Origin of the sequence: Corynebacterium sp. HMSC075D04 (assembly GCF_001815635.1) — a bacterium.
In the GTDB taxonomy this organism is placed as follows: domain Bacteria; phylum Actinomycetota; class Actinomycetes; order Mycobacteriales; family Mycobacteriaceae; genus Corynebacterium; species Corynebacterium coyleae.
The window spans coordinates 9,354-53,092 of record NZ_KV821367.1; the positions used below are offsets into that span (position 1 = coordinate 9,354).

The following is a 43,739-nucleotide window of genomic DNA, read 5'->3' on the forward strand; positions in this document are numbered from 1 at the left end:
AGAAGGTCGCGAGTTCGATTCTCGCAGGTGGCTCAATTTTTTTGCCCTAGCCCGGGCAGGAAGCGCGGTACGACTTTGCCGACGGCGTTGCGCGGCAGCTTATCGACGAAGTGCACGTCCCGGGGGATCGAGTGATCGGCCAAGCGTGAGCGCACCCAGTCGCGGACGGCTTCCTCGGTGATTTCGGCGGTTTTGACGACCCAGACGGCGATGCGTTTGAAGGTGTCGTCGTCGTCGACGCCGTGGGCGTAGACCTCGCCGATGCCGGGCATGTCTTCGAGGACTTCCACCACGGATTGGGGGTGGACGTTTTCGCCGCCGACGATGATCATGTCGTCGCTACGCGATTGCACGTGGAGGTAGCCGTCGGCGTCGATGTAGCCGAGGTCGCCCATTTCGATGAGCCCGTCGATTTCGACGGTGGGGGTGTTCGGGTTGGTGTAGCCGCGCAGTGCGGTTTCGTTGTGGAGGAAGATGCGGCCGGTTTGGCCGGTGGGGGCTTCGCGGTCGTTGTCGTCGTAAATTTTGAGCACGGTGCCGGGCGCAATTTTGCCGACGGTGGTGGGGTCGGCCTGCATTTGTTCGGGGGATGCGGCGGCGGCGAGGGCGAGTTCGGTGGAGCCGTAGATGTTGGCCAGGATGGGGCCGAAGCGTTCGGTGGTGTGGCGCAGTAGCGACGGGGTGACGGCGTTGCCGGCGGTGGCGAGGTAGCGCAGCGACGAGGTGTCGTAGTTTTCGTCGAGGTCCAGCATGTGTTTGAAGAAGATCGGCGAGGAGATGAGGCCGTCGCAGCGGAATGCTTCGATTTGGCGGAAGCAGTTTTCCGGGTCGAATTCGCGTTGCGTCACGATGGTGGAGCGGGTCGCCAGCGCGACTTGCAGGGCAGACCAGCCCCAGGTGTGGAAGATGGAGGCGGTGAGTTGGATGGTGTCGCCGGCGCGCCAGGGGATTGCTTCGAGGTATCCGGCGACCACGAATGGCAGGCGTGGTTCGGGGCGCACGATGCCTTTGGGGATGCCGGTGGTGCCGGAGCTCATCAGGACGAGGTTGCCGTGTTTGGGCCAGAGGGGCAGTCGCTTATCGACGACCCCTTTCACCACCACGTCCTCATACGCGCGCACCACGGGTATGTGGGGGATGTCGTTGGGGATGCGGTCGGCGAACTCGTCGTCGATAAAGAGGATGTTGATGTCGTTTTCGGCGATGATGCCGCGCAGTTGCTCGGTGGAGGAGCCGATGTTGAGAAGGAAGATGTGGCCTCCGGTGTAGCCCTTGGCGCCGAGGGGTAGGACGATGCCGCGGCCGTTGCGGGCCATGACGCCGATGCGTAGTTCGTCGAGGCCGCGCTCTTCTTTCTGGGCCAGCAGCCACTTGGCTACGGTGCGGGAGTCTTCGCGCAGTTGGCGGTAGGTCAGCGCCCCGGTGTCGTCGATAAGAGCGAGGCGATCGGGCACTGCTGCGGCGCCTTGTTCGATTTCGCGGGCGGTGGTGAACCAGTAGCGCGCGAGATTCGGGATGAGTGCGAGCGCTGCGCGGGGGCCGCCTTCGGCGCTGATGATGCCGGCGCGTGTAACGGCGGGCACGAATCGCGCGAAAGACTTCAGTAAGAACAGCGGACGATGGGTGGGACGCATGAGGATAATGTAGCCTACCGATACGTAAGTGTCTCGCGTGAAAGGATTTTCGTGTCTGTTTTCCGACGTCTCGCAGCCGCCTTTGTGGCCGCTGCCGCCCTCGTCGCCCCACTGACCCCGGCCGCCCACGCGCAGGAGCGCAACATGGTCATCTTCGGCGACTCCGTTATTTCCGACCCCAACATGGGCCAGTGGGCCGCCGGCAAACTCGGCCTCGACCCGCGCGGGCGCTCCGACAACGGCAGCTGGTGCCCGACCTCCGCCACGAACTGGGGCAAGCGCTCCGCCGCGAAACTTGGCCTGCCTGCGCGTGACTACTCCTGCACCGGCGTGGTCACCATTTCGAAGGGGCCGGGCTTCTTTCAGCAGGTCGACCGCGCCATCGCGGACCGCGGCCTGTCGCCAGCAACCGCACGCGTGATCATCTCCGTCGGCTTCAACGACACGTACAACAACAATTCGCGCCCCGACGCCGACGTCCGCCGCGACTTCACCCGCTACATGGTCCCGCAGATCAACCGCATCCGCGCCGCCGCCCCGAACGCGCGCATCCAGATCGTCGGCTACCCGAAGGTCACCGCCGGCGACCGCGTGTGCCTGTTCCACATCGCCCCGAACGCCTCCGATTGGACCCGCTTCCAGGAGGTTCAGCGCTGGGAGAACCTTGCCCAGTGGATGCAGGTCGACGCCGCCCGCGCCGCCCGCGTCGAATTCCTGGACCTGAAACCGTCCACGATGAACAACAACATGTGTGCCCCGGATAACCAGCGCATGTGGGCTGGCCTGGTCGATTTCTACGGCGGCCCGGGCAACCTGCCGATCCACGTGAACCAGCGTGGCCACGAGCACGTGGCAAATATCATCGCCCGCTCCTAGTCTGGGAGGGCATGACACAGACTGTTCAAGGAGTAATCGCCCGTTCCAAGGGCGCGCCCGTCGAGGTTGTGGACATTGTGATCCCCGACCCCGGCCCAAACGATGTTGTGGTCAAGGTTCAGGCCACCGGTGTGTGCCACACGGACCTTGCCTACCGCGACGGTGATATTGCAGACGAGTTCCCGTTCCTGCTCGGCCACGAAACGGCTGGCGTCGTGGAGACGGTCGGCGAAGATGTCACCCACGTCGAGCCCGGCGATTTCGTCGTGCTGAACTGGCGTGCAGTCTGCGGCGAGTGCCGCGCCTGCCGCAAGGGGGACACGAAGAATTGTTTCAACACCCACAACGCGTCCCAGCGCATGACGCTTGTCGACGACACCCCGCTCACCCCAGCCTTAGGCATCGGCTCCTTCGCCGAGAAGACCCTCGTGCACGAGAAGCAGTGCACCAAGGTGGATCCGGAAGCCGACCCGGCCGCGGCGGGCCTGCTCGGCTGCGGCATCATGGCCGGCCTGGGCGCCGCCGTGAACACCGGTGAGGTGCAGCGCGGCGAGTCCGTCGTCGTGTTCGGCCTCGGCGGGGTAGGTCTTGCGGCCGTGGCGGGTGCTGCGTTGGCGGGGGCGTCGACGGTGGTGGCGGTGGACGTCGATAAGCGTAAGTGCGATGTTGCGACCGAGAAGTTCGGCGCAACCCACGCCATCTGCTCCAAGGATATGAGCGAAGACGACGTCATCGAGGCCGTGCGCGACCTCACCGGCGGCTTCGGCGCGGATGTGGCCATCGACGCCGTGGGCATCCAACCCACCTGGCGCCAGGCGTTCTACTCCCGCGACCTCGCCGGCCGCATGGTCATGGTCGGCGTGCCCAACCAGACCGACCACGTGGACATCCCCGCGATCGACCTGTACGCCCGAGGCGGCTCCATCAAGCCGGCCTGGTACGGCGACTGCCTGCCGGAGCGCGACTTCCCCACATACGTTGAGTTGTACAAGCAGGGACGGTTCCCGCTCGGCGAGTTCGTCTCCGAACGCATTGGTGTGGGCGACATCGAAGAATCGTTTGAAAAGATGAAGCGCGGCGACGTGCTGCGAAGCGTGGTGGAGTTCTAAATGCGCATCGACAACGTAGTCACATCCGGCCTGTTCAAACTCGACGGCGGCGAATGGGAGGTGGACAACAACGTCTGGATCGTCGGCGACGACTCCGAGGTCTACATCATCGACGCCGCCCACAACGCCCAGGCCATCGCTGACGCGGTGGGCAACCGTCGCGTGAAGGGCATCCTGGCCACCCACGGCCACTCCGACCACATCGACGCCGCGCCCGAGCTGTCGCGGCTTGTCGACGCCCCGGTGTACCTGCACCCCACCGACGGGTTCCTCTGGCAGCGCGAAAACCCGGGCGCGCACTACCGCCAGTTGCTGGACGGCGCCACCTTCGACATCGCCGGCACCGAACTACGCGTCATGTCCACCCCCGGCCACTCGCCGGGCTCCGTGGTCATCTACGCCGAGGAAGCCGGCGAACTCTTCTCCGGCGACACCCTCTTCCAGGGCGGGCCGGGCGCAACGGGGCGTTCCTTTTCGTCCTTTGACACCATCATCCACTCCCTGCAGAAGTCCGTTTTGGAACTGCCGCCGGAGACGGTTGTGCGCACCGGCCACGGCGACCACACCACGATTGGCGACGAAGCCCCGCACCTCGAGGAGTGGATCCGCCGCGGGTTCTAATCGCGTTCGGGCGCCTCGGCGTTCTGCAGCGCTACCGCCCGGGCGAGGCGCGCGTAGCGTAGTTCCTGTTCGCGGAAGCGGGTCCAGGTGGAGATCGTCGTAAAGAAAAATGCGATGACCAGCAGGTAAAGCATGAGGTCCGTGCCGCGGTCCACGCCGAGCCAGTTGGCCAGCACGGTCACGTCATCGGGGCGGACGATCGCCCACACGGCGGCGAGGACCATCAGCACGAAGCCCAACTTCACCCACGCCTTCGCGTTCGCCTTGCGGCGGTTGGCGAAAAAGAACCACGCCAGCGCCACAATGGCCAGCAGTAACAACGCCTGAATCATGGCAGCCTCCTTGCCACGAGCCCATCCGCGAGGATGTTCACCCCGTTGATCAACGATTGCCCCTTGGACATGGAGTATTCGGTGTAGAGAATATCCACCGGCTCTTCGTCGACGCGCCAGCCGAACTTCTCGATCATGGTGACGATCTCCGAAGCGTGCGACATCCCGTTCATGCGGATGTTCATCTCGTCGGCGACCTTCTTGTTAAACGCGCGCAGCCCGTTGTGCGCGTCCGACAGGCCGAGTTTGCGGGTGCGCGGCGACAGCATCACCACCGTTTTCAGCACGACGCGCTTAATCCACGGCACCTGCGAGTTGTCTTGGCCCGCAAACCGCGTACCGACGACAATATCCAGCGGCTCCGTCCGCAACCGCTCAACCATGCGCGCCACGTCCTTGACCTGGTGCTGGCCGTCGGCGTCGAAGGTGACAAAGTACTTCGCGCCGGGCTGCGCACGCGCGTACTCCACGCCGGTCTGGATCGCTGCACCTTGGCCGAGGTTCACCGGGTGGTTGACCAGGTGGGCGCCGGCGGCGCGGATTTGTTCGGCGGAGTTGTCGTGGGATCCGTCGTTGACGGCGACGATGTTGGGGAAGGTTTCGCGGGCGTGGCTGAGCACGTCGAAAATGACCGTGCCCTCGTTGTAACAAGGCACGATCAGCCAAGTGTCTGAAAATCCGGTCATGTCGCTTAAAGAGGTTACTCGCCGCGGTGGAAGAGCACGGAGTAGACGCGCTTAGTTAGCCCGATGGGCAGGGCGCGGTACAGGTTGCGCACGGCGAGGTTCGCCAGCGCGCGTGGCCGCGAGATCAGCCCGTATTCGACGAGGTTGGCCTGCATGGTGCGCTCGGCGCGTCGGGTGTCGGCGCTGGCGCGGCGTCGCAGCTGGTCGTCGGTGACGCGGAAGTAGGTCAGTGGCTCGTCGAGGTTGGCCAGGGTGTGGCCGGCGGCGATGAGGCGCGCCCACAGGTCGTAGTCCTCCATGAACGGCACGTGCTGGTAGCCGCCGACGGCGTTGACGGCGTCGGTGCGGAAGGTGACCGCGGGGTGGTTGAGCGGGGAGTTGATTTTCACGTACGCGTTCGGATCCCGCGGCAGTGCGCGGATGGTGCCGCGGTCGCCGGGGGTGTGTTCGAACTCTTCCATGGCGCTGCCGAGTGCGGCCACGTCCGGGTGCGCCTCCAGGTACGCGAGCTGTTTGGCGAAGCGCTCCGGTTTGGCGGCGTCGTCGGAGTCGATGCGTGCGGTGTAGGTGGCGTTGATCGTCGCTAAGCCTGCGTTGAGCGCCCGGCCGAGGCCGACGTTTTCGGGTAGTTCGACCACGCGAGCGCCATGCTTTGCGACGACCCCACGCACCGCTCCAGACACCTCCCCGTCAAAGACCACCACAACCTCGTCGGCGGGGCGCGTCTGGGCGTCGAGGGAGTTCAGTGTGAGTTCGAGTTCGTCAGCGTCGGTGGCGTGGTAGACGCTCATAAGGGCGGAAAGGGTGGGCATTAGGCCTCCTCGGCGGCGTCGATAAGGTAGCGGCCGTAGCCGGATTTGAGCACGGCCTCACCGAGCGCGCGCAGCTGGGCGGCGTCGATGAAGCCTTCACGGTAGGCGGCGACCTCCGGCGAACCGATGACGGTGCCGGTGCGTTTTTGCAGCACTTCGACGTAGGAGCTGGCCTCGCTCATCGAATCGATCGTGCCCGTATCCAGCCACACATCCCCGCGGTGCAGGCGGTGCACCTTCAGGTCGCCGCGCTTGAGGTAGGCCTCGTTAACCGAGGTGATTTCCAACTCGCCGCGCGCCGAGGGAGTGATGTTCTTGGCGATCTCCACCACGTCATTGTCGTAGAAATACAACCCCACGACCGCGAAGTTCGACTTCGGTTGTTGCGGTTTCTCCTCGATGGACAGGGCGGTGCCGTCCGCGTCGAAATCGACCACGCCGTAGCGCTGCGGGTCCGACACCTCGTAGGCGAAGATCGCCCCGCCCTCAATCTCACGCACCTGGCCGAGCGCTTCCAGGATGCCGGCGCCGTCGAAGATGTTGTCGCCAAGCACCAGGGCGACGGCGTCGTCGCCAATGAAATCTTCGCCGATCAGAAACGCTTGGGCGAGGCCTTCCGGCTTCGGCTGTTCGGCGTAGTGGAGCATGATGCCGAGGTGGGAGCCGTCGCCAAGCAAACGCTCGAAATTCGCCCGATCCTCCGGCGTCGTAATGATCAGAATCTCCCGAATACCCGCGCTGATCAGCGTGGAGAGCGGGTAGTAGATCATCGGCTTGTCGTAAATCGGCATCAACTGCTTCGAGATGCCCTGTGTAATCGGGTACAGCCGCGTACCCGATCCGCCCGCCAGAATGATGCCTTTCATAGCCCCGAAGTCTAGTGGGCAGCCAACTTCCCACTAACTTCCCATGTTGGTAAGTAGTTGGGAAGTTGATTGGGAAGCTCTACTTCGTAAGCCGGTACCGCTGTTTCGGGCTTCGAGAAGGCTCAGTGCGTTCAACTCGCCCTTCTTCCATCAGCTGATTCAAAGCCAACTGGATTGCGCTGCGGCTTCTCCCCGTTGCATTTCTTAGTTCAGTGCTTGACCAGGAATGTTGTTCATCGAAAAGTCGGAGAACCTGTTGGTAAGCCGTTTCATGAGTTTCTTCAGCAGCGACTTTCCTCTTATGAAAAGTCACAGAGAAATGCGTGAGAGAATTACTGAAAACAGGAGGCGGCATAAGCGCATCAGCGGTCGCTCGCGTCATCGTCGCGATACCCGTACCTCTATTTTCAGCGACGAGACCCCCGTCATCGAAATGAAGGTCTTCCAAAAAAGTTGCTAGCTGTTGGTTTCTCGTAGAAGACGCACCAGGGGTTCCCAAATTCTCCTTAGTAACACCGCCGTAAAGTCCGCCAGGATTAGATATGACTAGCCTGTCCACGAACATGTCGATCTGTACTGGTGTGCCGAGTGCAGTCGGGGAATAATCGCGATGCATAAGTGCGTTGACGAGTGCCTCGCGAACTGCGATTTGAGGATAGTCCGGTAAATCTCGGCGGAAAACTCCTTCTATAAGACCAGCAGTTCGCATATTTTTCTCAACTAGGCGGACACCTTCGTCTACCAGCTCGGGGATAGGGCCTCTAAGTCGCGCACTATCCAGCAGTCGAATTCCTTCTCCTACCTCGCCTTTTTCGGCACCTGGATAGAGGGCGAAAGTGACTGTCAGTCGTGGATAGAATTCTTGAGGAAAGTCGCCCATTGTTAACAGTGCTGCGAAGGTAGGGGAGTCGCCTTGGAGCACTTGAAGCCGTCGGAGCGCGATGTCTTCCCCGTCCTTAAAGGTCTTCGGACGTGAATTGCGTTGTTGCTGAAGGTAGGACCGAAGAATATTTTCATCTAAGTCGGTTAAGCGTGCTTCTTCGACGGGAGTGCGATCCCAGCGTGGTTGGTGGCTTTCCTCGCGCAATCGATCCACTTCATACGCGGTAAGGCGATGTTCGCTTTCGCCTAAACGGATATAGCTGCCACCGTAGGGCCCACGTGCGGTGATATAACACGGTTTATCAAACGGAGCCATTTCTTTGAAATGTGCAACGACGACACTGGAACCTTCGAATGGCATGACTTCGACCGTTGGACGGACTGGCGGAGTGAGCTTCTCACAAAATGAATTTAGAGAGTCTTGAGTTTTCCGGGGATCGAAGTTGGGAACCGGGGTGAATCCCGATTCTTCGTCGATTCCAAAAATGATGATTCCGCCGTCTTTGTTAGAAAAAGCACTGAGTGTTTCCAACATGTTTTTGCCGGCGCCGGATTTAACTTCTACGTGCTGCTGTTCAGTACCGATTATGCGGAGTTTGTCTAGCAGCTGAGCAAGATCGACCGGCAACATGCCACCAACTTACCAATCAACTTCCCATGTTGGTAAGTAGTTGGGAAGTTGATTGGTAAGTTGCCTGCGACCTCAGTTAGCGCAGGCCCGGGATCTGGAGACCCAACTGTGGTGCGAAAGCCACCGCGATACCGACGACTGCGAGGACAGCGGCGATCACGCCGACCACGATGCCAGCGGTGGAGGAGCCGTCTTCCTTGCTCGGCTGGCTCGCGGGCTTCGTCGGGAACGCAACCGTGGTGTTGCCTTCACCGAGGCAAGCTTCCTCAGCGTCCGCGTTGGCGTTGAGGAAGGCGTTCAGGCCCTCGAAGTACTTGCCGGTGGAGGTTTTCTCGAAGGTGGAGTAGAACTTCTCCATCTGCGCCTCGTTGCCCAAGACATCGGTGAGACCAAAGAAGAGAGCTATCAGGGCGCCAGCGAAGTTGCCTTCGATATCGCCTTCTTTCTTCCTCGCTTCGACGTAGTAGTTATCCCCGTCCGTTTCCTCGGGTTCGGTGCCGCCGGCGAGGTTCTGCCCGTAGGCAGCTTGCGCACGCATCTGCAGGTAAAAGTTCGCGGTCGAGTCGTTCATGCCAGCCAGGCCGAGTCGGTTGAGGTACGAGGCCTTGTCCAGGGCGTTGAATGCTGCGTCGAAGGCGTCGACAGTCTTGTGGCCGGTGAGTGGCTGCTTGTTGGCGTTGACGAAGTCGTTGCCAACGGGACGAGCGGACGGGTATGCGGCTTCGAGCGACAGGTTGATGTCGCGTGCAAACGTCGAGTCGAGTCGGCTTGCCACGTCCTGTTCCATCGATGTCAGGAAATCCTTCTCCGCCGCAGTGAAGGTCACCTTGCATTTGTTTTGGTCGAGGGGGCCGACCTGTGCTGCCTGCGCAGGCGTGACAGCGGAAAAGGCCACAGCGGTGGCAGTAGCAAGAGCAAGGAAGCGCGACGTTTTTATGGAAATCTCCTGGGAACGGGGTGGGGACTTCCGTAAGTATAAGCGGGATTCACCCCCTCAGTTGGGCTATCGCATGGCGACGTAGAGCGCGAGCGCCGCCCGCCAGTTCGTCGGCGCGAACCCTGTGGCCTTGATCTTGTCCAGCGACAGAGTGGATTCGCGGGGGCGCACGGCGGCGTCGAGGCCGTACTCTTCGGTGGTGACGGGGTGGACGTCGGCGGGGTTGCCGCCCATGGCGATGTAGACGGCCATGGCGATTTCGTCGCGGCCGACGGTGTCGCCGTCGGAGGTGATGTTGTACACGCCGTACTCGGCTTCCGTGGCAAGTAGGTGCGCGATGCCTTTGGCCAGGTCTTCGGCGGAGGTGGGGCGCCCGCGCTGGTCGGACACCACTTTCGGCGTGGCGCCTTTTTCGGCGAGTTGGGCCATGGTTTCCATGAAGTTGGCGCCGTCGCCGAAGACCCAGGAGGTGCGGATGACGTAGTGCTTGCGCGCGGTTTGGGCGGCGGTGTCGCCGGCGGCTTTGGAGGCTCCGTAGGCGGACAGCGGTGAGGGCATTTCGGTCTCGTCGTGGACTTCGACCGACCCGTCGAAGATGTAGTCGGAGGAGACGTGGACGAAGGTGAGGTCGTGTGCGTCGGCAAGTTTCGCGAGTGCGGCGGGGGCGGCGGCGTTGGTGGCCCAGGCGGCGGCGCGGTCGGTTTCGGCGCCGTTGACGTCGTTGTATGCGGCGCAGTTGACCACGGCCCAAAACTCGGACCAGTCGATACCCATGCTGCCCGTCGCGTCAGCGGCGTGGCAGATATCGAAGTCGTCGCGGCCGACAAACAACGCCTCCTCGTCGGACCAGATTGCACGCAGCGCGCGGCCGAGCTGCCCGTTGGCGCCGGTGACTAGGATGCGGCGGGGTGGTAGTGGGGTGGCGTCGGCAAGCATGGGGTGTGCTTGGTCGGCGGCGGAGAGTTCGGTGGGCTCCAGCGGCCAGTCGATCTCGCGGTAGGAGCAGTACGCACCGCCGGGGCTGTAGCGCTGGTTGACCAGGTAGATGTAGGTGGTGTCGTCTTCGAGCGCCTGGAAGCCGTTGGCTACGCCGCGGGGGACGAACACGGCGGTGTCGGGTCCGATTTCGCAGGTGAAGGTTTCGCCGTAGGTGTCGGAGCCGGCGCGCATGTCTACCCATGCGCCGAAGACGCGCCCGGTGGCGACGGAGACCCATTTGTCCCAGGGTTCTGCGTGCATGCCGCGGGTGGCGCCGCGTCGGGCGTTGTAGCTCACGTTTTGTTGTCGCGGTACGAGTGCTTGGCCGGCCCAGTTTTCTTTGAACCAGCCGCGGTTGTCTTTGTGCAGTGTGAGGTCGTGGATTTCAAGTCCTGCGATCATTACTGTCCCCTTTGCGCATATTGCTTCTCGACGACACCCTTACCGTCCTCCCACCACCGACGGTTTTCTCGGTACCAGTCGATGGTGTCGCGCAGGCCGGTGTCGAAGTCGTGCTTGGGTGTCCAGCCGAGTTCGGTGCGGAGTTTGGTGGCGTCCATGGTGTAGCGCTGGTCGTGGCCGGGCCGGTCGGCGACGTGTTCGTAGGTGCCGCCCATGATTTCGCAGATTGTTTCGATGACCTGCTTGTTTGTGGTGTGTGGCTGGTTTGCGCCGATATTATAGGTTTCGCCGAGCCGGCCGTGCTCGAGGATGGTGAGGACGGCGTCGTTGTGGTCGTCGACATGGATCCAGTCGCGCACCTGGGCGCCGGTGCCGTAGAGCTTCGCGGGTTGGCCGCACAGGATGTTGGTGATCTGGCGGGGGATGAACTTCTCTACGTGCTGGTAGGGGCCGTAGTTGTTGGAGCAGTTCGAGATCGTCGCTTTGATGCCGAAGGAGCGTACCCATGCGCGTACGAGATGGTCGGAGCCGGCCTTAGTGGCGGAGTAGGGCGACGACGGGTTGTAGGGGGTAGTTTCGGTGAATGCGTCGTTGCCGCCGAGTTCGAGGTCGCCGAAGACTTCATCGGTGGAGATGTGGTGGAGGCGCTTATCAAACTTGCGCACGGCTTCCAGCAGGGTAAAGGTGCCCACCACGTTGGATTGTACGAACGCGCTTGGGTCCCGCAGGGAGTTGTCGTTGTGGGATTCTGCCGCGAAGTGGATGACGGCGTCGGTGCGGTTGACCAGGTCGTCGATAAGCGATTGCTCGCAAATGTCCCCCTGGACGAACTCGACGCCCTCGGGGACGTTGGCGCGGTTGCCGGCGTAGGTGAGTTTGTCCACCACGACGACGCGGTAGCGCTGCGCCGCCATGCGTGCGAAGTTCGACCCGATGAAACCGGCGCCGCCGGTGACCAGCAAAGATTCCATATCGCGTTACCTTACAAGGCCTGCGAGGTGCACGAGCGCACCGACAACCGGCCCGACGAACAGGGCGACGGTAACCGAGGTGGCCACGCCCCACGGCGCGATGAAGAGGACGGCGAAGGCGCTGAGCGTGGCCGCGACCCAGCCTGCCACGTAAAACGCATGCCGCTCCTGTGCGAGCACTGCCACGCCGGTGATCATGAGCATGCCCATAAACGCCGAGGCGAACGTGAGCAGTCCGAGCGTGATGCCGGCGACGAACAGTTCCGGTTTGAACGCGAGGCGCAGGATCCATGGGCCGATGAGCCACGCGGCGGCGAAACCGACCACGCCGAGGGCGAGCACCGCGCCGATGGGGGCGGCCAGCGCCTTGTAAATACGGTCGCGGTGTTCCACGAACCGCACCACCAGCGCCGATTGGAAGCGTTGCAGCGGCACGAGCACGGGTGCGCGGGTGAGCATGACGGCATTCGAGATCGCGGCGACGGTCAGGGAGGTCTGCGGGTCGTCGGGAAACGCGGCGCTGACGGCGGTGGGGAAGCCGGTGATCAGCGCTGCGGAGGCGCCTGAGGCGGTCATGGCGGAGAGGACGCGGCGCACGAACGTGGCGCGGTCCACGTCCAAGGCGACGCGCACCGGGTCGACGGCGAGGATGACCACCCAGCTCAGGGCGCCGATGACGGTGATGATGAGGAACTCGCGAAGCCCGCCGCCGAGCAGCAGCGTGAGCACGGCGAGGACCAGGCGCGCGCCGGAGTCCAACGCCACGAGTGCGGCGTAGCGCTCCCACAGTCCCGCACCCGACAGCACGCCGGAGAGCACCGATTGGAATGCGTAAGACAACAGGCCGAACGCCAGCAGTGTGGTGGCCAGCGTCGGGTCGGAGGGGACGATCGTACCCATGCCGAACAGGCCGAACACCGCAACGAGCGCCAGCGCCACCCCGCCGATGACCGCACCCATGCGCCACGGGTTGGCGTTGCCGCGGATGCCGTCCTCGCGGGCGGCGGCGACGGCGCGGGTGGTTTCGTGGGTGATGCCGTCCACGATTCCGGCGCAGGCGAAGAACAGCCCCCAGTAGGCCAGGAAGTACCGGTAGCCGGTTTCTACGTCCAGCGCCCAGCCGGCAACCCAGACGACGACCAGCCCGCTGATGGCGGCGAACACTGTCGCCAGCGAGAGGTGTTTCACGGGCACTCCGGCAGTTCGGCGTGCTGTACCCAGGCGTCCAGAATCCCTGTGACCTGCGCGGCGTCGGCACCGTTGCGGGCAAAGGCGTCAATGAGCGTTTGCGTATCCACGATCCCGTCCGCGTTCGCAGCCACATAATCGCGCACCGTGTTGAAGAAGACTGGGTCGCCGACGCTTCGTCGTAAAGCATGCAGCGTGATCGCGCCGCGTTTGTACACGCGGTCGTCGAACATGTCGCGCGGGCCCGGATCCGCCAGGGTAAAGCGCATGGGGGTGAGTTTGTCGTAGTGGGTGCGCACGGAGTCGTCGATAGGCATCTGTCCTGCGTGATCCGCCCACAGCCACTCGGCGTAGCAGGCGAAACCCTCGTTGAGCCAGATATCGCGCCAGTGGCCGATGCCGAGCGAATTGCCGAACCATTGGTGCGCCAACTCGTGCGCGATCAGCCGCTCGTTGCGGCGCAGGTGGTTGATGCCGAAGATAGACAAACCCTGCGCCTCGAGCGGGATTTCCAGCGCCTCCTCGTGCACGACTACCTGGTAGTTCTCAAACGGGTACGGCCCGAAGACGGTTTCAAAGTAGTCCAGCATTGCCTGCTGCTTGTTCAGGTCGCCGGGTTGCGCGCCGGGCAGCCATGCGACGGTGTTGCGGCCGAGCTCCACGCGTTGGAACTGGCCGACCTGCACCGTGGCCAGGTACGTCGGCATCGGGTGCGCGGTGGTGTTGGTTACGGCGACGTAGTCGCGGTCGGTGCGCACGTTAAACGTGTAGGTCGCCTTCTCGTCGGGGGTGTCGTTGCAGGGGAACCAGGTGGGTGCGCCGTTGGGCTGGTTGGCGGTCAGCGCGCCGTTGTCCAGTTCCTCCCAGCCGAGTTCGCCCCACGCGGTGCGTCGCGGGCGGGGGTTGCCGCCGTAGCGGATGGTGAGGGTGAATTCGGTGTGGGCCGGGAGGTCGTCGTGAAGCGAGATGCGCAATTTTCCACCCGACTGGCGGAAGCGCTTGATGCCACTGCTTATCGACGACTCCACGCGCCGAACCGCAAGCCCCTCCGCCATATCCAACGTCAGGTGGTGCAGGGCTTCGGTGGTGGTCAGCGTCAACGTTGCGGTGGCGTTGAGCCGGTTGGGTCCGACGATGTAGTCGAAATCCAGGTCGTAATGCGTGACGTGGAACCCACGGTTGGGTTCCACGCCCGTGTAGTTGTCGCTGCGGCGTTTCATCGCCTGCGAAGTCTAGTCCAGCGCGGGCTTACACCCCGAGTGCCGGTGCGATAGTGGTGCGCCAGGCCTTGTCCAGGTCGTCGCGCCAGTACGGCCAGGAGTGGGTGCCCACGTTGCGCAGCTCGAAGTGCGCCGGGATGTTCAACCCGTCGAGCTTTGCCTTGAGGTCGTGGGTGCAGGTGTTGATCGCAGCCTCGATCACGCCGCCTTCTACCTGCAGCGTTGCCGCGCCGATGTGTGCGATCGGGTCCGGTGCGCCGAGGCCGATGAGGTAGCTGACCTGGTCGCTGCGCCCCGCCAGGCCGGTGCCCGCGGAGACGTAGAGCTTCAGGCCGCGCAGTTTCTCGGCGTTGAGCAGGGCGTCGTTCCAGCGGTTGTAGGGTCCGCCCATCGGACCCCACATCATCTCCGGGGTGACGGTTTTGAAGTCCTGGGTAGCCGACGCGCGGTTCACGGTGATGCGGGCGAAGTTGTAGCCGGCTGGCGAGGACGTCGCCGCGCAGCCAGAGAACGACGCCGCCGCCTTGTACATGCCCGGGTTGTGTTGCGGCAGGACGAGCGCCGAGGTGCCCGACATGGAGAACCCGGCGATCGCTCGGTTGTTATTTGCACCGAGGGTGCGCTCAATCGGACCAGGCAGTTCCTTGGTCAGGAACGTCTCCCACTTCTGTGGGCCGTTGAGGTATCGGGAGCGCACGGTTGGGGCGACCCAGTCGGTGTAGTACGAAAATGCGCCAGCCTGCGGGATGACCACGTTGACGCCCTTGCCCGCGAAGTAGTCCTTGGTGGTGTGCAGGTGGATCCAGTCCTGGTCCTGCTCCGCACCGCCTGCGCCGTTGAGCAGGTAGAGCGTCGGCGCGCCCTGGACGCGCTGGCCGGCCGGGTTGGTGGCGGGGATGACGGCAACCGGGATGTCACGGTTCATCGACGGGGAGAACACGTTGTAGGACAGGACCGTTTTGTGGTCGACCTGCTTCACCCAGGACTGCGGCTTGCCGGTGTGGATGACAGTCGGCGGGTTTGCCGTGGCGTCCCACGCCTTGACCACGCCAATCGGCTGCGCCACCGCGGGAGTCGTACCGCATGCGAGGGCGACGGCGGTGAGTGCTGCGAGCGCAGCTTTCTTCAAGGTCTTCATGAGGCGGGTCCCCGTTTCTGTAACGAAAGTGTGTTGCCTGACGACATTCGAAGCGTCATTGTACGGTACATACGTTAAACCTGTGGCTATTGTTACAGATGTTCCACGTTTTGAAAGGAAAGCGACATGAACCCGATCGAATCCGTCCAGCTGCAGATCAACGAGGTCCTCGGCCAGCTCATCCACTTCGGCTCCTCGACGTCCTCCACGATCGCCTACGGCCTGGGCATGTTCTAAAAGCTAGAAAAAGAGGCACCCTGTGGCAGGGTGCCTCTTTTTTGTTGCCTGTTTTTTACAGGCGCGGTTACAGGCCGAGCGCCGACTTGAACACGGTCTCGTAGGAGCGCTTCAGGTCGTCGCGCCACACTGGCCAGGAGTGGGTGCCCACCGGGCGCAGCTCAGCGTGAGCGACCTCCGCACCGTTGGCACGCGCCTTGACCAGGAAGTCGTGGGTGCAGGCGTTCATCGCAGCCTCGATCGCGCCACCTTCGACCAGGAGGGTCGCGGCGTTCGCGGAACCCTTCACAAACGCGTCGGAGGAGTCCAGGCCCGCATCTTCGAGGCGCTTCCGCAACGTGCCCGGCATGTCGGTCTCCGCTGCGAGGCCGGTGCCGGTGGAGATGTACACCTTCGTGTCAGTGCCCGCCAGAGCTGGTGCGTTGACTAGGGCATCGTTGTAGCGGTTGTAGTCCGAACCCATCGGGCCGAAGATGTACTCAGGCGTCATGACACCCGGTGCAGCACGGTCCACGGTGAGGTTGATGAAGAAGCTCGGCAGCGGACGCGACGTTGCCGGGCAGCCGGAGAACGAGCCGACGGCCTTAAACATGTTCGGGTTGTGCTCAGCGAGCAGCAGCGACGAGGTGGCGGACATAGACATGCCGATCACGCCACGGCGGTTCGGGTCAGCCTTGATGTACGGCTCGATGGTCTGCGGCAGTTCCTTGGCTAGGAACGTCGACCACATCTGCTTGCCCTTGTAAAACACGTTGTTCTCCGTCGGCGGCTCTGCAGCCCAGTCGACGTAGTACGAGAACGCGCCCTCCATCGGGATGACCACGTTCGCGCCCGAGCGACCGTAGACCTCGTGGACTTCTTCGAGTGCCTGGGAAACCCAGTCGGTGTCCTGCTCGGAGCCACCAGCGCCGTTAAGCAGGTAAACCGTCGGGGCGTTCTCGACCGTTTCGCCCTTGTCGTTGGTGGCGTAGAACACCGCGACCGGGATGTCGCGTTCCATCGACTCCGAGTGCACGCGCAGCGCTTCGTTCTTCCACACGTGCTGGTTGTCGGCCAGACGCTTGACCCAGCGCTGGTCCGCGCCGCTCATCGTCTTCGGCACCTCACCGAGTTCCTTGATCGCAGGGTGCTGCTGCATATCCTCACCCATCGGGTTCAGCTTCGCCGCATCCTCCGAAAGCACCGTGGCGTCCGCATCCGCGTCAGTGGCTGAGTCGTCCTTCCCATCCTTCGAGGTGAGGTCCTCGTTGGTCGTGTCCTTGCTGGAGCCCTCCGGTACCAGCTCGGACGTGGTCGGGGTGGGCTCGTTCGAGGTCGACGTTGCCGACGTTTCCGACGTGGTCGACTTCTCAGTCGGCTCGGTCGTCTCCGAGGTGGTGGTCTCGGGCAGTGTTGTATTCACTGTCGACTGGGCAGCGCTGAGGACGGCGGGGGTGTCGTCGTCAAGCGAAGATGCGTAATGGACAACGGGAACGGCACCTGCTGTAACAAGGGCGACAGCGGCTACGGCGATGGCCGGACGCGTGAGTTTCACGGAACTGTGCTCGCTTTCCTAAAGACTTGGGGAGATCCTCCGCCACATTTTGCCAGACGGGGACGTACCATATGCATCGTGAGTAAAGAACATTTTGACGTTGTTGTCCTCGGCGCGGGCCCCGGTGGCTACGTCGCCGCCATCCGTGCAGCTCAGCTGGGTAAGAAAGTTGCTGTCATTGAGAAGCAGTACTGGGGCGGAGTCTGCCTCAACGTAGGCTGCATCCCATCCAAGGCGCTTATCAAGAACGCTGAAGTCGCCTCCATCTTCAACCACGAAGCAAAAACTTTCGGCATCAAGGGTGACGTGGAGTTCGACTACACCGACGCCCACAAGCGCTCCCGCCAGGTCTCCCAGAAGATCGTCGGCGGTGTGCACTACCTGATGAAGAAGAACAAGATCCAGGAAATCAACGGCCTGGGCTCCTTCAAGGACGCCAAGACCATCGAGATCACCGAAGGTGACGACAAGGGCAAGACCGTCACTTTCGACGACTGCATCATCGCCACCGGCGCCGTCGTGCGCACCCTGCCGGGCATCGAACTGTCCGAGAACGTCGTCTCCTACGAAGAGCAGATCCTCAACTCTGAGGCTCCGGAGAAGATGGTCATCGTCGGCGCAGGCGCCATCGGCATGGAGTTCGCCTACGTGCTGTCCAACTACGGCGTTGACGTCACCGTCATCGAGTACCAGGACCGCGTCCTGCCGAACGAAGACAAGGACGTATCCAAGGAGATCGCCAAGGCCTACAAGAAGCTTGGCGTGAAGCTGCTCACCGGCCACGCCACCACCGAGGTGCGCGACAACGGCGACACCGTCGAGGTCGACGTAAAGAAGAACGGCTCCGACAAGACCGAGACCCTCAAGGCTGACCGCGTGATGATCTCCGTCGGCTTCGCCCCGCGCACCGAGGGCTACGGCCTGGAGAACACCGGCGTTGAGCTCACCGACCGTGGCGCCATTGCTATCGACGAGCGCATGCGCACCAACGTCGATCACATCTACGCCATCGGCGACGTCACCGCGAAGCTCCAGCTCGCCCACGTCGCAGAGGCACAGGGCATCATCGCCGCCGAGACCATCGCGGGTGCAGAGACCCTCGAGATCGAGGACTACATGATGACCCCGCGCGCCACCTTCTGTAACCCGCAGGTTGCCTCCATGGGTTACACCGAGGAGCAGGCCAAGGAGAAGTGGCCGGACCGCGACATCAAGGTCGCTACCTTCCCGTTCACCGCAAACGGCAAGGCAGTCGGCCTGGCTGAGACCGCAGGCTTTGGCAAGCTCGTCGCCGACGCTGAGTTCGGCGAGATCCTCGGCGCCCACCTCGTTGGCGCGAACGTTTCCGAGCTTCTGCCGGAGGTTGTGCTTGCACAGCGCTTCGATCTGACCGCTGGTGAGATCGCTCGCTCCATCCACATCCACCCGACCCTGTCCGAGGTGCTCAAGGAAGTCGCCCACGGCGTCGAAGGCCACATGATCAACCTTTAATTGATCGCCGCATAAAAAGGGGCGCGACCGCACAGGTCGCGCCCCTTTTTTATGTTGTGGTGCGGATCGTCTAGCTGCCACTAGACGATCCGCACCATATTGAACATGGGTTGCGTTATCACCTGGGAAAACGCGGGCGAGGTGCGTTGATCGTCTGGTTGTGCTGCCAAGGAAGCTAGACGATCAGCAAAAGCAGAACGCGGCGCCCCGGTTGGCGGGGTGCCGCGTGGGGTCGTCGAAAAGCGAGTGCTTATGCGCCTGCGACTGCTGCTGCGAGCTTGTCCAGGGACTTAGCCAGGAAGTCGTCGTTGAACTTCTCGGTCATGCCCAGCAGGTTCTCCTCCAGCTCATCGCGCTGGTAGGTGAGCTTCACGGTGGTGTTGTCGGCGTCGATCGGCTCGAGCTCGTAGAGCCACTTCGCGCCAACCTTCACCTGGGCGGTGGTGTTTTCCACGTTCTTCCAGCCAATGATGCGGTCCGGCTGGATGGCGAAGACCTCGTTGACGGTCTGGTAGTCGCCGTCCTCCTTGGTCATGTTCATAGTGAACGTGTCGCCGACTGCCTTGAGGCGCTCGGCCTGATCGGCGGAGACAACCATGCCGGAGTCGTCGGTCTCGGCGTGGCGCTCGGGGTTGGACAGGATGTCGAAGATCGCGGCCGCAGGGGCATCAATCTGACGGGTTGCAGAGTTCTCGGTGTTCTTGTCAATAGCCATGGGGGCCAGCGTACCGATTTCGCCCCGAGCTGGCAGTTAGGTGAAACTAACCAACCAAAGATTGACACTTAACGGGGTGAGGATTGTTGGCTATCCACCATCAATGCCTCGCGGTGAGGAAGGTCACAAAGTGCGGTGCGTACTGGGGAGAGGGGTCAAGTGTCGGTTGAAACTTGGGAAAAACATGGATCGGCCTGCAATTCAGGTGTGTGTAACCGGCGCGATTCTCATAGAGTATTAGCGACACTGGAGGTGCCATGACTGTACAAAACGCAGACCGTGAAGCCATTCGTCACGGAAAAATTACTGAAAAGCCGCTGCGCGAGCGGCCGTCCTACCCAACATGGGCCATCAAGCTGACCATGGCCATCACCGGCCTCATCTTCGGTCTCTTCGTGCTTGGCCACATGGTGGGCAACCTGAAGATCTTTATGCCGCTGCATGCCGACGGTTCCGCGCCGATCGACGACTACGGCGAGTTCCTCCGCACGATCGGCGAGCCGCTGTTCCCGCGTGAGGGCTTCTTGTGGATTATTCGCATCGTGCTGCTCGCCTGCCTGGTGCTGCACGTTTGGGGAGCATTCGCCCTGCACGGCCGTTCGAAGAAGTCCCGCGGTCGCTTCAAGCGCACGGGCCTGATGGGTGGCTGGCAGTCCACCGCGACCCGCGCAATGCTGGTCACGGGTGTCATCCTGCTGCTGTTCATCGTGTTCCACATCCTGGACCTCACCATGGGTGTTGCTGTGGCTTCCGACGAGTTCGTCCACGGCGCAGTCCGCAACAACCTGCTGGCTACCTTCGGCCCAGGTCGTTGGTGGGTCACCCTGGTTTACGTTGTCGCGAACCTGGCACTGCTGCTGCACCTGACCCACGGCATCTACCTCGCTGTGTCTGACCTTGGCTGGTTGGGCAAGCGCGGTGAGGGCCTCATGGTCGTGCTCGCGTACATCCTCCCGTTCATCGTCGTCGCCGGAAACGTCATCATGCCGATCGCTCTTGCGGCCGGCTGGGTCCCGGACTTCGTTCGGTAATGGCCAAATAGGAGAAACAATATGACTACCTCTATTTCCTCGAATCAGGGTTCGCACGGCGAGCAGGCCTCCACCGAGACGCCGGCTGCTGGCCAGGCCCAGGCCCAGGCGTTCCGTCAGCCGGAGTCGGCTGCTGCTGGTGTCACCCCGGGTGAGATCCTGCAGTCCAACGAGCCGAACCGCGACGAAGTGCGCATGAAGGACATGTGGGAGTTCCAGAAGGACCACATGAACCTGGTGTCGCCGCTGAACCGTCGTAAGTTCACCGTCCTCGTTGTTGGTACCGGCCTGTCCGGTGGCGCAGCTGCTGCGGCACTTGGCGAGCTCGGCTACAACGTCAAGTCCTTCACCTACCACGATGCTCCGCGTCGTGCGCACTCCATTGCTGCACAGGGTGGCGTCAACTCCGCCCGCGGCAAGAAGGTGGATAACGACGGTGCTTACCGCCACGTCAAGGACACCGTGAAGGGCGGCGACTACCGCTGCCGCGAGTCCGACTGCTGGCGCCTGGCTGTCGAGTCGGTCCGCGTGATCGACCACATGAACGCCATTGGCGCTCCGTTCGCTCGTGAGTACGGCGGCACCCTGGCCACCCGTTCGTTCGGTGGCGTGCAGGTCTCCCGTACCTACTACACCCGTGGCCAAACAGGCCAGCAGCTGCAGCTGTCCACCGCTTCGGCTCTGCAGCGCCAGATCCACCTGGGCAACGTTGAGATCTTCACTCACCACGACCTGATGGATCTGATCATCACCGAGAAGGACGGCAAGAAGCACTGCTCCGGCATTGTGACTCGTAACCTGATCAACGGTGAGATCACGCCGTTCACCGGCCACGCAGTCATCCTGGCTACCGGCGGTTACGGCAACGTGTACCACAAGACCACGCTGGCGAAGAACTCCAATTCTTCCGCCATGATGCGTGCGTACGAGCGTGGTGCCTACCTGGCGTCCCCGTGCTTCGTCCAGTTCCACCCGACCGGTCTTCCGGTCAACGCGAAGTGGCAGGCAAAGACCACGCTGATGTCGGAGTCGCTGCGTAACGACGGCCGCATTTGGACCCCGAAGGAAAAGGGCGACGACCGCGACCCGAACACCATTCCGGAAGACGAGCGTGACTACTTCCTGGAGCGTCGCTACCCGGCCTTCGGCAACCTGGTGCCGCGTGACGTTGCGTCCCGTGCGATCTCCCAGCAGCTCAATGCCGGCTACGGTGTTGGCCCGCTGCACAACTCCGCATACCTGGACTTCTCCGACGCGATTGAGCGCCTCGGCGAGGACACCATCCGTGAGCGTTACTCGAACCTGTTCGAGATGTACGAGGACTCCACTGGCGACGACCCGTACAAGGCTCCGATGCGTATTGCACCGACCGTCCACTTCACCATGGGCGGCCTGTGGACCGACTTCAACGAGATGACCTCCATCGACGGCCTGTTCGCCGCCGGTGAGTGCTCCTGGACCTACCACGGTGCAAACCGTCTGGGTGCCAACTCGCTGCTGTCCGCATCCGTCGACGGCTGGTTCACCCTGCCGTTCACCGTCCCGAACTACCTGGCAAACCACCTCGGTGAGGAGAAGCTCTCCGAGGACTCCCAGGAAGCCAAGGACGTTGTTGCTGAGGTGGAGGAGCGCATCGCGCGCATCATGTCCATCCGTGGCCCGGAGCCGCACGGCCCGGAGCACTTCCACGAGCAGCTCGGCGACATCCTCTACGAGCACTGCGGCGTTGCCCGCACCGTGGAGGGCCTGGAAGAGGGCATCCGTAAGATCCGTGCACTGCGCGAGGACTTCTGGACCAACATTCACATCCCGGGTACCGCAGATGACATGAACCAGACCCTCGAGGCAGCGCTGCGCCTGGTTGACTACATCAACCTCGGCGAGCTCATGTGCATCGACGCTCTTGACCGCGACGAGTCCTGCGGTGCTCACTACCGTATGGATCACCTCACCGATGACGGCGAGGCAGAGCGTGACGACGACAACTGGTGCTTCGTCTCCGCGTGGGAGCCGGCCGGCGAAGGCCAGTTCATCCGCCACGCTGAACCCCTGTACTTCGATTCGATCCCGCTGATGGCAAGGAACTACAAGTAATGAAACTGACACTTGAAATCTGGCGCCAGGCTGGTCCTGACACTGAGGGCAGCTTCGAGACCGTCCAGGTCGACGACGCTGTGGAGCAGATGTCCATCCTGGAGCTGCTCGACCACGTCAACAACAACTACGTCGAAGAGGGCAAAGAACCGTTCGTGTTCGCCTCTGACTGCCGCGAAGGCATCTGCGGCACCTGTGGCGTACTGGTCAACGGTCGCCCGCACGGTGCTGGCCAGAACACGACGGCCTGCCTGCAGCGCCTGTTTAACTACAACGACGGCGACACGCTCAAGATTGAGCCGTTCCGCTCCGGTGCATTCCCGGTGATCAAGGACCTGGCTGTGGACCGTTCCGCTCTGGACCGCGTCATGCAGCAGGGTGGCTACGTCTCGGTCAACGCCGGTACCGCTCCGGATGCTGACACGCTGGCTGTGAACCACAAGGATGCAGAGACCGCGCTTGACTACGCAGCCTGCATCGGTTGTGGCGCTTGTGTGGCTGCCTGCCCGAACGGTGCTGCGCACCTGTTCACTGGCGCGAAGCTCAAGCACCTGAAGCTGCTGCCGCTGGGCAAGATGGAGCGCGGCCGCCGTGCCCGCAACATGGTTGATGAGCTGGAGACGAACTTCGGCCACTGCTCGCTGTACGGCGAGTGTGCTGATGTTTGCCCGGCCGGTATCCCGCTTGATGCAGTCGGTGCGATCAACGCTGAGCGTGCCCGTGCTGCCTTCAAGGGTGGCGACGACTAGATCTGCCGTATACTCCGAGGTATTGGAGTCCTGGTAGAACCAGCAGTAGTAGAAGGAAACATCATCATGGGTTCTCATGCAGTTGCAGATATCCACAGCGAGTCTTTCCCTGAGTACCAGAGCAGGATTGAGGACACGTACATCGAGGGCTACGATCCGGTATCCCTGGGTGCGCCGCACTCGTCCCTGAACCGCAACTTCACCTGGGTTGCGATGGGTCTGCTCCTGTCCGCACTGTTCGGTGTTGGCCTGGCAGTGTGGGGCTGGGGTGCGATGGTCTACGGCTTTGGCTCGCAGACTCACGGTCTGGCAGAGCGTCTGCTCATCCTGGGCGTCGCTGAGGCAGTGATCACCACGGTGCTCGCCTTCATCTTCATCGGCCTTGGCCGGAAGGATTACAAGGAGTACCGCAAGCGCACTGGCCGCGTGAACTAACGCGCTGGACGCTTTTGCCCTCTTCGTTTCGGCGGAGGGGGCATTTTTCGTGCCCATGTCGGCCGGGCTGCTTTAATCGGGGGCATGACTGATCAGTTGATGCCAAGCCCAACCAATGAGGCGGAGCGGCGCCGCGTCCTGCGAAACCACAAGATCGCGGTGACAAGTTTGCTTGGGGTTGCTGCGGTGATCTTCCTTGCGTGCTCGTGGGCGCAATCCCAAGGCGCAACGGCGGCGTGGATTGGTTACGTGCGTGCTGCGGCGGAGGCCGGCATGGTGGGTGGTTTGGCCGACTGGTTTGCGGTGACGGCGTTGTTTAAGCACCCGATGGGGATTCCGATTCCGCACACGGCGATCATCCCGAACAAGAAGGATCAGGTTGCGGGGGCGCTGAGCGACTTTGTCAGCGAGAACTTCCTGAATGCGCGCACGATTACGCAGAAGGTGATGGATGCGGGCATCCCGGAGCGGGTAGGCACGTGGATGGCGCAGCCGGCGAACGCGGAGCGTGTCAGCGAAGAGGTTGGCACGTTCGTGGTGCGCATGGTTGAGGGCATCGATCCGAAGGAGGCGGAGCGGTTTATCGATTCGCAGGTGATCGACCGCTTTGCGGAGCCGATTTGGGGCCCGCCGCTGGGCCGTGCGCTGGAGGGGTTGATTGCGGATGGCAAGGTGGAGCCGGTGGTGGATGACATGGTGGCGTGGGGTCGTCGCAAAGTAAATGGCATGGAGGACACGGTCGTTTCACTTATCGACGAACGCATGCCCCGCTGGGCACCCCAATTCGCCAAAGACCTCGTGGGGCAGCGCGTGTACGACGAGTTGGTGTCGTTCATGGCGGACGTGGACGCGGACCCGCAGCACGAGGCGCGCAGGGCGCTGCGCCGACAGATCAACGACTTCGCGCAGGACCTGCAGTTTGATGGGGAGATGATCTCGCGCGTGGAGGCGTTGAAGGGCGACATTATGGCGTCGAACGCGGTGCGTTCGGCGTCGGCGGGGATGTGGGCGCAGTTGTCCACAGCGTTGGTGGAGGCGGCCTCGGATCCGTCGAGCACGCTGCGCAGGAAGATCGCGGATGCGTCGATGGAGTGGGGCACCAAGCTTCGCGACGACCCCACAGTCCGCGCCGATGCCGAAGCACGCCTGGAAAAGATCACCCACTACGCGGCTGAGAACGGCGCGGAACAGATCGTGGGCATCATCGCGGAGACGATCGAGCGCTGGGATGGGGAGGAAGCAGCGGAGAAGATCGAGCTGATGGTGGGGCGTGACCTGCAGTTTATTCGTCTGAACGGCACTGTGGTCGGTGCACTGGCCGGTTTGGTTATTTACACTGTGACACAGCTCTTGTTCTTTTAGATGAAAGGTAAAACTATGGCTGACAACAATGGCGAGATCCGCAACAACCTGCGCGACGCTGGCGAGGCCCTGCTGCTGGCAGGTTCTTCCCTCGGTGCGGCGCTGGGCAAGGTAGCCGGCGAGCTCTCTGAGCGTTTCCAATCCACGTCCGATGAGGCTCGCACAAACTTGAACGCGGCGACGTCGGAGGGCGACGTGCGCAACGTGGCCAACAACTTCGTCGATGAGGCGGAGAAGCTCTTTAACTCCCTGCGTGAGCGTGATCTGCAGATCTCCGACGACCTCAAGGAGACTGTGACTACGAAGGTAAATGAGGTGCGCGCTGCGCTCAACGAGCGTCTGGATAAGGCTCTTGACGGGGTCGACGACAAGGGTGTTATGAGCGATGTCCGCTCGCGTTTCGACGGCCTGGTGGAGCGCCTCCAAGACCAGTTCACCAACACCACCGGTGACGGCGATATTATCGACGGCGAGATTCTGGAGACGGACGAAACCGACTCCAACAACACCGCTAACTAGAAGGTTGGGATATGGATACCGCGGCTCTTGAGCAGATCCAGTTCATCACGACGCTCCCGTCACGCGCGAGCTTCCTCATGCTCTTCGCGGTCGGCATCGCAGGCCTTGTGGCTGCCGGGCTCGTGGCGACGACCCGCCCCGACGCGTTCGAAGCAGCAGGCCGCCAGTCGAAGGGCGCCTGGATTGGCATCCTGGCGCTGTCTGCGGTGGCGTGCATGCTCGGCCTGCCGTTCATCGCATGGTTTGGTGCGGTGGCGATCGGTATCTACTACTTCGACATCCGCCCCCAGATCAAAAACATTCTGGAGGGCAACGCGGGCTGGTAGCACGCCCGCGCCGCCGCAGCGCCGCCGCAGCGCCGCCGCAGCGGCACCGCTTAACCCTGCTGGGTCGTGAACCCGGCGGGGTTTTCTTGCATCATCTGCAGTTCGTTGAAGTTCACGTCGGTGCCCACCATGGAGACTTGGAGGCCGCCGTCGATGACGCGGAAGTCGTCGATACGCATGGTGCTGTTGGCTTCCTGGGCCATGCCGTTGGACAGGGCGCCGCTGATGGCGTCGGCGACACCGTCGGGCAAGTCGAAGCCGAACAAGGAGGTGTTCTCGGCCTCGAGTGCGAGTTGGCCGTCACGCATGGAGGGGTGCAGATCGATGCCTGCGACACCGCCGCTGAACTCGACGGTGAAGGTACCGGCCTCGGGGTTCGCGGTGACGTCGCTGACGTTGATGAAGTTGGCCAGGAATCCGGCGTCCTCGCCCATCTGCTGCTCCAACTGCTGGTTGAGTATGGCGCGGACGTAGTCGGTGGGCAGATCGGAGGTCAGGTGGAGGGTTTCGGCGACCGGGTCGCCACCTGCGATGTGGACGTTGTCCATCTCCACGACGGCGGCGGGCGCGCCGGTGAAGGTGTTGCCGTCCACAACCAGGGTGGAGTCCTGGTCGATTTTCATGTGGGGGAACTTTCCACCCAGCAGGCCGAGTGTGACTGGCTTTGGGCCGAAGGACACCGAGGTGCCTTCCGGGGCTTCGGACGTGACCTGGTGGGACACGAACGCGCGGATGCCTCCTTCCGCAACGGCGAACAGGAGGAGTACTCCGACGATGATGGAGAGGGTGACTTTCCAGGCTTTGGTCATGCGGGCCAGTTTAGGAACTTGGGGCGATGGCGTTCCACTCGACGGTCACGGAATTGTCGGAAAAGCGGCGCCGCTGGGGCGTGATCGGCCATTTTGCGGCCAGGTCGTCGAGGGCGTGGCGCCAGCGCACGCGCGGGCCGTGGGGTTCCCATCCGGCGGCGTGTTCCCAGGCGGTATCGGCGTCGGTAAGAAATGCGTGGATGGCCTCGCCGGGCACATTGCGGTGGATCAGCGCTTTGGGGAGGCGCTCCGCCACCTCTGAGGGGGTTGCGGTGTGGAAGGGATCCCAGGAGAGGGTTAAGGAGACGGGGCCGGTGTCGTCGAGAAGCAACCATGCGCAACGGCGTCCGATTTCATCGCAGGTGCCTTCGACGAACAGGCCGCCCGGCGCAAGGCGTGAGCAGACGGTGTCCCACACGTCGGGGACTTGGTCGACGTCGTATTGGCGCAGCACGTTGAAGGCGCGCACGAGGTGGGGGCGGTAGCCAGCAAGTTCGAAGCCACCGAGCTCGAAACGCACGCCGTCGCGGGGCGGCAGGACGCGCTCCGGGTCGATCTCCAGGCCCACGACCTCGATGTCGGGGCGGATCTGGCGCAGCCACCCGGCCCATTCGACGGTGGTGGCATGCGAGGCGCCGTAGCCCACATCCACGGCCAGCGGGTCGGGTACGGCGCGCAACAGGGACTGGACCCGCGGGTGAAAGCGGGTCCAGCGATCAGATCTGCGCAGACGATTAAACCCGGTCGTGCCGCGGGTGATCACCCCGTAGGGTTTGCCCGCCGCACCCGGGTTATCGGCGCGGAGATTGTGATAGTGGGGGATTAGAGGTTCTCGCTAATCCACTGCTCGGTGAGCTTCGCTTCGTTTTCCACGATCTCCTCGAGTGCCTCGGCGACCTTCGGCTCGAGGGCAGCGCCCATAAACGGGATGTTGACCTTGGCTTCGAGCTCGTAGTCAAGCTTGGTGTTGTCGCCGTCGCGGGTTGCTGTGTATTCGGCGCCGAGGTCCACCGGGGTGCCCTTGACGTCGCCGGTCATGGTGTGCTTGGCGGTGTCGCCGTCGAGCGCGCCTACGGTGACGACGCGCTTGAGCTTCAGGTCCTGGGACACCATCGCCTGTGCTGCCGGCGGGAGGATAGAGGTCGGCAGAATCTCAAAGAGGGTTGCGGTGTTGTCCGCGAACTCGTTGAGCTCGCCCGGTTCCGGGGAGAGTTTCTCTGCGATGAACTCCCAGTATTCGCGCGTGGCGTAGGCTTGCGCGACCTTTTCGATCGGCTGGTTGATGGTCACAGTGATCTCACTACGTGCAGTCATGGATCACAGACTACCGTTGTTGGCGTGTCAACCCCATCATTTGCCTCTCTGACCACGTTGCGCGTCGGCGGTTCGCCGGCCGAGATCATCGAGTGCACCAGCGCTGAAGCACTCGCCGAGACCGTCGCGCGCCTTGATCGCGCCGGTTCGCCGCTGCTTGTTGTCGGCGGCGGTTCCAACCTGCTTGTTGCGGAAGGTGCGCTCGATCTTTCTGCTGTGTTGGTGCGCAACGAGGGCATCTCGCTTATCGACGACACCACGCTGCGCATCCAAGCCGGCACCGTCTGGGACGACGTGGTTGCCTTTGCTGTGGACCATGGCCTGGGTGGCATCGAAGCATTGTCGGGCATCCCGGGCTCCGCTGGTGCCACCCCGGTGCAAAACGTGGGTGCGTACGGCTCCGAGATCTCGGACGTGCTGACCCGCGTGCGCCTCTACAACCGCGAGACGGGTGCCGACGAGTGGGTGTCCGCCGACTCCCTCGACCTGGCGTACCGCTACTCCAACCTGAAGTTCACCTCGCGTGCCGTGGTGCTGGAGATCGAGATGGCGCTGGAGAAGACCGATCAATCGATCCCGCTGCGCCACCTGGGCGGGGAGCGGGTGTCGCTGGCGGAGGCCCGCGCATCCGTGCTGGAGACGCGCCGGGCGAAGGGCATGGTGCTCGACGCGGACGACCACGACACGTGGTCCGCGGGCTCGTTTTTCACCAACCCGGTCGTGCCCACCGCACTGGCGGATGAGATCGAGGCCAAGGTCGGCGAAGACCACATGCCACGCTTTGCCGCTGGTGAGGGCCAAGAGAAGTTGTCTGCGGCGTGGCTGATCGAGCGCGCCGGCTGCCCCCGCGGATTCCCCGGGGAGGACGCGCCAGCACGCCTGTCCACCAAGCACACCCTTGCGCTGACGAACAGGGGTAACGCCACGGCGGACGACATCGTGGCGTTGGCGCGGAGGGTGCAGGGGGTCGTCGACAAGCAGTTTGGCGTTGAGCTGCACCCCGAGCCGGTCTGGGTGGGCCTTTAGCGCGAACCCCCGTCGCACGAGCAAATGGTGAGAATCAAACGGGGAGAACGCCAAAATTTTGCCGAGCTCACCATTTGGTTCTCACCATCTGTGAGAGGAGCGGCGGATGGCCGCCGCGAGACCAACAAAGCAGCGCGGGTGTCCGGACCGAGCCTTTAGCGCTGCTCGAGCTTGGACAGCAGGTCCTCGCGGACTTCGCGGCGGCGTAGCTTGCCCATCTGGTCCTTAGCCAGCTCCTCGAAGTGGTAGAAGGTGCGCGGCACCTTGTAACGGGTGAGGTTCTCGCGGGCGAAGTCCTTCAGGCCGTCGGGGTCGAGGGCGGCGCCGTCGCGAAGCACAACGCAGGCGACAACATCCTCCGAACCGTCGGAGCGCGGACGGCCGACCACGGCGACATCCTCGACGTCCTTGTGGGTGCGGATGACCTCCTCAACCTCCGCAGGGTAGACGTTGAACCCGCCGGTGATGATGAGCTCCTTGATGCGGGAGACGAGCTTGATAAAGCCGTCCTCCTCCATCACACCCATGTCGCCGGTGCGGAACCAACCGTTGTGGAAGACCTTCTCGGTGGCCTCAGGGTTGTTGAAGTAGCCGGAGAACACCTGCGGGCCCTTCGCCAGGATTTCGCCGTCCTCGCCGTAGGGCATGTCCTTGTCCGGGTTGTCCGGGTCGACGATGCGGATCTCGGTGTCGGGGAAGGGGATGCCAATGTAGCCGGGGCGACGGTCCGCGGTCTGCGGGTTGCCCACGATGATCGGCGACGTCTCGGTCAGGCCGTAGCCTTCGACCAGGCGACCGCCGGTGGCGCGCTCCCACTCCTCGATGATCTCCTTCGGCAGCGACGACGCTCCCGAGAAGCCAATCTGGACCGGGGACAGGTCGATGTTTTTCTTCTTCGCCGTCTTCAGGATGCGCTCGAACAGGGTGGGCACACCCGGAATGAATGTTGGCGGGGTTTTCTTGATGGCCTTCATCACAAGAGGCATCTGCGGGGCTGGCAGGAGCACAAGTTCTGAGCCGATCAGCATGGTCAACGTCAACGAGAACGTCAGGCCGTAGGCGTGGAAGAACGGCAGGGCCGCCAGCATGCGCTGGTTGCCCTCTTGGAGTTCCTTTACCCACGCCTGGCCTTGCAGCGGGTTGGCAACCAGGTTCGCGTGTGACAGTGCCGCGCCCTTCGGCGCGCCGGTCGTGCCGGAGGTGTACAGGATCACCGCGGGGCTTTCCGGAGTGATCTCCGCTGGGGGTTCCAGGTCAGTGCCCAGCCCACCGATGGCGGAGCTGGTCAACGACTCCCATGGCACCGTGTTGCTGCACGGGCCGGTGAGCGCTGCGCGGGCTTCCATCACCTTTGGCAGCGGCAGGCGCAGCGCGAGCTGCTGGGCGCGTGGCATGGCCTTGATCATGTTCACGCTGACCACGGTTTCCAGCGGAGTGTCGGCGCGCAGCTGCTCAAGCGTGTCGGCGGCCTTGTCCCACACGATTGCCACACGGGCGCCGTGGTTCTTGAATTGTGGGCGCAGCTCGTGGGCGGTGTAGAGCGGGTTGTGCTCGACGACAACACCGCCGATCTTCTGCACAGCAAAGAAGGCGGCGACGTGCTGGGGGCAGTTCGGCAGCATGATGGCCACGCGGTCACCCGGGCGAACGCCGAAGGCTTTCAGACCTGCGGCGGCGCGGCGCACCTCGCGATCGAGCTCGCTAAAGGTTTGGGTGCGGCCGAAGAACCTGGTGGCGGTGTTGTTGCCGTTGGCGGCCAGGTTGTCGTCGTAAAGATCGTTCAGCGTGCGGTTGCCGTACTCCAGCGAGTGGGCGGTCCACTCGGGGTAGTACTGCAGCCAGGGGGCGTCTCCATTGGTTGGGGAGGGTGAAGTCATGGTGACCACCCTACGCCCATCTACCTACGGTTGGGTAAGAAGACTGACGAGAGTGTCGCGAACCTCACGGCGACGAATCTTGCCTGTCTGGTCCCGGTTCAGCTCCTCGAAGTGGTAGAACTCGCGCGGCACCTTGTAGCGCGTCAGGTGCTTGCGGGCGTAGGCCTTGAGGCCTTCGGGGTCGAGCGCGGCGCCGTCGACAAGCGTGATGCACGCGACGACATCCTCGGCGCCATCCTCGCGGGGGCGGCCGACGACCGCGATGTCGTCGATATCCGGATGGCGGCGAAGTACGCCCTCCACCTCGTCCGGGTACACGTTGAAGCCGCCGGTGATGATCATCTCCTTGATGCGCGCCACCAACTTGATCCAGCCGTCCGGCTCCATGACGGCCATGTCGCCGGTGCGGAACCAACCATCGTGGAACGCGTTCTCGTTTGCCTCCGGGTTGGTCAGGTAACCAGCGAAGACCTGCGGGCCACGGGCGAGCAGCTCGCCTGGCTCGCCGTCGGACATGGTGCGAGAGGGGTCGTCCGGGTCAGCGATGCGGATCTCCGTATTGGGGAAGGGGAGACCGATGTAGCCCGGACGACGTGTGCCGTCGAGGGGGTTGCCGGCGAGGATCGGCGAGGTTTCCGTCAGGCCGTAGCCCTCGATGAGGCGCCCGCCCGTGGTGTTTTCCCACAGTTCGATCGTCTCTGCAGGCAGGGTGGATGCGCCGGAGATCGACGTGTGAATCGAGGAAAGGTCGACGTTGTCTTTCTTCGCCCATTCGATGATTTTGGCGTACAGCGTGGGCACGCCCGGCAGCATCGTTGGCCGCGTTTTCAGGATCGCCGACTGGTACAACTGTGGCTGCGGTGCGGGCACGAGCACGATCTGCCCGCCGACCGTCAGTGGCAGGCCGTAGTTCAACGCAAGGCCGTAGATGTGGAACATCGGCAGCACGGCGAGCACCTTTTCGCGCACCGCACCCCAGTCCTCCAGCCACTCGATGCCCGCCTTGAGGACCGAGACGATATTGCGGTGCGACAGTGGCGCACCCTTAGGTTTCCCGGAGGTGCCTGAGGTGTAGAGGATAAAGGCGGTGGTTTCCGGTTCGATCGGTGGCAGGTGCACCGTGCGAGAACGTGTCCGCAGGAGGTCGGTGAAGTTCATGGTCCCTGGGGCGGGGGCGCTGAGCTCGGCGCGCTTCTTCTTTACCGGCGGTATTGGCAGTGCGAGCAATGCCTTCAAGTGCGCGGGCATGGCGTCGATCATGTTGACGGCCACAACGGTTTCCAGCGGGGTGCGTCCGCGCAGGGAGAGGAAGGTGTCCGCTTCACGGTCGAAGACAATCGCAATCTTCGCTCCGTGGTCGTTGAACTGTGGCTCGAGCTCGTCTGCAGTGTAGAGCGGGTTGTGTTCGACGACGACCGCGCCCAGCCGCAGGATCGCCGTGACTGCGATGACGTGCTGCGGGCAGTTGGGGAGCGCAACCGCCACGCGGTCCCCAGGCTGGACGCCGAGTTTGGCCAAGCCGGCTGCCGCGCTGCCGACGTGATCGTTGAGCTCGGCGTAGGTGAGCTCCTTGCCCATAAACCATGTTGCGGCGCTGCGCGGTTGGGTGGCCACGGCCCGGTTGAACCAGCTCACGAGCGTATCTGTGCCGATTTCGGGACGCGGGTTCGTCCATTCGGCGTATTGCTCAATCCAGGCCTGTGTGTCTGCGGCGCCCATTGCATCCTCTCGGTTATGGTCATGTGTAACTAAACGTGTTGCGGAGTATAACTTACTCTTGCGTAGGTTGTGAATGGGTGCGCGCAAGAAATTGATCATCTACACTTGCCCGCATCACATATTTGGGGAAATACGGGGGGATTTTTCATGACCACGTTCCATGACGCCACGCTTCGCGACGCTGTTGCCATGCCGGAGCTTGAACTCACACCACCTGAGGTGCTCGATCAAACCAACCTGGTGGATCCGGTGAAATCGCCGCCGAAACAGGGCTGGCGCAAAATGATCCACACCGCCACTCGTGGTCGCATCAACCCGGGCGGTTCGCGCAAAGAGCTCGAGGAGCAGCAGCTTATCGACGCCATCCGTGCGCCCCTGCGCGGCGACTACCGCATTGCGGTGATGAGCCTGAAAGGTGGCGTCGGTAAGACCACAACCACCGTTGGCCTTGGAGGCGTGTTCGCACAGACCCGTGGGGATCGCGTCATCGCCATCGACGCCAACCCGGACCTGGGCACACTTGCCCAACGCGCAGCAACCGCGCCACCGGCCACCATCCGTGACCTGCTCCACGCGCCGGAAACGCACCGCTACCCGCAGGTCCGTGCCTTTACTAACCAGGCAGCATCGCGGCTCGAGGTGATCGGCTCCGAGCGAGACCCGGCGGTCTCCGAGGCGTTTTCGGAAGCCGACTACCGCCACGCCATCGACATCCTGCAGCACCACTACAACGTCATTCTCACCGACTGTGGCACCGGCCTGATGCACTCCGCGATGGCGGGCGTGCTCGACCTGGCCAACGCGCTTGTGCTGGTCACCTCACCTGCTCTCGACGGCGCGCAGTCCGCATCCGCGACCCTCGACTGGCTCAACCTCCACGGCTACGACCAGTTGGCCGCCAACGCTGTCGTGGTCATTTCCTCATCCGCACCGGGCAAGCCGACCATCGACATGGGCAAGGTCACCGAACACTTCGCCTCGCGTACGCGGGCGGTACACACGATCCCGTACGACAGGCACCTGGCGGAAGGTGCGGTCGTCGATTTGGAGCGCATGGCCCCGGCAACCCTGAAGTCCTATCAGCACCTGGCGGCTACGGTGGCGGCGGACTTCGGTGCGTGGCACCGGCACGCGGCGCACTAAAGGCCTTTGTAGACCTCGCCACGCGGCGCGATGCGCAGTACTTCCACTAGAACGACTTTTTGCTGAACTGAGTAGATGATCCGGAACCCGCCAACCCGGATTCGGAAATCGTCGTAGCCGGTTAATCGGACACAACCGGCGGGGAATGGATTAGCGGAGAGCGCTTGTAAGGCTTCGGTAATTCGCTCGAAGGTGTTTCGGTCGCTTCGTCGAATTTTTCTGAGGTCACGACTGGCTTGGTTGGTGAGCTCGACTTGGTATTTCATTGACACCCCCTAGAAAATGTGTACAGTGTGTACCAACTGTACACAGTATGGATGAAGGGGTGGTGCACTGTGAAAGCGCCGGAAGACGCAATTGCGCTTGTTGAATTGCGGAATCGCTTAGGTGAGACGGTTGACCGAGCGAATTATGCAGGTGAGCGGGTGTTGATTACCCGGAACGGGAAGTCTGCTGCAGCTATCGTGCCGGTTGAAGACTTGGTGCTGTTGGAAGAGCTAGAGCAGGTCGCTGACCGCGAACTGCTACGCCGTGCCCGTGAGGAGGACGACGGAACGAGGACACCGCTCGAGGTGGTTCTCAAACAGCTCGCTGAGGAAGATTTGCAAAGCCATACCAACGCGCAGTGACGCAGGGTTTTGCGCCGCGCTAATCTGGCCCGCATGCGCGTCGCCATGATTTCAATGCACACCTCTCCGCTCGAGCAGCCGGGAATCGGTGATGCCGGTGGCATGAACGTCTACGTTCACAACATTGCGACCCAACTGGCCCGCCAGGGCACGCAGGTGGATGTGTTCACCCGTGCGACGCGGCCCAGCCAGGGCGAGATCGTCGAGGTCGAGCCAGGCTACCGGGTGATCAATATCGTCGCCGGGCCGTATGAGGGGCTGGAGAAAGAAGACCTGCCGACCCAACTCGCTGCGTTCGCCGGCGGGGTGGTGCAGTTCTGCCGGGCAAACGGGTTGACCTATGACCTGATCCATTCGCACTACTGGCTCTCCGGCCAGGTGGGGTGGTTGCTCGCCGACCTTGCTGGGGTGCCGCTGGTGCACACCGGGCATACGTGGGCGGCGGTGAAAAACGCCTACGGGGTGGGTGGATCGGAGTCGGAGGCGCGCCGTATTTGCGAGCAGCAACTCGTGGACAACGCCGAAACGCTCGTGGTCAACACCGAGGATGAAACCAGCGAGCTTGCCCGCTTCTACGACGTGGACCCGTCGAAGATCTCCGTGGTCAGCCCTGGTGCAGATACGGAGTTGTTTACCCCGGGCACGAACCGCAACACGGAACTTGCGCGCCGCCACCTGGGCATTCCGTTGCACGCGAAGGTGGTTGCGTTCGTCGGCAGGCTGCAGGATTTCAAGGGCCCGCAGGTGTTGTTGCGTGCGATGGGGGAGGTCGTGCGCCGCGCTCGCGTCGAAGGTCCGTTGCACGTGATCATCTGTGGTGGGGCGAGCGGGTCCGGCTCCTCGGTGGAGCACTACCGTGCGATCGCGGACGAGGAGGCGCTGGGTGCCACCGTGCGTTTCCTTGGCCCGCGTCCGCCTGAAGAACTCGTCAGCATCTACCAGGCGGCGGACGTCGTCGCGGTGCCGAGTTACAACGAAAGCTTCGGCCTGGTCGCCGTGGAAGCGCAGGCCACCGGCACCCCGGTGGTGGCGGCGAAGGTCGGCGGGCTCCCGATCGCGGTGTGTGACGGGGAGACCGGCCTGCTGGTGGGCAGCCACGACACCAACGAGTGGGCGGATGCGCTGGAGCGGTTGCTTATCGACGACTCCACGCGCATCCACATGGGCGAATCCGCCGTCCGCCACGCGGCCCGGTTTAGCTGGGCGGCGTCGGCAGACCAGCTCGCGGGCGTCTATAAGCAAGCGCTCGACGGTTACGACCCCTGTGAGGCTCCCCGGATCCCCGGCGGCAACTAGCGGATGATCGCGTTCACGGCGGCGCTGATCTCACCTGCACGCTGGTTGGCTGCGGCACCCGCACGTCCGGCAAGCTCCTGCGCTGCGGCAACCGGGTCTGCTGCTTGGGGAAGACGTTGCGCCTCCCCGGCGAGGCGAGCAGCATCAGCCTGGGCACCGTTGACTGCGCCGGTGAGTTTGTGGAACTTCGACGGTGCCGGCGCGGGCTTGTTGGCGGCGGCTGGGTTGTGCTGGGCGATTTCGTCGCGAAGCGTTGCAAACTCCGCGCGCGGCGCCGGCTCAGCAGGAGTAAACGCCTGATTTACCTGACCGTCGGGGATGCCGTAGGCGGACTCGAGCGCACGATCGACCTGCTGGGAGTTGCCGAAGGGGCCGTATCCGATGACGGTCAACCCGATGGCCTCGCCCGTGCGCGGGTCGTAGTTGATGCCGCCGGAATCGCCCGAGGCGTAGTTCAACCCGACGTGCCAGATGAAGTTCTGGGTACGAAACACCTGGGTGCCGCATGAGCGGCCGGTGCGCATGCCGTCTTTGCAGATGGGCTGGCCAAAGTTGTCAAAGCTGATCAGCTCGTTGCCCAGGCTGCGGTAGTCCTTCACCCCGGTGATCGCCACGTTCCGGGAAGGTGCAGAACCCCACTGGTCGCGGGAGGTGGACCAGCCGGAGGCAGAAACGCCTGGGTCGAGGCGGACCATGGCCCAGTCGGGCTCGTCGATAATGCGGTAGAAGTCCATCAATTCGCCGTTGCCCAGCTCGAACTTCTTGCGCTGCGTATCAATGGTGCCCACGTGCGGGTAGCGCACCCCGCCACCACTTCGTACCGGCGCGTACACCTCCGGGCGCACCGTTTTATCGTCCACGTCGAAGCAGTGCGCGGCGGTGATCATGATCCGCTTCGTCTGCCCGTCAGGGGTGCGCACCACACCGGAAGGGCCCTGGCTGCAGCGCGAGGTGTTGGCAAAGGAATCAGAGCCCTGAAACAGCGTGGCCACAGGCGCGCCGGGGGCGGCAAGCGCAGGCGCTGCGGCAGCAGATGGGGCAGTGGTCAGTGCCGCGGCGACAGCAACCGCGGCGGCGTAGCGAAAAACCTTGAGCATGCCCACGACACTAAACCTCTTTCGTGGCATGCTTAAAGTCATGGGTAACGGAAAGTTGATTCTTGTACGTCACGGTCAAAGTGAGTGGAACAAGTCGAACCAGTTCACCGGCTGGGTGGACGTCGACCTGACAGAGCAGGGCGAGCGCGAAGCCGTCAACGCCGGCAAGCTCATGGTTGAAAAGGGTGTCCTGCCGGACATCGTGTTCACTTCGCTGCTGCGTCGCGCGATCCGCACCGCCAACATTGCGCTGAACGCAGCGGACCGCCACTGGATCCCGGTTGTGCGCAACTGGCGCCTCAACGAGCGTCACTACGGCAAGCTGCAGGGCCTGAACAAGGCGGAGATCCGCGACAAGTACGGCGATGAGCAGTTCATGGAGTGGCGTCGTTCCTACGACACTCCGCCACCGGCGATCGACATCGATAACGAGTACGCGCAGACCAACGACCCGCGCTACGCGTTCCTGCCGGAGGTGCCGCGCACCGAGTGCCTGCAGGACGTTGTGCGTCGCTTCCTGCCGTACTACGAGGAGGCAATCTTGCCGCAGCTGCTGCAGGGCAAGACTGTCATGGTCGCAGCGCACGGTAACTCCCTGCGTGCGCTGGTGAAGTACCTCGACGGCATTTCCGACGAGGACATTGCGGCGCTGAACATCCCGACCGGCATGCCGCTGCTGTACGAAATCGGCGAGCGCGGCAAGGTGCTCAACCCGGGCGGTACCTACCTCGACCCGGAGGCTGCCGCTGCAGGCGCTGCCGCTGTGGCTAACCAGGGCAAGAAGTAGCGCTTAGGCTGTGTCGCCAGTTCTTGCGTTTATTCTCGGCGCGCTCGTCGCCGTCCCCGCTGCCCATCTCGGGCGGCGGGCATTGCGTTGGTATGCCCGAAACAGTGCGGACGACCACGATGAAGACACTGGCGTGAGCACTGTCAGCGATATGTTGCACCTGGTGACACAGGGATCGCCCACCGGCATCGTCGTCGTTGGAAGAAATGGCAAGGTGCAACTGTCCAACGCGCGTGCCCACGATATGTCGCTTGTGCACGACGGCACCGTCAACCCCCGCGTATTCGATGTTGCGGAGCAGGTGATGGACGATGCGGAGCAACGTGTCATCGACATGGAGATGCCACAGCGCACCACCGGTAACCGTATCCGTAACGTGCGCGCGGTAGTTGCTCCGTTGACGCTGACGGATAACTCGTCGGTGATCATTTACGGCTCCGACGAGTCTGAGAATGTGCGGATGGAGCACGCGCGGCGTGATTTCGTCGCAAATGTCTCGCACGAGCTCAAAACCCCCGTCGGTGGCATGTCGCTGCTGGCGGAGGCGCTTCTGCAGGATCCGACTGACCCGGAGATGGTCGAATACTTCGGCGGGAAACTGCACAAGGAAGCGCACCGCATGGGGGAGATGATCACGGATCTGATTGCGCTGTCGAAGTTGCAAGGCGCGGAAGCGCTGCCCGACATGGCGCCAGTGCGTGTCGACGACATCATCGACGAAGCCGTCATCCGCAACCACGTCACCGCCGAAAACCGCAAGATTGAGATCAACCGTGGCGCCCCCACTGGGCTGTACGTGCTCGGCGACAAGTCGATGCTCACAGTGGCTGTGGCCAACCTGATCTCCAACGCGATCAACTACTCGCCGGATGGGCAGCCGGTGAGCATCACGCAGAAAACGGTGCGCGACAAAGCGGTGCTGATCCGTGTCACGGACCGCGGGATCGGCATTGCGCCCGAGGACCAAAAACGCGTGTTTGAGCGGTTCTACCGGGTGGATAAGGCCCGTTCTCGCTCGACAGGTGGCACTGGCCTGGGACTGGCGATTGTCAAGCACGTGGTTGCCAACCATGGCGGTAACATAACCGTGTGGTCCAGGCCCGGCACCGGCTCAACGTTCACCATTGAGTTGCCGATCTTTGACCCGGAATCTGTTCACGCCTCTGCTGGCAGAAAGGAACTTGAGCAGCAGTGACGACCATCCTTATCGTCGAGGACGAAGAGAACTTATCGGACCCGCTCGCGTTTTTGCTGGGCAAGGAAGGGTTTGAGACCAAGATCGCGCCGGACGGTCCGACGGCGCTGCAGCTCTTCGACTCTGAAGACATCGATCTGGTTCTGCTGGATCTCATGCTGCCAGGGATGAGCGGCACGGAGGTGTGCCGAAAGCTGCGTGCGGAGTCGTCGGTGCCGATCATTATGGTCACGGCGCGTGACAGTGAGATCGATAAGGTTGTCGGCCTGGAGCTGGGGGCGGACGATTACGTGACCAAGCCGTACTCCACCCGCGAACTCGTCGCCCGCATCCGCGCGGTGCTGCGCCGCGGTCCGGAGGCGGAAAGTGTGGAGGAGGCCGACGACCAGCTGCTGAAGGGCGGCCGGGTGGTCATGGACATCGACCGCCACACGGTGCTCGTGGACGGCCAGCCGGTGCCCATGCCGCTCAAGGAGTTCGACCTGCTTGAGTACCTCATGCGCAACGCCGGCCGCGTGCTCACCCGCGGCCAGTTGATCGACCGCATCTGGGGCGCCGACTACGTGGGCGACACCAAGACCCTGGACGTGCACGTCAAGCGGTTGCGTTCCAAGATCGAGGCGGAGCCGAAGCGCCCCACTCAGCTGGTTACCGTGCGCGGCCTGGGTTACAAGTTCGAGGCCTGATCCGTCGCGGGGTGGGTGGCTTTCGCCTCCTGCGGCAGGTTCGCGCGAGCCTCGCAATGCTTTGCGACGATCGCATACGGGACCTCACCAATCAGCGCAATCAACTCGTCCTTCATGGACTGCCAAATCGGCTTGAGGCTGCCGTTGTTCGGGGTGTGGCACTGCGGTGAGGCGGTGCACCACCAGTCGAAGTCCTCGCCGCCGTCGCCCCATTGGCGGCGGTCGTACTCACCGATGGTGGTGCGCAGGATCTCGTGGCCGTCGCTACGCTCTTGCCATTCATCCTCGCGGGAAAACGGCACCTGCCAGCACACTTCCGGCTTAGTGCCAACGATGTTGTGGCCTTCCGCCATCGCCCACTGGTGCAGCGCACAGCCCGCACCGGTCGGGTGGCCGGGGCGGTTAGCAAAGATGCAAGCGCCGTCGACCACCTTTGTCTTGATGTGCGGACCGTCGTCCTCTTCATCGCTGTCGTCCCACTCCAGCCACGGCTCGAGCCACGTGGGGTCGTCGGCCTTGAAGAACTCATCCGTGTCGGCCGGACGCAACTGCCAGTACTTCGCCGGCATCAACGCAACGGAGTTATATACGGTGTCGCGGTCTTCTTCGTCGGCAATGTATGCGCCGTGGATGCAGCAGCCGACCGCCTGGTTGGATTCGTCGATACCCAGGCACTGTGACGTGCCAAATCGGCACGACCAGGTGGACTCGAGCCAGGTCAGATCTAGCGAAAACGTGTGGTCAGGGTCCTCCGGGTGGACAAACTCAAACCATTCGCGCGGGAATTCCTGGGCCGTTTCCCTGCCTGCCGCAATGGAGCGACCTGCCGGGGAATCTGCCGGAAAGCCAAGAAAAACAGGATTCGGGGCTGGTTGATTCACACTTGCACACCGTAGACCCGTTACGCTGAGGTGGTGCGATTAGGTGTATTAGACGTCGGAAGCAACACCGTCCATCTTGTGGCGGTCGATGCATACGGTGGCGGACGCCCCACCCCGATGAGTGACTGGAAGCAGCCGCTGCGGCTTGTCGAGTTGCTGGATAAGAAAGGCAACATCGAACAAAAAGGCATCGACAAACTTGTCGACGCCTGCCAGGAAGCAGCCGACCTCTCCAACAATCTCAAGTGCAAAGAGGTCCTTGCCTTCGCCACCTCGGCAGTGCGCTCCGCGACGAACTCCGAGGACGTGCTGAAGCAGGTGAAGAAGAAAACCGGCGTGGACCTAGAGATCCTCTCCGGCGAAGAGGAAGCACGCCTGACCTTCCTCGCTGCCCGCCGCTGGCACGGCTGGTCCGCCGGCCGCATCACCAACCTGGACATCGGCGGTGGCTCGCTCGAGATTTCCTCAGGCACCGAAGAAATGCCGGACCTGGCAGTGTCGCTGGACCTCGGCGCTGGCCGTCTGACCCACGAGTGGTTCGACACCGACCCGCCAGAGCGTAAGAAGATCAACATGCTGCGCGACTACATCGACGCGGAACTCGCCGGCCCCGCCGAAGAATTTAAAGCACTCGGCGAGGTAGGCCTGGCGGTGGGTACGTCGAAGACGTTCCGCTCCCTTGCCCGCCTTACCGGTGCAGCACCATCGTCGGCAGGTCCGTTCGTGCAGCGCACCCTCACCGCACCCGGTTTGCGCCAGCTCATCGCGTTCATTTCACGCATGACAGCAGCGGACCGTGCGGAGCTCGAAGGCATCAATGCGGACCGATCCCACCAGATCGTCGCCGGTGCCCTCGTTGCCGAGGCTGCAATGCGCGCACTAAATATTGATAAGTTGGAGATCTGCCCGTGGGCCTTGCGTGAAGGCGTGATTCTGAAACGCATCGACCAGGGCGGTTTGAATGCCGATAAAGGAGACGACGAGTAAATGGCCGACAAGCAGCTCACGGTAGCCGAGCTCCTCGCGCGCGCCGAGAAGGAAAATCCTTCGGCCACACGACGCCCCCGGCGCCGCCGCAGCCTCGAAGACGGTGGCGTTTCGGTCGCCGAGCTCACCGACTCCTTTAAGAAGGTCAACGTCAAGCCTGTCGAGGCGAAGCACTCGAGCGTGCCTATCGACGCCCCCGCCGAACCGGCAAAGACCGTCAAGCAGGAGAAGCCAGGGGAGAAGCCTGCGGAGAAGCCTGCCAAGCAGGAGAAGCCTGAAGAGGCAGTGGCCAAGGCGAAGCCGACTCAGGCTCCGCCTGCCGAGGACGACACCCACGTCATTCCGGTCGTGCGCGAAGGCGCTGCCAAGCCGGCAGGAAAGCCGGCAGAGAAACCTGCTGCTAAGCCTGCGGAGAAGCCTGCAGCACAGGCCACGGCACCGGCGGCGCCTGCGGCAGCTGCGGCGGCTCCTCAGTCGGGGGAGAAGCCGGTAGATGAGGTAGTCGTCGATAAGCAGGATGCGGAGCTCGACCTGGTCGAGGACGACCTGCCTGACGAGGACGTCCGCGACATCGAAGTCGAGGACGCCTCCATCAACCCGATTCTGATGGTGCTGCTCGTTGGCCTGGGCGTGCTGCTTGGTGTGCTTGGGTTCCTGGCATTCAAGTGGCTGTGGGCGCACGTCATCCCAGTTGTTGCGGTGCTGCTTGGCATCGTCGCAGTGGTCGGCGTGGTTTTCGGTGTGCGTGCGATGCGCACCGGACGTGATGGCCTGAACATGGCGCTTGCAGGTATCGCTGCAGCAGTTATGGCATTTGGGCCCGCGTTGATCTAAACATGGCAACCATGGCAAACATCGCAATTATTGGCGCCGGAAATATCGGCGAAGCGCTCCTGTCGGGTCTGATCCAGTCCGGTTACGACCCGGAGAAGATCACGGCGACGAATAGGTCGTCGCAACGCAGCGAAGTATTGCGTGAGCGCTACGGCGTGCGCACCACCAACGACAACCACGAAGCCGTACAGCACGCCGACGTCGTGTTCCTGTGCGTGAAACCCGCGGGCATCCTCGACGTCATCGCCGAAATTGGCGAAGGCTTTGGCGACGCCGACAACACCCCGGTCCTGGTCTCCATGGCAGCAGGTATCACGCTGGCAGCGATGGAAGAGGCAGTGGCGCTCGCAGGCGCCCCGATCGCGCGCGTTATGCCGAATACGCCCATGCTCGTCGGTAAGGGCGTGCTTGCGGTGACCTACGGGCGTTTCGTTGACGACGAGCAGCGGCAGACCGTCGATGAACTGCTCGCCGCCGCCGGCGAGGTTGTCACCGTCACCGAACCGCAGATCGACGCAGTGACCGCAGTGTCCGGCTCCGGCCCTGCGTACTTCTTCCTTGTCACCGAAGCGATGGTGGACGCGGGCGTGTCCCTCGGCCTGCCGCGCGACCTTGCGGAGCGTCTGGCTAAGGCCACCGCGGCCGGTGCAGGCGCGATGCTGGAAGGCGAGGATGGGCCCGTGCAGTTGCGTGCCAACGTTTCGTCCCCGGCAGGCACAACCGCGCGTGCGATCCGCGAGTTGGAGGAGTCCGGTCTGCGTGGTGCGTTCTACCGCGCGATGGAGGCCTGTGCGCGCCGGTCGAAGGAACTTGGCGAGGAATAACCCCGGTAGTCACACCCGTCACAACTGATGCTGTGTGTTCACTACCTGCACTCTGAAAAAATTCTCTCCCTTAAGTCGCACTCAACCCATGTTTCACGTTAGGGTGGTTGGAGCACGTGCGTGTTCGTCCTGCGGGAGGGGAAGCCTGCAGCGCGTTTGCGTGCCGAGAGGTAAGAATTAAGTGGTTAATGAAGATAAAGGAAAGTTCCTGACGGTCGCCGAAGTCGCGGAGATTATGCGCGTCTCCAAGATGACCGTCTACCGCCTCGTTCACTCCGGCGAACTGCCTGCCGTCCGCGTAGGCCGTTCGTTCCGTGTCAACGAAAACGCGGTGAACGAATACCTGGAGTCCTCCGTCTACGACGTGGGGTAAAACCACTCCAGACCCCTACGAAACGCCCGTTCCCACCTGATTTCAGTGGGGGAACGGGCGTTTTCGGTTTTTGGCTGCTGGTCTGCACGCCTGTATGCTTGGCGTGTTCAGGTTGGCCACAACCTGTGGGAGTGTGCACCTCCCACTGTTCCCCGCAAGCGGTCGTGCCGACCACGTACGTACGAAGCAACGTTAGAAAAGAGGAAGCCTTATGGGTTCAGTTATTAAGAAGCGCCGCAAGCGTATGTCGAAGAAGAAGCACCGCAAGATGCTCCGCCGCACTCGTGTGCAGCGTCGTAAGCTCGGCAAGTAAGCCAAGCGCCGCCCGCCTCCGTTTTTGTGGAGGCGGGCTTTTTGTTTGCCTTCCGTGGAGCGGATGGTGGGGTGTGGGTGTGTCCCTATATATGGCGTCGGATTGGGGTTGGGGCGGATGGTGGGGTGGTGTTCTCCTGGTCTGTGGGCTGATCGTCTAGCTGGGCTTGTGAT

45 protein-coding genes are annotated in these 43,739 nt (G+C 62.9%); 23 read left to right on the forward strand and 22 right to left on the reverse strand.

Features of this window, described 5'->3' with window-relative positions:
• Positions 1-32: 32 nt before the first annotated feature.
• Positions 33-1,634 carry an AMP-binding protein gene (locus HMPREF3048_RS10595; RefSeq protein WP_070772200.1) on the reverse strand — a complete coding sequence of 534 codons (1,602 nt, stop codon included), beginning with the start codon at positions 1,632-1,634 and terminating at the stop codon, positions 33-35.
• Between the two features lie 51 nt (positions 1,635-1,685).
• Between HMPREF3048_RS10595 and HMPREF3048_RS10600 the strand changes: the two genes are divergently transcribed.
• The 3 genes from HMPREF3048_RS10600 to HMPREF3048_RS10610 are packed head-to-tail and all read left to right on the forward strand — an operon-like array spanning position 1,686 to position 4,240.
• On the forward strand, positions 1,686-2,510 hold the full coding sequence (locus HMPREF3048_RS10600; RefSeq protein WP_070421530.1) for a GDSL-type esterase/lipase family protein: 825 nt from the start codon (positions 1,686-1,688) through the stop codon (positions 2,508-2,510).
• Between the two features lie 11 nt (positions 2,511-2,521).
• Positions 2,522-3,619: an S-(hydroxymethyl)mycothiol dehydrogenase gene (locus HMPREF3048_RS10605; RefSeq protein ID WP_070772202.1), complete on the forward strand. Its 1,098-nt coding sequence runs from the start codon at positions 2,522-2,524 to the stop codon at positions 3,617-3,619.
• The gene (locus tag HMPREF3048_RS10610; protein ID WP_070772204.1) at positions 3,620-4,240 is read left to right on the forward strand and encodes an MBL fold metallo-hydrolase; all 621 of its coding nucleotides are present in this window, start codon (positions 3,620-3,622) and stop codon (positions 4,238-4,240) included.
• On the opposite strand, the gene HMPREF3048_RS10615 is transcribed toward HMPREF3048_RS10610, so the two are convergent.
• From HMPREF3048_RS10615 to HMPREF3048_RS10670, 12 genes are all read right to left on the reverse strand, one after another.
• A complete protein-coding gene (locus HMPREF3048_RS10615; protein WP_070772205.1) occupies positions 4,237-4,572 on the reverse strand; it encodes a DUF2304 domain-containing protein in 336 nt (111 codons plus the stop codon). The genes HMPREF3048_RS10610 and HMPREF3048_RS10615 overlap by 4 nt on opposite strands.
• On the reverse strand, positions 4,569-5,258 hold the full coding sequence (locus HMPREF3048_RS10620; RefSeq protein WP_070482973.1) for a glycosyltransferase family 2 protein: 690 nt from the start codon (positions 5,256-5,258) through the stop codon (positions 4,569-4,571). Before HMPREF3048_RS10620 ends, HMPREF3048_RS10615 begins: the two co-directional genes overlap by 4 nt.
• Before the next feature lie 14 nt (positions 5,259-5,272).
• Complete coding sequence (locus HMPREF3048_RS10625) at positions 5,273-6,070, reverse strand: glycosyltransferase (protein WP_070452938.1); 798 nt, start codon at positions 6,068-6,070, stop codon at positions 5,273-5,275.
• Positions 6,070-6,936 carry a glucose-1-phosphate thymidylyltransferase RfbA gene (gene rfbA, locus HMPREF3048_RS10630; protein ID WP_070772207.1) on the reverse strand — a complete coding sequence of 289 codons (867 nt, stop codon included), beginning with the start codon at positions 6,934-6,936 and terminating at the stop codon, positions 6,070-6,072. Before rfbA ends, HMPREF3048_RS10625 begins: the two co-directional genes overlap by 1 nt.
• A gap of 79 nt (positions 6,937-7,015) precedes the next feature.
• On the reverse strand, positions 7,016-8,449 hold the full coding sequence (locus HMPREF3048_RS11895) for an ATP-binding protein (protein WP_083316876.1): 1,434 nt from the start codon (positions 8,447-8,449) through the stop codon (positions 7,016-7,018).
• A gap of 76 nt (positions 8,450-8,525) precedes the next feature.
• Positions 8,526-9,344: a hypothetical protein gene (locus HMPREF3048_RS10640; protein ID WP_070772210.1), complete on the reverse strand. Its 819-nt coding sequence runs from the start codon at positions 9,342-9,344 to the stop codon at positions 8,526-8,528.
• 108 nt (positions 9,345-9,452) lie between these two features.
• Positions 9,453-10,766, reverse strand: a complete 1,314-nt coding sequence (locus HMPREF3048_RS10645; protein WP_070772212.1) for a sugar nucleotide-binding protein — start codon at positions 10,764-10,766, stop codon at positions 9,453-9,455.
• Positions 10,766-11,737, reverse strand: a complete 972-nt coding sequence (rfbB, locus tag HMPREF3048_RS10650) for a dTDP-glucose 4,6-dehydratase (protein WP_070482955.1) — start codon at positions 11,735-11,737, stop codon at positions 10,766-10,768. The genes HMPREF3048_RS10645 and rfbB overlap by 1 nt, the downstream gene beginning before the upstream one ends.
• Positions 11,738-11,743: 6 nt before the next feature.
• Positions 11,744-12,925 (reverse strand): hypothetical protein, encoded by a 1,182-nt coding sequence (locus tag HMPREF3048_RS10655; protein WP_070772239.1) that lies wholly within the window; start codon positions 12,923-12,925, stop codon positions 11,744-11,746.
• Positions 12,922-14,145, reverse strand: a complete 1,224-nt coding sequence (locus HMPREF3048_RS10660; protein WP_070772214.1) for a M1 family metallopeptidase — start codon at positions 14,143-14,145, stop codon at positions 12,922-12,924. The genes HMPREF3048_RS10655 and HMPREF3048_RS10660 overlap by 4 nt, the downstream gene beginning before the upstream one ends.
• 28 nt (positions 14,146-14,173) lie before the next feature.
• Positions 14,174-15,283 (reverse strand): alpha/beta hydrolase, encoded by a 1,110-nt coding sequence (locus tag HMPREF3048_RS10665; RefSeq protein ID WP_070772217.1) that lies wholly within the window; start codon positions 15,281-15,283, stop codon positions 14,174-14,176.
• Between the two features lie 304 nt (positions 15,284-15,587).
• A complete protein-coding gene (locus tag HMPREF3048_RS10670; protein ID WP_141758912.1) occupies positions 15,588-17,054 on the reverse strand; it encodes an alpha/beta hydrolase in 1,467 nt (488 codons plus the stop codon).
• Positions 17,055-17,132: 78 nt separating this feature from the next.
• Between HMPREF3048_RS10670 and lpdA the strand changes: the two genes are divergently transcribed.
• Positions 17,133-18,545 (forward strand): dihydrolipoyl dehydrogenase, encoded by a 1,413-nt coding sequence (lpdA, locus tag HMPREF3048_RS10675; RefSeq protein WP_070772219.1) that lies wholly within the window; start codon positions 17,133-17,135, stop codon positions 18,543-18,545.
• 250 nt (positions 18,546-18,795) lie between these two features.
• Here the strand turns inward: lpdA and HMPREF3048_RS10680 are convergent, their stop codons facing one another.
• Positions 18,796-19,260, reverse strand: a complete 465-nt coding sequence (locus HMPREF3048_RS10680) for an SRPBCC family protein (protein ID WP_070421515.1) — start codon at positions 19,258-19,260, stop codon at positions 18,796-18,798.
• A 257-nt stretch (positions 19,261-19,517) separates the two neighbouring features.
• Here HMPREF3048_RS10680 and HMPREF3048_RS10685 point away from each other — a divergent pair, with 257 nt between their 5' ends.
• The 7 genes from HMPREF3048_RS10685 to HMPREF3048_RS10715 all read left to right on the forward strand — a co-directional run bounded on the left by HMPREF3048_RS10685 (position 19,518) and on the right by HMPREF3048_RS10715 (position 25,776).
• The gene (locus HMPREF3048_RS10685) at positions 19,518-20,291 is read left to right on the forward strand and encodes a succinate dehydrogenase cytochrome b subunit (protein WP_070421514.1); all 774 of its coding nucleotides are present in this window, start codon (positions 19,518-19,520) and stop codon (positions 20,289-20,291) included.
• Between the two features lie 21 nt (positions 20,292-20,312).
• Positions 20,313-22,385, forward strand: coding sequence for a fumarate reductase/succinate dehydrogenase flavoprotein subunit (locus tag HMPREF3048_RS10690; RefSeq protein WP_070482939.1), 2,073 nt, complete (start codon positions 20,313-20,315; stop codon positions 22,383-22,385).
• On the forward strand, positions 22,385-23,134 hold the full coding sequence (locus HMPREF3048_RS10695) for a succinate dehydrogenase/fumarate reductase iron-sulfur subunit (protein WP_070772221.1): 750 nt from the start codon (positions 22,385-22,387) through the stop codon (positions 23,132-23,134). The genes HMPREF3048_RS10690 and HMPREF3048_RS10695 overlap by 1 nt, the downstream gene beginning before the upstream one ends.
• A 66-nt stretch (positions 23,135-23,200) precedes the next feature.
• The gene (locus HMPREF3048_RS10700; protein WP_070421511.1) at positions 23,201-23,569 is read left to right on the forward strand and encodes a hypothetical protein; all 369 of its coding nucleotides are present in this window, start codon (positions 23,201-23,203) and stop codon (positions 23,567-23,569) included.
• 84 nt (positions 23,570-23,653) lie between these two features.
• Entirely contained in the window at positions 23,654-24,931 is a 1,278-nt protein-coding gene (locus HMPREF3048_RS10705; RefSeq protein WP_224213154.1) for a DUF445 domain-containing protein, read from the forward strand.
• 15 nt (positions 24,932-24,946) lie between these two features.
• Positions 24,947-25,450 carry a CGLAU_01105 family protein gene (locus HMPREF3048_RS10710; protein WP_070614793.1) on the forward strand — a complete coding sequence of 168 codons (504 nt, stop codon included), beginning with the start codon at positions 24,947-24,949 and terminating at the stop codon, positions 25,448-25,450.
• An 11-nt stretch (positions 25,451-25,461) separates the two neighbouring features.
• On the forward strand, positions 25,462-25,776 hold the full coding sequence (locus HMPREF3048_RS10715) for a DUF2516 family protein (protein ID WP_083279324.1): 315 nt from the start codon (positions 25,462-25,464) through the stop codon (positions 25,774-25,776).
• 50 nt (positions 25,777-25,826) lie between these two features.
• Here HMPREF3048_RS10715 and HMPREF3048_RS10720 read toward each other — a convergent pair whose 3' ends face one another.
• The 3 genes from HMPREF3048_RS10720 to HMPREF3048_RS10730 are packed head-to-tail and all read right to left on the reverse strand — an operon-like array spanning position 25,827 to position 27,899.
• Positions 25,827-26,585, reverse strand: coding sequence for an LmeA family phospholipid-binding protein (locus HMPREF3048_RS10720; RefSeq protein WP_070772223.1), 759 nt, complete (start codon positions 26,583-26,585; stop codon positions 25,827-25,829).
• A gap of 10 nt (positions 26,586-26,595) precedes the next feature.
• Positions 26,596-27,348 carry a class I SAM-dependent methyltransferase gene (locus HMPREF3048_RS10725; protein ID WP_371326028.1) on the reverse strand — a complete coding sequence of 251 codons (753 nt, stop codon included), beginning with the start codon at positions 27,346-27,348 and terminating at the stop codon, positions 26,596-26,598.
• 59 nt (positions 27,349-27,407) lie between these two features.
• The gene (locus tag HMPREF3048_RS10730; protein WP_070421584.1) at positions 27,408-27,899 is read right to left on the reverse strand and encodes a DUF2505 domain-containing protein; all 492 of its coding nucleotides are present in this window, start codon (positions 27,897-27,899) and stop codon (positions 27,408-27,410) included.
• Between the two features lie 24 nt (positions 27,900-27,923).
• Between HMPREF3048_RS10730 and HMPREF3048_RS10735 the strand changes: the two genes are divergently transcribed.
• Entirely contained in the window at positions 27,924-28,925 is a 1,002-nt protein-coding gene (locus tag HMPREF3048_RS10735) for a UDP-N-acetylmuramate dehydrogenase (protein WP_141750478.1), read from the forward strand.
• 155 nt (positions 28,926-29,080) lie between these two features.
• Here HMPREF3048_RS10735 and HMPREF3048_RS10740 read toward each other — a convergent pair whose 3' ends face one another.
• Together HMPREF3048_RS10740 and HMPREF3048_RS10745 are read right to left on the reverse strand one after the other, a co-directional pair.
• A complete protein-coding gene (locus tag HMPREF3048_RS10740; protein WP_070772225.1) occupies positions 29,081-30,802 on the reverse strand; it encodes a long-chain-fatty-acid--CoA ligase in 1,722 nt (573 codons plus the stop codon).
• Positions 30,803-30,826: 24 nt separating this feature from the next.
• Positions 30,827-32,620: a long-chain-fatty-acid--CoA ligase gene (locus tag HMPREF3048_RS10745; protein WP_371326171.1), complete on the reverse strand. Its 1,794-nt coding sequence runs from the start codon at positions 32,618-32,620 to the stop codon at positions 30,827-30,829.
• Between the two features lie 48 nt (positions 32,621-32,668).
• On the opposite strand from HMPREF3048_RS10745, the gene HMPREF3048_RS10750 reads away from it, so the two are divergent.
• Positions 32,669-33,664, forward strand: a complete 996-nt coding sequence (locus HMPREF3048_RS10750; RefSeq protein WP_246818900.1) for a MinD/ParA family ATP-binding protein — start codon at positions 32,669-32,671, stop codon at positions 33,662-33,664.
• Here the strand turns inward: HMPREF3048_RS10750 and HMPREF3048_RS10755 are convergent.
• Complete coding sequence (locus HMPREF3048_RS10755; protein ID WP_070421505.1) at positions 33,661-33,930, reverse strand: type II toxin-antitoxin system RelE family toxin; 270 nt, start codon at positions 33,928-33,930, stop codon at positions 33,661-33,663. The two genes, HMPREF3048_RS10750 and HMPREF3048_RS10755, sit on opposite strands and share 4 nt — an antisense overlap.
• Before the next feature lie 69 nt (positions 33,931-33,999).
• Between HMPREF3048_RS10755 and HMPREF3048_RS10760 the strand changes: the two genes are divergently transcribed.
• Both HMPREF3048_RS10760 and mshA read left to right on the forward strand, forming a co-directional pair.
• Entirely contained in the window at positions 34,000-34,293 is a 294-nt protein-coding gene (locus tag HMPREF3048_RS10760; protein WP_246815475.1) for a type II toxin-antitoxin system prevent-host-death family antitoxin, read from the forward strand.
• 33 nt (positions 34,294-34,326) lie between these two features.
• Positions 34,327-35,589, forward strand: a complete 1,263-nt coding sequence (gene mshA, locus HMPREF3048_RS10765; protein WP_070772231.1) for a D-inositol-3-phosphate glycosyltransferase — start codon at positions 34,327-34,329, stop codon at positions 35,587-35,589.
• Here the strand turns inward: mshA and HMPREF3048_RS10770 are convergent.
• Positions 35,586-36,686 (reverse strand): chymotrypsin family serine protease, encoded by a 1,101-nt coding sequence (locus tag HMPREF3048_RS10770; RefSeq protein ID WP_070772233.1) that lies wholly within the window; start codon positions 36,684-36,686, stop codon positions 35,586-35,588. The two genes, mshA and HMPREF3048_RS10770, sit on opposite strands and share 4 nt — an antisense overlap.
• 40 nt (positions 36,687-36,726) lie before the next feature.
• On the opposite strand from HMPREF3048_RS10770, the gene HMPREF3048_RS10775 reads away from it, so the two are divergent.
• The 3 genes from HMPREF3048_RS10775 to HMPREF3048_RS10785 are packed head-to-tail and all read left to right on the forward strand — an operon-like array spanning position 36,727 to position 39,354.
• Positions 36,727-37,473, forward strand: a complete 747-nt coding sequence (locus HMPREF3048_RS10775; RefSeq protein ID WP_070421582.1) for a phosphoglyceromutase — start codon at positions 36,727-36,729, stop codon at positions 37,471-37,473.
• Positions 37,474-37,483: 10 nt separating this feature from the next.
• Complete coding sequence (locus tag HMPREF3048_RS10780) at positions 37,484-38,668, forward strand: sensor histidine kinase (RefSeq protein WP_070482915.1); 1,185 nt, start codon at positions 37,484-37,486, stop codon at positions 38,666-38,668.
• Positions 38,665-39,354 (forward strand): response regulator transcription factor, encoded by a 690-nt coding sequence (locus tag HMPREF3048_RS10785; protein ID WP_070421500.1) that lies wholly within the window; start codon positions 38,665-38,667, stop codon positions 39,352-39,354. Before HMPREF3048_RS10780 ends, HMPREF3048_RS10785 begins: the two co-directional genes overlap by 4 nt.
• On the opposite strand, the gene HMPREF3048_RS10790 is transcribed toward HMPREF3048_RS10785, so the two are convergent.
• The gene (locus HMPREF3048_RS10790) at positions 39,336-40,235 is read right to left on the reverse strand and encodes a DUF3109 family protein (RefSeq protein ID WP_070482911.1); all 900 of its coding nucleotides are present in this window, start codon (positions 40,233-40,235) and stop codon (positions 39,336-39,338) included. The genes HMPREF3048_RS10785 and HMPREF3048_RS10790 overlap by 19 nt on opposite strands.
• A 33-nt stretch (positions 40,236-40,268) precedes the next feature.
• On the opposite strand from HMPREF3048_RS10790, the gene HMPREF3048_RS10795 reads away from it, so the two are divergent.
• From HMPREF3048_RS10795 to HMPREF3048_RS11900, 5 genes are all read left to right on the forward strand, one after another.
• On the forward strand, positions 40,269-41,222 hold the full coding sequence (locus tag HMPREF3048_RS10795) for a Ppx/GppA family phosphatase (RefSeq protein ID WP_070421581.1): 954 nt from the start codon (positions 40,269-40,271) through the stop codon (positions 41,220-41,222).
• Positions 41,223-42,056 carry a hypothetical protein gene (locus HMPREF3048_RS10800; RefSeq protein WP_070772236.1) on the forward strand — a complete coding sequence of 278 codons (834 nt, stop codon included), beginning with the start codon at positions 41,223-41,225 and terminating at the stop codon, positions 42,054-42,056.
• 11 nt (positions 42,057-42,067) lie between these two features.
• The gene (gene proC, locus HMPREF3048_RS10805; protein WP_070421580.1) at positions 42,068-42,880 is read left to right on the forward strand and encodes a pyrroline-5-carboxylate reductase; all 813 of its coding nucleotides are present in this window, start codon (positions 42,068-42,070) and stop codon (positions 42,878-42,880) included.
• A 181-nt stretch (positions 42,881-43,061) separates the two neighbouring features.
• On the forward strand, positions 43,062-43,253 hold the full coding sequence (locus HMPREF3048_RS10810) for a helix-turn-helix domain-containing protein (protein ID WP_070421497.1): 192 nt from the start codon (positions 43,062-43,064) through the stop codon (positions 43,251-43,253).
• Positions 43,254-43,464: 211 nt separating this feature from the next.
• Positions 43,465-43,566, forward strand: coding sequence for a 30S ribosomal protein bS22 (locus HMPREF3048_RS11900; protein WP_003855542.1), 102 nt, complete (start codon positions 43,465-43,467; stop codon positions 43,564-43,566).
• Positions 43,567-43,739 lie beyond the last annotated feature (173 nt).

Bases quoted from the DNA above. Each gene is read 5' to 3' on its own strand.
- HMPREF3048_RS10595 (WP_070772200.1), bottom strand. From the start codon at position 1,634: ATGCGTCCCACCCATCGTCCGCTGTTCTTACTGAAGTCTTTCGCGCGA.
- HMPREF3048_RS10605 (WP_070772202.1), top strand. From the start codon at position 2,522: ATGACACAGACTGTTCAAGGAGTAATCGCCCGTTCCAAGGGCGCGCCC.
- HMPREF3048_RS10610 (WP_070772204.1), top strand. From the start codon at position 3,620: ATGCGCATCGACAACGTAGTCACATCCGGCCTGTTCAAACTCGACGGC.
- HMPREF3048_RS10615 (WP_070772205.1), bottom strand. From the start codon at position 4,572: ATGATTCAGGCGTTGTTACTGCTGGCCATTGTGGCGCTGGCGTGGTTC.
- HMPREF3048_RS10620 (WP_070482973.1), bottom strand. From the start codon at position 5,258: ATGACCGGATTTTCAGACACTTGGCTGATCGTGCCTTGTTACAACGAG.
- HMPREF3048_RS10625 (WP_070452938.1), bottom strand. From the start codon at position 6,070: ATGCCCACCCTTTCCGCCCTTATGAGCGTCTACCACGCCACCGACGCT.
- rfbA (WP_070772207.1), bottom strand. From the start codon at position 6,936: ATGAAAGGCATCATTCTGGCGGGCGGATCGGGTACGCGGCTGTACCCG.
- HMPREF3048_RS11895 (WP_083316876.1), bottom strand. From the start codon at position 8,449: ATGTTGCCGGTCGATCTTGCTCAGCTGCTAGACAAACTCCGCATAATC.
- HMPREF3048_RS10645 (WP_070772212.1), bottom strand. From the start codon at position 10,766: ATGATCGCAGGACTTGAAATCCACGACCTCACACTGCACAAAGACAAC.
- rfbB (WP_070482955.1), bottom strand. From the start codon at position 11,737: ATGGAATCTTTGCTGGTCACCGGCGGCGCCGGTTTCATCGGGTCGAAC.
- HMPREF3048_RS10660 (WP_070772214.1), bottom strand. From the start codon at position 14,145: ATGAAACGCCGCAGCGACAACTACACGGGCGTGGAACCCAACCGTGGG.
- HMPREF3048_RS10665 (WP_070772217.1), bottom strand. From the start codon at position 15,283: ATGAAGACCTTGAAGAAAGCTGCGCTCGCAGCACTCACCGCCGTCGCC.
- HMPREF3048_RS10680 (WP_070421515.1), bottom strand. From the start codon at position 19,260: ATGGCTATTGACAAGAACACCGAGAACTCTGCAACCCGTCAGATTGAT.
- HMPREF3048_RS10685 (WP_070421514.1), top strand. From the start codon at position 19,518: ATGACTGTACAAAACGCAGACCGTGAAGCCATTCGTCACGGAAAAATT.
- HMPREF3048_RS10690 (WP_070482939.1), top strand. From the start codon at position 20,313: ATGACTACCTCTATTTCCTCGAATCAGGGTTCGCACGGCGAGCAGGCC.
- HMPREF3048_RS10695 (WP_070772221.1), top strand. From the start codon at position 22,385: ATGAAACTGACACTTGAAATCTGGCGCCAGGCTGGTCCTGACACTGAG.
- HMPREF3048_RS10700 (WP_070421511.1), top strand. From the start codon at position 23,201: ATGGGTTCTCATGCAGTTGCAGATATCCACAGCGAGTCTTTCCCTGAG.
- HMPREF3048_RS10705 (WP_224213154.1), top strand. From the start codon at position 23,654: ATGACTGATCAGTTGATGCCAAGCCCAACCAATGAGGCGGAGCGGCGC.
- HMPREF3048_RS10710 (WP_070614793.1), top strand. From the start codon at position 24,947: ATGGCTGACAACAATGGCGAGATCCGCAACAACCTGCGCGACGCTGGC.
- HMPREF3048_RS10715 (WP_083279324.1), top strand. From the start codon at position 25,462: ATGGATACCGCGGCTCTTGAGCAGATCCAGTTCATCACGACGCTCCCG.
- HMPREF3048_RS10720 (WP_070772223.1), bottom strand. From the start codon at position 26,585: ATGACCAAAGCCTGGAAAGTCACCCTCTCCATCATCGTCGGAGTACTC.
- HMPREF3048_RS10730 (WP_070421584.1), bottom strand. From the start codon at position 27,899: ATGACTGCACGTAGTGAGATCACTGTGACCATCAACCAGCCGATCGAA.
- HMPREF3048_RS10740 (WP_070772225.1), bottom strand. From the start codon at position 30,802: ATGACTTCACCCTCCCCAACCAATGGAGACGCCCCCTGGCTGCAGTAC.
- HMPREF3048_RS10745 (WP_371326171.1), bottom strand. From the start codon at position 32,620: ATGATCAATTTCTTGCGCGCACCCATTCACAACCTACGCAAGAGTAAG.
- HMPREF3048_RS10750 (WP_246818900.1), top strand. From the start codon at position 32,669: ATGACCACGTTCCATGACGCCACGCTTCGCGACGCTGTTGCCATGCCG.
- HMPREF3048_RS10755 (WP_070421505.1), bottom strand. From the start codon at position 33,930: ATGAAATACCAAGTCGAGCTCACCAACCAAGCCAGTCGTGACCTCAGA.
- mshA (WP_070772231.1), top strand. From the start codon at position 34,327: ATGCGCGTCGCCATGATTTCAATGCACACCTCTCCGCTCGAGCAGCCG.
- HMPREF3048_RS10770 (WP_070772233.1), bottom strand. From the start codon at position 36,686: ATGCTCAAGGTTTTTCGCTACGCCGCCGCGGTTGCTGTCGCCGCGGCA.
- HMPREF3048_RS10775 (WP_070421582.1), top strand. From the start codon at position 36,727: ATGGGTAACGGAAAGTTGATTCTTGTACGTCACGGTCAAAGTGAGTGG.
- HMPREF3048_RS10800 (WP_070772236.1), top strand. From the start codon at position 41,223: ATGGCCGACAAGCAGCTCACGGTAGCCGAGCTCCTCGCGCGCGCCGAG.
- proC (WP_070421580.1), top strand. From the start codon at position 42,068: ATGGCAAACATCGCAATTATTGGCGCCGGAAATATCGGCGAAGCGCTC.
- HMPREF3048_RS11900 (WP_003855542.1), top strand. From the start codon at position 43,465: ATGGGTTCAGTTATTAAGAAGCGCCGCAAGCGTATGTCGAAGAAGAAG.